The sequence below is a fragment of the Streptomyces sp. NPDC026522 genome, assembly GCF_055567555.1.
Window position 1 is genome coordinate 1 of the sequence record NZ_JBVHQF010000001.1, and the last position, 57,671, is coordinate 57,671.

The window sequence follows — 57,671 nt, forward strand, 5'->3', positions numbered from 1 at the left end:
GAGCGGTTGGATGCGGTGTTGCGTCCGAAGGCGGACGCGGCGTGGCATCTGCACGAGTTGACGAAGCACCTGGAGTTGTCGGCGTTCGTGATGTTTTCTTCGGCCGGTGGTCTGGTGCTGGCGGCCGGTCAGGGCAATTACGCGGCGGCGAACGTGTTCCTGGACGTACTGGCTGCTCATCGGCGTGCGGAGGGGCTGGCGGCGACGTCGATGGCCTTCGGCCTCTGGGGTGTCAACACCGGCATGACCACCATGCTGGACCTCGCCGAACAGCGCATGGCGGCCCAGGGCCTGCCCGCCCTCACCCAGGACGAGGGACTCGCCCTCTTCACCCTCTCCCTGAACTCCGGACTCCCCGCCGTGGTGCCCCTGCGCATCGACGCGAACGTCCTGCGCGGCCGGGCCGACGAACTGCCCGCCCTCCTGCGCGGCATCGTGCGCGTCCCGGTACGCCGGGCCGCCCGGACCTCGGACGGCGCCGACGGCCTGGCCGCCCGCCTCGCCGGGCTGGACGCCGCCGACCGCAGTGCGGCCCTGCTCGACCTCGTACGGGCCCAGGTCGCCGGCGTACTCGGACACGCCTCGGCCGACGCGATCGAACCGGAGCGGGCGTTCAGCGAGCTGGGCTTCGACTCACTGGCCGCCGTCGAGCTGCGCAACCGGCTCGGCTCCGCGACCGGGCTGCGCCTGCCCGCCACGCTGATCTTCGACTACCCGACCGCCCGGGCCGTCGCAGACCACATCGGTACCGAGGTCGCCGGCTCCGTCCACGCCGCCCCCGCGCCCGCCCGCGCCCTGACCTCCGCAGGCGGAGCGGACGCGGACGACCCGATCGTGATCGTCGGCATGGGCTGCCGCTACCCGGGCGGTGTGACCACCCCCGAGGAGTTGTGGAAACTCGTGGCCGATGGCGTCGACGCGGTCGGCGGGTTCCCCGCCGACCGCGGCTGGGACCCGGAGGTCTACGACCCGGAGCCCGGTACGCCCGGCCGCACGTACGCCCGGGAAGGCGGATTCCTCTACGACGCCGCCGAGTTCGACCCGGTCTTCTTCGGCATCAGCCCGAACGAGGCCCTGATGATGGACCCGCAGCAGCGGCTGCTGCTGGAGGTGTCCTGGGAGGCCATCGAGCGGGCCGGGATCGACCCCACCAGCCTCAAGGGCGGGGCGACGGGCATGTTCGCCGGCGTCATGTACCACGACTACGCCCTCGGCGTGGAGGCCGCGGCCAGCAGCGGCGGCAGCCTCGTCTCCGGCCGCACGTCGTACACCCTCGGCCTCGAAGGACCCTCGGTCACCGTCGACACCGCCTGCTCGTCGTCCCTGGTCGCCCTGCACCTGGCCGCCCAGGCCCTGCGGTCCGGGGAGTGCGACCTCGCCCTAGCCGGCGGGGTGGCCGTCATGGGCACCCCGGGCATGTTCGTCGAGTTCAGCCGGCAGCGCGGGCTCGCCCCCGACGGCCGGTCCAAGTCCTTCGCCGCCTCGGCGGACGGGGTCGCCTGGGGCGAGGGCGCGGGCGTGCTGCTGCTGGAGCGGCTGTCCGACGCGCGCCGCAACGGCCACCCCGTCGTCGCCGTCGTCCGTGGCTCCGCGCTCAACCAGGACGGTGCCAGCAACGGGCTGACCGCCCCGAACGGCCCCTCGCAGCAACGGGTGATCCGCCAGGCGCTGGCGAACGCCGGACTCGCCCCGGCGGAGGTCGACGCGGTCGAGGCGCACGGCACCGGCACCACCCTCGGCGACCCCATCGAGGCGCAGGCGCTGCTGGCCACCTACGGCCAGGACCGGCCCGCGGACCGGCCGCTGTGGCTGGGCTCCATCAAGTCCAACATGGGGCACACCCAGGCGTCGGCCGGCGTCGCCGGAATCATCAAGATGGTCATGGCGATGCGGCACGGCCTCCTGCCCAAGACCCTGCACGTCGACGCCCCCTCGGACCAGGTGGACTGGGAGGCGGGCCGGGTGGAGCTGCTGACCGAGGCGCGGCCGTGGGAGGCCGCGGACCGGCCCCGCCGGGCAGCCGTCTCCTCGTTCGGCATCAGCGGTACCAACGCCCACGTGATCGTCGAGGAAGCCCCCGCGGCACCGGACGAGCCCGCCGACCGGTCCGAACTGCCCGCCACGCCGTGGGTACTGTCGGCGAAGTCCCCGCAGGCGCTGGCCGCTCAGGCGGAGCGGCTGCTGGAGCGGGTCTCGGCCGGGCCGGACACCGACGCGGCGGACATCGGGCTCTCCCTGACCACGTCGCGGACCACGTTCGCCCACCGGGCCGTGGTCGTGGGCACCGAGCGCGCGGAACTGCTGCGCGGCCTGACCGCGCTGGCCCAGGGCCGCAACGCGCCCGCGGTCGTACGGGACCAGGCGCGCCGGACCGGAAGGACGGCGTTCCTCTTCACGGGGCAGGGTGCACAGCGGCTGGGGATGGGTCGTGGGTTGTACGAGGCATTCCCGGTGTTTGCGGCGGCGTTCGACGCGGTGTGCGTGGAAGTTGACCGGCATCTGGGGCGGTCGTTGCGGGAGGTGGTGTGGGGTGCTGACGCCGAGGCGTTGAACGCGACGGCGATCACCCAGCCCGCGCTGTTCGCGCTGGAAGTGGCCCTGTTCCGGCTGGTGGAAGCGTGGGGCGTGACGCCCGATGTGGTCGCCGGGCATTCGATCGGTGAGCTGGCTGCCGCGCACGTTTCGGGTGTGCTGTCGCTGGCGGATGCGGCCGAGCTGGTCGTCATGCGCGGCCGGTTGATGCAGGCGCTGCCCGCGGGGGGCGCGATGCTCGCGGTGCAGGCGACGGAGGAGGAGGTACTGCCGCTCCTGACGGAGGGCGTGGGAATCGCAGCCGTCAACGGCCCGGACTCGGTCGTCGTATCCGGTGCGGAGGCCGCCGTGCTGGCGGTGGGCGAGCACTTCACCGCCGCCGGTCGGAAGACCAGTCGGCTGGCCGTCTCGCACGCCTTCCACTCGGCGTTGATGGATCCGATGCTGGACGAGTTCCGTGCGGTGGCGGCCCGGTTGACGTATTCCGCTCCGCGCATCCCGGTGGTCTCCACCGTCACGGGCGCGCTGTCGGAGGCATGGCAGACCCCCGAGTACTGGGTCGGCCAGGTCCGCGAGGCGGTCCGCTTCGCCGACGCCGTACGTGCCCTGGAGCAGCAGGGTGCCACCCGGTTCCTGGAGATCGGCCCCGGCGGGGTTCTCACCGGCCTCGCCCAGCAGAGCCTCAGCACGGACCGGTCCCTCTCGGCAGCGGCCCTGCGCAAGGACCGCGGTGAAGCCGAGTCGCTGGTCACGGCCCTCGCGCAGCTCCACGTGGACGGCGTACGCGTCGACTGGGCGGCCTACTACGCCGGCACCGGCGCCCGCCGCGTCGACCTGCCGACGTACGCCTTCCAGCGCAGCCGCTACTGGGTCGACGCCGCCAAGCCCGCCACCGGCGCCGTCGCGGTCGGCCAGGGCGCCCTGGACCACCCGCTGCTGGCCGCCGTCCTGGCCGCTCCCGACTCCGAAGCGGTGACCTTCACCGCCCGCATCTCGCCGGACGCGCAGCCCTGGGTGGCCGACCACGCCGTCCACGGCAGTGTCCTCCTCCCCGGTACCGGCTTCGTGGAGCTCGCGCTCCAGGCCGGGGACCACGTCGGGTGCGCTCAGCTGGAGGAACTCACCCTCCAGGCACCGCTCGTCCTCCCCGAACGCGGGGGCGTCGCCGTCCAGGTCGTCGTCGGTGAACCCGACGACCGGGCCAGGCGGACCGTTCAGGTGTACTCGCGCCCGGAGGACCGGCCCGACGAGCCGTGGACCCGGCACGCCGACGGCTTCCTCGCCCCGGGCGGTGCCGGGCCGGCCGGTGACGGCCCCGCCGTGTGGCCGCCCGTCGGCGCCGAGGAGCTGGACACCGAGCAGTTGTACGACCGGCTCGCGGAACGCGGCTTCGGCTACGGGCCCGTCTTCCAGGGCCTGACGGCCGCCTGGCGGCTCGGCGGGGCCCTCTACGCCGAGATCGAGCTGCCCGAGCAGGCGCACGCCGACGCCGGGCGGTTCGGACTCCACCCGGCGCTGCTCGACGCGTCGATGCACGCGCTCGGCTTCGGCGGTCTCGGCGCCGACGAGGACGGCGGGCAGGCCCTGCTCCCGTTCTCCTGGGCGGGCGTCACCCTGCACGCCGCGTCCGCGACCGCCGTACGGGTCCGGCTCGCCCCCGTCGAGGGGCAGCGCAACGCCGTACGCCTCGACCTCACCGACCCGGCGGGTGCGCCCGTGGCCTCCGTCGCCGCCCTGCTGCTGCGGCCGGTGGCCGCCGGGCAGCTGGGCGCCGGCGGGTTCCGGGACGCGCTGCTGGCCGTCGAGTGGCAGCCGGTGCGGGGCGGGTCCGGGCCGCGCGGGCCGTGGACGGTCGCCGGCCCGGGCCTGGAGGTCGCCGGGGTGCCGGTGGTCCCGGGGCTGGACGCGCTCGGCGGGCCGGGTGCGGACGTACCGGACACCGTGCTGCTGCCGGTGCTCCCGGGCGGCCCGGGAGCCGATGAGGTGGGCGACGCGGGGGCCGACGAGGTCACCGCCGGGATGCGTACCGCCGTGCACACCGCCCTCACCGCCGTCCAGCGGTGGCTCGCGGAGCCGGCGTTCGCGCACTCCAGGCTGGTCCTCGTCACCCGGGCCGCGGCGGCCGTCTCGGACGGCGACCCCGTCGACGTACGGCAGGCCCCGGTCTGGGGCCTGGTCCGCGCCGCGCAGGCGGAGAACCCCGGCAGGTTCGTCCTGCTGGACCTGGAGGACACCGAGGTGTCCCCGAAGGCGCTGGCCGCGGCCCTCGCGACCGACGAACCGGAACTGGCCGTCCGCCGGGACAAGGTGCTCGCCCCGCGGCTCGCCCGGTCCGCCGCGGCGACCGGCGAGAGCCCCTGGGACGCCGACGGCACGGTCCTGATCACCGGCGGTACCGGAGGCCTCGGCGCCCTCGTCGCCCGGCACCTCGTCACCGAGCACGGCGTCCGCCACCTGGTCCTCACCAGTCGGCGGGGCCCCGGCGCCCCCAACGCGGCCGGCCTGCGCGCCGAACTCACCGCGCTGGGGGCCGAGGTGGAGATCGCCGCCTGCGACGTCTCCGACCGCGCGGCGGTCGCCGCCCTGATCGGTTCGGTCGACCCGGCGCACCCGCTGCGCGGCGTCGTGCACGCGGCGGGCGTGGCGCACAACGGGCTGATCGGTGCCCTCACCCCCGAGCAGGTGGACCACGTCCTGCGCGCCAAGGCGGACGCCGCCTGGTACCTGCACGAGCTGACGGCCGGGCACGACCTGACCGCCTTCGCGCTGTTCTCCTCCGCCGGCGGCCTCGTCATGGCCGCCGGGCAGGGCAACTACGCGGCGGCCAACGTCTTCCTCGACGCCCTCGCCCAGCACCGCCGCTCCGCCGGCCTGGCCGCCACCTCGATGGCCTTCGGCCTGTGGGACACCGAGACGGGGCTGAGCCAGTGGCTCGGCGAGGCCGACCTCCGGCGCATGCGCCGTACGGGCACCCCCGCGCTCTCCGCGGAGGAGGGCCTGTGGCTCTTCGACGCGGCGGTGGCGGCCGACGCGCCGGCGCTCGTCCCGCTGCGGGTCGACACGGGCGCCCTGCGGGCCCGCACCGACGAGGTGCCGGCGCTGCTGCGGGGCCTCGCACCCACCGCCCGCCGCCGGGCCGGGGCGGCCGCCGCGGCCACCGACGCCGGAGCGCTGCGCGAGCGGCTGCGGGGCCTCGGCGAGGCCGAACGCGAGCGGACGGTGCTCGACGCCGTGCTCACCCACGCCGCCGAGGTGCTCGGACACGCCGACACGAGCGCGGTGGACGCCGAAGCGGGCTTCCTGGAAGCCGGGTTCGACTCGCTGACGGCGGTGGAGCTGCGCAACCGGCTGAACGCCGCCTCCGGCCTGGCACTGCCGGCGATGGTGGTCTTCGACAGCAAGAACCCGCTCGAACTGGCCCGGCTGCTCGCCGCCCGGCTGGCGGCCGCGCAGGGCGAACCGGGACCGGGCGCGGCTTCGGCGGCGCCGTCCGACAGCCCGCTCGACGACACCCTGTACGGGCTGTTCCTCGACGCGATCATGTCGGGCAACCTCCAGCCCGGCCTGGCCATGCTGCGGTCGGTGGCCGCACTGCGGCCCTCCTTCGGCTCGGCCGCGGACCTCGCGGAACTGCCCGCGGCGGTGTCGTACGGCGCCCGCCACCTCCGGCCCGCCGAGGGGTCCGAGCAGCCCGCCGAGGGCCCGAAGCCGCCCCGGCTGATCTGCCTGAGCACCCCGACCGTGGCCGGCGGCGTCCACCAGCACGCCCGGCTCGCGGCCCGGCTCTCGGTGCCGGTGTCCGGTATCCCCACCCCCGGGTTCGGGCGCGGCGAGTCACTGCCGGAGTCCTTCGACGCGGCGGTCGACGTACTCGCCGAGGCCGTGCTGCGGGCCGCGGACGGTGAGCCGTTCGCCCTGCTCGGCTTCTCCTCGGGCGGCCTGCTCGCCCACGCCACGGTGGCCCGGCTGGAGCGGATCCACGGGGTGCGGCCGGCCGGACTCGTCCTGCTGGACACGTACTCCATGGGGGCGACCAACGACGCGCTCTTCGACCAGATGGCGTTCGCCGTCCCGGACAAGGCGGCCACGCTCGGCTCGTTCAGCAGCGCCGAACTCTCCGCGATGGGCCGGTACGTGGAGCTGCTGCCGCAGTTCCGGCAGGTGGCGGTCGAGGCGCCGGTGCTGTTCGTCCGGGCCGGCGACCTGTTCGCCCAGGCCGAGGACTCGGCCATCGCACCGGACGCCCCCGAAGCCACCTGGCAGGCCGACTGGGAGGGCGCCGACACCGTGGCGACCGTGCCCGGCACCCACTTCACGATCGTCGAGCAGCACGTCGACACGACGGCCCCCGTCATCGACCGCTGGCTGACGGAGCTCAAGCAGCGGATCTCCGGATGACCGTGAAGAGACCCGCATGACCGTGACGACGACCGAACTGCGCGCGACCGAGCGCGAAACCATGACGAGCAGAGGTGACACGACGGTGACCCTGAGCACGGTGCGCCCGGCCGAGGTCCACGGACCGGCCGAGCGGATCCACGAGTTCATGCTGGCCGCGGCCAGGACCGCGCCGGACAGCCCGGCCGTCTGGGAGGCCGGTGACGACGGCACCTCCCGGGTGCTGACCTACCGCCAACTGGAGCGCCGCGCCCACGACTACGCCCTGACCCTGGACGCGCTCGGCCTGGACATCGCGGACCGGGTCGTCCTGGAGTCGGACAACTCCGCCTCGGCGGTGGCGATGCTGCTGGCCTGTTCGATGCTCGGGCTCACCTTCATCCCGGTGAGCCCCGAAGTGCCCACCGCCCGGCTGCTGGCGATCACCGCCACCGCCGAGCCGGCGCTGCACCTGCAGACCACGTCCGGCCGCCGCGAGGGGGTGCCCGACACCATCGGCACCGCCCGCTTCGGCCCCGACGGCGTGGTGGTCGAGCGGCCGCCCGCGCCGCGCGTGCGCCACCGCCGGGAACCGGTCACCACCGACGCCGCCTACATGATCTTCACCTCTGGCACCACGGGGCGCCCCAAGGGCGTGGTCATGAGCCACCGCGGGGTCCTGTCCTTCTACCGCGGGATGCTCCGGCACGGCATCGTCACGGACCGGGACCGGCTGGCCAGCACCTCACCGCTCCAGTTCGACTTCGCCCTGCTCGACATCGGCCTCGCCCTGGGCTCCGGCGCGCAGCTGATCCCCGTACCGCGCGAGCTGATGCACTGGCCGCGCCGGCTGTTGCGCTTCCTCACCGACACCGGCACCACCCAGGTCGACGGCGTCCCCTCCATCTGGCGGCCCGTCCTGCGCCACGAGGCCAACGGGCTGGCCGCGCTGGCGGGCCAGGTGCGGGGCGTCCTGTTCTCCGGCGAGGCGTTCCCGCTGCCCGAACTGCGCCAGCTGCAAGCCCTGTTGCCCGGCACCCGGGTGGTGAACTGCTTCGGCCCCACCGAGGCCATGGCCTTCTCCCTCACCGATGTGCCCAACCCGCTGCCCGAGGGCGTCGACAAGCTCTCCATCGGCTTCGCCTACCCGGGTGCGGAGATGCTGCTGCTCGACGAGCAGGGCCGGCCCGTCGAGGAGCCGGGCGCGGTCGGGGAGATCCACCTGCGCGGGCCCTCCCTCTTCACCGGCTACTGGGACGACCCAGAGGCCACCCGGGCCGCCCTGGTCCCCGACCCGCTCAACCCCCGCTCCGGTCAAGTGGTCTACAAGTCGAACGACTTGGCCTACCGCGGCGACGGTGGTGAGCTGTACTTCGTGGGCCGGTCCGACCTCCAGGTCAAGATCCGCGGCAACCGGGTGGAACTCGGCGAGATCGAACGCAGGCTCCTGGAGTTCCCAGGCGTCGAAGCGGCCGCTGCGGTCGTCCGGCCGCGCCCCGACGAAGACCCGGAGCTGTACGCGTACGTCGTGCCCGCCCGCGGTTTCACCGCCGACCCCGTGGTGATCAGCGCGTTCTGCAAGCAGACGCTGCCCGAGTACATGGTGCCGCGCAAGGTCGCCCTGCTCCCCGGCCTTCCCCTCACGCCCAACGGCAAGACCGACCGCAGGGCGCTGGCGGAACTCGCCGCCGCGAACGGCTGAAAACCCACCGCGACGACCCCTGTTCCGGCGCCGGCCCCACCCCTGTCTTCACCCCTGTTCCGGCCCTCGCCCGGGCGCGCCCGGCCCTCCGGTCCGTTCACTGGTATCCGCCCCCGTCACAAAAGCATTGGACAGTCCCCATGACCAGCTCCCTGAGCGAGAACGACCACGCCGGACCGGAGGCCAAAGCAGGCCGCAAGGAATGGATCGCCCTCGGCGTCCTGCTCCTGCCCGTGCTGCTCGTTTCCATGGACCTGACGGTTCTCTACTTCGCCATCCCCTCCATCAGCGAGGACCTGCGCCCCTCCGGCAGCGAACAGCTGTGGATGATCGACATCTACGGCTTCGTCCTGTCGGGCGTCCTGCTCACCATGGGCGCGCTCGGCGACCGGATCGGCCGCCGCCGGCTCCTGCTCATCGGCGCCGTGGTGTTCGCGGCCGGCTCGCTGCTCGCCGCCTACGCCTCCAACCCCGAGATGGTGATCTCCGCCCGGGCCCTCCAGGGCATCGGCGGCGCGACCCTCATGCCGTCCACCCTCGCGCTGATCCGCAACCTGTTCCGCGACCAGACCCAGCGGCGCACCGCCGTCGCCGTGTGGTCCACCGGCATGGCCGCCGGCGCGGCTCTGGGCCCCGTGGTCAGCGGCGCGCTGCTGAACGGCTTCTGGTGGGGTTCCGTCTTCCTCATCAACGTCCCGGTGATGCTGCTCCTGCTGGTGTCGGCGCCGTTCCTGCTGCCCGAGTTCCGTGACGCCGCGGCCGGCAGGTTCGACCTCATCAGCGCCGCGCTCTCGCTGGCCGTCGTCCTTCCGGTCATCTACGGCTTCAAGCGGATCGCCGTGGACGGGTTCTCCGTCCCCTACATCGCCGCCATCGTCGTCGGCCTGGCCCTCGCGCCGGTCTTCCTGCGCCGCCAGCGCACCAGCACCGACCCGATGGTCGACCTCGAACTGTTCCGCAACCGTGCCTTCGGCGCCTCGGTGACCGTCAACATGCTGGCCTGCTTCACCCTCGTCGGGTACTCGCTGTTCAGCACCCAGTACATGCAGTCGGTCCTCGGCATGAGCGCCCTGAAGTCCGCGCTGTGGACCATCCCGGGCACGCTCGCGGTCGGCGCCGTCGTACCCGTCGCGACCGTCCTCGTGCGCACCGTCAAGCCCGCCCACATCATCGGCACCGGCTTCGCCATCGCCACCGTCGCCCTGCTCATGCTCACCCAGGTCCCCGCCGAGGACGGCCTGGTCCTCATCCTGATCGGCATCATCGCCCTCGCCGTCGGCCTCACCCCCGTCCTGACCCTGGTCACCGAGCTCGTCGTCGGCCAGGTGCCGCCGGAGCGGGCCGGCACGGCCTCAGCGCTGCTCCAGACCGGCCAGGAACTCGGCGGCGCCCTCGGGGTCGCCGTCCTGGGCAGCATCGGCGCCGCCGTCTACCGCAACAGCCCCGCGCTGGACGCCCCCGCCGGGGTGCCCGCCGAGGCGCTGGACCCCGCCCGCGAGACCATCGGCGGCGCCCTCGCGGCCGCCGGCAAGCTCTCGGGCGACGCCTCCGCCCACCTCGTCGACGCGGCCCGCGCCGCGTTCACCAGCGAGGTGCACGCCGCGTCCGTCGCCGGGGCGATCGTGATGGCCGGCGCGGCGGTGTTCGCCGTGATCGGGCTGCGCGCCGTCCAGAACGACAACGCGCGCGCCGCCGAACTCGCCTCCGCGACCGCCGACGCCCACCAGCCGGGTGCCGGCCCGGCGTAGCCGGGCCCCCGGAGCAGACAGGTCCCCCGACCCCCCACCCGCCCGACGACCGCCCAGGACCCCGCCCCCGTGGTCCTGGGCGGTTCTTTTCGTGCCCGCCCGGCCCCTGCCCCGCCCCGGCCGCCCGCAGGCGGCTATTAGGGGTCCGGCTGGGGGTCCCGTGGCCGAATCGGCTTCCTAGCATCGAACCGCGTTCGAGCACACGCTCGGAACTGCCAGGCACCAGGCTGGAGGAATATCCGCATGTCCCTGCTGGCAACCGATTCTGTCGGGACGGCACGGTTCCGCGCGTACGGGCCGCGGCAGCTCGACGAGATCGCGGACCGTCACGGCCTGCCCGCCGACATCCGCGAGACCGTCCGGCTCGTGTCGATGGTGCTGCCCTTCCGGGTCAACGAGTACGTCCTTTCGCAGCTCATCGACTGGGACCGGATCCCCGACGACCCCATGTTCCAACTGGTCTTCCCGCAGAAGGGCATGCTCACCGAGCAGAACGAGCGCGACCTCGCCGCCCTCTCCGCGGACCCCGCCGCCAAACCCGCCCTGCGGACCCTCGTCCAGCAGATCCGCGGCCGCCTCAACCCGCACCCCTCCGGGCAGAAGGAGCTGAACGTCCCCACCCGGGACGGCGCCGAGATCCCCGGCCTCCAGCACAAGTACCGCGAGACGGTGCTCTACTTCCCGAGCCAGGGCCAGACCTGCCACTCGTACTGCACCTACTGCTTCCGCTGGGCCCAGTTCGTCGGCGACGCGGACCTGCGGTTCGCCGCGCCCGACCCGAGCGGGCTGATCTCCTACCTGGGCACCCACCCCGACGCCGGCGACGTACTGGTGACCGGCGGCGACCCCATGGTGATGTCCACCGAACGGCTCCGCTCGCACCTGGAGCCGTTGCTGGCGGTCGACACCGTACGCACCGTCCGGATCGGCACCAAGTCCGTCGCCTACTGGCCGCAGCGCTTCGTCACCGACCCGGACGCCGACGACGTGCTGCGCCTGTTCGAGCAGGTCGTCGCCTCCGGGCGGAACCTCGCCGTCATGGCGCATTTCAGCCACCCCCGCGAGCTCGCCACCGACCTCGCCCGGCAGGCCGTCGCCCGGATCAAGTCGACCGGCGCCCTCGTCTACTGCCAGGCTCCGCTGATCGCCCGGGTCAACGACGACGCGGACGTCTGGAGCGAGATGTGGCGGGCCGAGCTCGCCCTCGGCGCCGTCCCCTACTACATGTTCGTCGAGCGGGACACCGGCCCGTACGACTACTTCCGCGTCCCGCTCGCCCGGGCCGCCGAGATCTTCCGCTCCGCCTACCGGACCCTGCCCGGCCTGGCCCGTACGGTCCGCGGCCCCGTGATGTCGGCGACGCCCGGCAAGGTGGCCGTGGACGGGGTCGTCGAGACCGCCGAGGGCCGCTTCTTCCAGCTGCACATGGTCCAGGCCCGTGAACCCGGCCTGGTCGGGCGGCCGTTCCTCGCCCATTACGACCCGGACGCCGCCTGGCTGGACGAGCTGCGGCTGGACCGCTCCGTCCCGGCCGACATCGCGCGCGCGATCGCCGGCCCGGCGTGGACGGCCGAGCCCGAACTCTTCGGGACGCGGACCGTCGCCCCGGTGGGGAGCCCCGCATGAACGACATGAGGATGTCGCCGAACCTGGCGCTGAACCAGCTCGTGGCGCAGCGCCGGGCGGCGGGGGAGTCGCTGGTGCACCTGGGGTTCGGCGAGTCGCGGCTGCCGCCGTTCGCCCCGCTGATGGAACGCCTCGCGGCGGGCGCCACCCGCAACGCCTACGGCCCGGTGGCCGGTTCGCCCGAGGTGCGGGCGGCCGTCGCCGGCTACTTCGGCCGGCGGCGCATCCCCACCGAGGCCGACCAGATCGTGGTCGCCCCCGGCAGCAAGCCGCTGCTGATGGCCCTCAACCTGGTCGTCCCCGGCGACGTGCTGCTGCCCCGGCCGGCCTGGAACACGTACGCCCCCCAGGCCCGGCTGGCCGGCAAGCACCCGATCGCCGTCGCCATCCCCGAGGAGTGCGGCGGGGTGCCCGATCCGGCCGCGCTGCGCGAGAGCATCACCGCGGCGCGGGTGCTGGGCCGCGACCCGCGCGTCCTCGTCCTGACCCTGCCGGACAACCCGACCGGCACCCTCGCGCCGCCCGCGCTGATCCGTGAACTGTGCGCGATCGCCGAGGAGGAGGGCCTGCTGATCGTCTCGGACGAGATCTACCGGGACGTCGTGCACGACCCGGCGACCGAGTTCCTCAGCCCCGCCGAAGTGGCCCCCGGCAGCACGGTCGTCGTCACCGGGCTGAGCAAGAGCCTGGCCCTGGGCGGCTGGCGCATCGGCGCGGCCCGCTTCCCGCAGGGGCCGTGGGGCGAGTGGATCCGCTCCGGTGTGGTGTCGGTGGCGAGCGAGGTGTGGTCGACGCTGGCCGGGCCCATGCAGTCGGTGGCCGAGTACGCCTTCGACGAGCCCGAGGACATCCGGGAGCGGCTGCGCGCCAGCGCCCGGCTGCACGGGGCCGTCGCCCGCGAGGTGCACCGCATCACGGTCGCGGCCGGCGCCCGCTGCCGGCCGCCCACCGGGGCGTTCTACGTCTATCCCGACTTCGAACCGGTCCGCGCCGAGCTGGGCAAGTACGACGTGACCGACTCGCCGACGCTGGCCCGCCGGATGCTGGACCTCGGCATCGTGGTGCTCGCCGGACACCTGCTCGGCGACGAGGGGGACGCGCTGCGGTTCAAGTGCGCCACCAGCATGCTGTACGGCGACACCGTCGAGGAGCAGCAGCTCGCCCTCGACGCACCCGATCCGCTGGCCCTCCCGCACATCGGGTCGCTCCTCGACCGGATCGAGGAGAGTTTCATGCGGCTGGTCTCCTGATTCCGTTCCGTCCGGCGCACATCCCGCACAAAAGGAAGGGCCCGGCTCGGATGTGCTCCGGGCCGGGCCTGGCGGGAAATGAAATCTGTCACGCGGCGGATTCTGTCTCGGTCATCAGGGTGTGCCAGAGCACATCCGGACTGGCGAAATTCTCCAGTTTCAGGGCGTCGTCCAGAAAGCGGACGTCATAAGCGCTTTCCAGTGCGGCGAGCAGTTCGACCGTGCCCATGGAGTCCAGGCCCAGGTCGCGGAGTCGGGCCTCACCGGTCAGTTTTTCGCTCGGTGAGAGATAGGGCAGGAACGGACGTACGACGGCCTCGAAAGCGCCGTCCCAGGTGTGATTCGCGAGTTCTGGCATACGGGAAATAATGCGGGGCCCACCGGTGCCTGTCAATGCGCCGCGGAAATGCGCGCACCATGGCGCGGGCGCTCCCCCGAATTTGTCCGACGAGAGCTTGCCGGTAATTCCGTCAAGGAGGAGCGGTAAATGGAACCATTGGCGCGGACCGCGCTGCACGCCCGTTTCCTGCGCGGTCTGGAGACATCACCGCGGTCAGTCGCGGTACGGGTCGGGAAGGAGACCGTCGACTACACGACGGTCCACCGGCTGGCCCTGGCCTGGGCGGGCGCCCTGCTCACCGCGCCCGGCGGCCCGCCGAAGGCCGTCGGCATCGTCGCCGGCCGCAGCGTGACCTCGTACGTGGCGGTGCTGGCGAGCCTGTACGCCGGGCTGCCCGCGGTGCCCCTGCTCGCGGACTTCCCGGCCGGGAAGATCGCCTCGATGCTCGCGGCGGCGGAGGTCTCCGCGCTGATCGTCGACGAGGAGGGCGCGGCCCTGCTCGGCGCGGCCCGCGGCGCGCTGCCGGCCGATCTCACCGGGCTCGCCGGACTCCCGGTCCTCGCACCGCACCTGGAGCCCGCCCGGGCGGGGGAGTTGTCGGCCCTGGGGCTCCGGCCGGTGACCGCCGGACCGGACACGGCCCTCGACGCGCCGAGGTCCGCCGCTCCCGAGGACGTGGCCTACGTACTGTTCACCTCGGGGTCGACGGGCCGCCCCAAGGGCGTCCGGCTGACCCACGGCAACCTGGCGCACTACTTCGCGCTGATGGACGACTGGTACGACTTCACCGCCGCCGACGTCTTCTCCCAGGCCGCCAACCTCAACTGGGACTCGGCCGTCTCCGACCTGTGGTGTGCCTGGGCGGCCGGCGCGCCGCTGGTCTCCGTCCCCCCGCACGCCTACCGCGACCTGCCCGGCTTCGTCGCCGAGCACGGCATCACCGTCTGGTTCTCCGCCCCCAGTGTGATCTCCCTGTCCCGTCGCACCGGCCGCCTGGTGCCGGACAGCATGCCCTCGCTGCGCTGGACCTTCTTCGGCGGTGAGGCGCTCCAGTTCCAGGACACCGACGCCTGGCAGCGGGCGGCGCCCCACTCGGCGGTGATCAACGTCTACGGCCCCACCGAGATGACCATCACCACCCACCGCCACCGCTGGGACCCCGAGGAGTCCACCCGGCTCGGCGTCAACGGCGTGGTGCCGCTCGGCCTGCTCCACGACGGCCATGCGGAACTCCTGCTCGACGAGCACGGCGAGCCGGCCGACGACGAGGGCGAACTGTGGCTGGCCGGACCCCAGTTGTCCGCCGGGTACCTCGACCCGGAGGACGGCCGCGGCAAGTACCTCCAGCGGGACGGAGCCCGCTGGTACCGCACCGGCGACCGGGTGCGCCGACTGGCCGGCGGCGCCCTCGTCTACCTGGGCCGCACCGACTCGCAGGTGCAGGTGCAGGGCTACCGCGTCGAACTGGCCGAGGTGGAGCACGCGCTGCGCGCCGGCACCCCGGTGACCGGTGCCGTGGTCGTCGGCGTGCCCGTCGCCAACAGCACCGAACTCGTCACCTTCTACCTGGGCGAGGAGCGCCCGCCGCAGGAGTTCCTGCGCGACCTGGCCGGGCTGCTGCCCGCCCAGCTGATCCCGCGCCACTACCACCGGCTCGCCGAGTTCCCGCTCAACACCAACAAGAAGACCGACCGGCTGGAGCTCACCGCACGGGCCGCCGCACTGCACGGCAAGCCCGTACCGGTCGGCTGAACCCGACCGGCCACCACGGAACCGACCGGCACCACCGAACCCGTCACCACCCGGAAGAAGAAGTCACCATGCGCAGAAGACCCTGGTCACGGCAGGGAGCGGTCCGCAGGTTCGTCCTGCTCGCCATAGCGGCCCTGACCGCCACCCTCGTCACCACGCAGCCCACCAACGCGGCCTACCTCGCGGCGAGCTGGCCCACCGGCGGCCACGACCTCCGCAACAGCCGGTCCAACCCGCAGGAAGACACCGTCAACAAGTGGAACGTCGGCCGGCTCAAGGCCAAGTGGACGTTCACCACCCACGGCGACGTGTCCGCCACCCCCGCGGTGACCGGCGGCGCGGTCTACTTCCCCGACTGGGGCGGCTACCTGCACAAGGTCGACGCCAAGACCGGCCGTGCCGTCTGGTCGCGCAAGGTGTCCGACTACACCGGCGACCCGAACTCGGTCTCCCGGTCCAGCCCCACCGTGGTCGGCGGCCGGGTCTACCTCGCCGACTGGGACAAGGCCGTCCTGATGTCGGTCGACGCGGCCACCGGAAACCTGGTGTGGAGCAAGCAGATCGACGCGCAGTACAAGGCGGTGCTGACCCAGTCGCCCGTCGTCCATGACGGCGTGATCTACCAGGGCGTCTCCTCCCGCGAGTCCGAGGGCGCCCTCGACCCCGCCTACCCCTGCTGCACCTTCCGCGGCAGCGTGAACGCCCTCGACGCCGCCACCGGCAACCTGCTGTGGCGCCAGTACACGGTGCCCGACAACGGCGGTCACACCGGGGGCTACAGCGGCGTGGCGGTCTGGGGCACCCCCGCCCTGGACCCGTCGACCAACACCGTGTACTTCACCACCGGAAACAACTACACGGTGCCGAAGGAGGCCAGCGACTGCCAGACCGCCGGCGGCAACCCCGGCCAGTGCCTGGCGCCGGACGACTACGTCGACTCGGTGCTCGCCCTGGACATGACCACCGGCCGGATCAAGTGGCACACCGGCTCCGGCCGCTTCGACGCCTGGAACACCGGTTGCATCCCCGGCTTCCCGCCCAACAACTGCCCGCCCAATCCGGGCAACGACTACGACTTCGGCGATGGCGCCCACCTGTTCACCGTCAAGGCGGCCGACGGCCGCTCCCGCAAGGTGATCGGCGCGGGCGAGAAGAGCGGCGAGTACTGGCTCCTCGACGCCACCACGGGCGACGTGGTCTGGAGCGCGGCGGCCGGCCCCGGCGGCCACATCGGCGGCATCGAGTGGGGCACGGCCAACGACGACCGGCGGATCTACGTCGCCGAGGCCAACTTCTTCCGCATCCCGTACACCCTGGCCGGCGGCGCCTCGACCAGCCGCAGCTCCTTCGCCGCCCTCGACCCGCAGACCGGCAAGATCCTCTGGCAGGTCGAGGACAAGACCGACGGCTACGCCTGGGGCGCCCTGACCGCCGCGAACGGCGTCGTCTTCGGCGGCTCCACCAGCGGTGCGATGTACGCCCTGGACGCGGCGACCGGAAAGTACCTGTGGGAGTTCGACGCCCCGTACTCCTCCAACGCGGGCCCCGCCGTCGTCGACGGCACCGTCTACTGGGGCAACGGCTACGCCCGGTTCAGCCAGGGCGCCGGCACCACCGGCAGCCTGACCACCGGCACCTTCTACGCCTTCACCGTGGACGGCAAGTAGCGGACGGCAACGAGCGGCCCCGGTGGGCCGGAACGCCGCGGGGGCCGGTGCCGAAAGGCACCGGCCCCCGCGGGCGTCCGCGTCCCGCGTCAGGCGGCCGCCGGCACCGGCACCCGGCGCGGCGCCGGCCGCATCGCGGAGCGCGGCGTCATCGGCACCACCTCGAAGGCGCGCGTGGTGCAGGCGACCCGGGTGAACAGCCCGTCCTGCCCGGACACGTACAGCCGCCGGACCCCCGCGCGGGACAGCGTGTCCACCACGTCGGGCCAGCGCACCGTCCGCACGAAACCGTCCAGCAGCATCCCGCGCACGCCCGCGCCGGTGGTCACCACCCGGCCGTCCTGGTCGGCGACCACCGGCAGCCGGGGCTCGGACCAGGTCAGCCCGTCGAAGACCTCCGCGGCCACCCGGTCCCGCAGCCCGCCGAAGAGGTGCGAGTGCATGGGCGGCTTCATCGTGTACATCGACATCCCGCCCAGCGACCGGATCCGCCGCTGGAGCCAGTCCAGTACGGACTCGTGGACCGTCAGCATCGTGAAGTCGTGGTCCACGACGCAGGAGACGTCGCTCCACTCGCCTCGCTCGTCCAGCTCCCGCCGGAGCAGTTCCACCTGGTCCTGCGGCACCCGTGCGATCGACTGGGTCACCAGGGCGGGGTGCTCGCGCCGGAAGTACTCGTCCATCACGGTCGCCAGCCGCGCCGTCATCCTTACCGCGTCGGGGAATTCGAGGACCCCGCAGTGCACGGCGGCGGCCCGCGCGCCGAAACTGGGGCCCGTGACGAAGGCAGGGGTGACCTCCAGCCGGTCCGCCGCCCAGCGCGCCAGGGCCAGGCAGTTCACCACGAACGAGATCTGCCCGTACAGGGAATAGTCGCCCTCCGTCTCCTGGTAGCGGTCGGCCAGCCGGTAGCCGAGCACCTCGTCCGCGATCGCGTACAACTCGCGTGCGTACGGGTTGACCAGCATGAACTTGGCGACTTCGGAGAAAGCGGTCGGCTGCATCCCGGGGAAGACCAGGGCCGACGGCTGCGGGGCCCCGGCGTCGGCGCCGGTGTCGGTGTTGGTGTTCATGCCCCGAGCGTCCTGCGCTGCCCCCGCCCCCCAGCACCCCTGCCACCCCCTGAGTGCGGCGCGCGCAAGCGCCCCTTAAGGACCTGCGGGGACCATCGGCGCGAAGACGAGGTCCGCCACTCCACGGGGGCCCGCAGACGCGAGGGGATGCCGCGGATGTCAGAGTCACGCTTCGCCACCTTCACCGAACTGCTCCGCGTGCGGGCGGCGGAACTCGCCGACGAGGATGTGCACATCTTCCTCCGCGACACCGCGGCCGGAACGGTGGCCGAACACCTCACCTACGGAGAGCTGGACCGGGAGGCGAGACGGATCGCCGCCTGCCTCCAGGAGTACGGGGTGAGCGAGCAGCCGGTGCTGCTCGTCTACTCCTCCACGGTCGAGTTCCTCAAGGCCTTCGCCGGCTGCCTCTACGCGGGCGCCGTCGCCGTCCCCGTGCCGCTGCCCGGCGAGGCCGGCCGCGACAAGCGGCTCAACCGCACCACCGCGGTCCTCCAGGACACCGGCGCGAAGGTCGTCCTCACCGAGACGGCCGTCGCCCCCGAGGTCGCCCTCTGGCTGGCCCGCAACTCCCGCCCGGACGCGGCCTGCGTGGTCAGCGACGTCCCCGGGATCGGCGACGCGGGCGCCTGGCGGCCCGTCACCGTGCGCCAGGACGACTACGCCTTCCTCCAGTACACCTCCGGCTCCGTCTCCGAACCGCGCGGCGTGACCGTCACCCACCGCAACCTGCTCGCCAACCAGGCCGCCCTGCAGAAGCTGCTCCGCACCACCCGCGAGGACCGCTTCGGCAGCTGGCTGCCCTACTTCCACGACATGGGCCTCGTCGCGCACCTCCTGCACCCCGTCTGGCTGGGCACCCACAGCGTCCAGGTCACCCCGCTCTCCTTCGTCAAGCGCCCGCTGCGCTGGCTCCAGGCCATCGACGAGTACGGCGTCACCGTCGGCGGCGGCCCCAACTTCTGCTACGACCTGTGCGTGCGCCGCGTCAAGGACGAGCAGATCGCCGCCCTGGACCTGTCCCGCTGGCGCCTGGCCCTCAACGGCGCCGAACCCGTCCGCCCCGAGAGCCTGGACGAGTTCGCCGAGCGGTTCGCCCCCGCCGGGTTCCGGCCCGAGGCGCTGCGCCCCTGCTACGGCCTGGCCGAGGCGACCCTCGTCGTCTCCGGCGGCACCCCCGGCACCCCCCACGTGCGCAAGGACTTCGACAAGAGCGCCCTGGAACGCGACCTGGTCGCCGGCGCCGACGACCACGAGCGCGTGCAGACGCTGGTCGGCTGCGGCAAACCGGTCGACATCGAGGTGCGCATCGTGGACCCCCTGACCCACCACGAGCTGCCGCCCGGCGCCGTCGGCGAGATCTGGCTGCGCGGCTACAGCGTGGCCCGCGGCTACTGGCAGCGGCCCACCGAGACCATCCGGACCTTCCGGGCCAGCCTCAACGACGAGGAGAGCGGCTTCCTGCGCACCGGCGACCTCGGCATGCTGGACGACGGCGAACTGTACGTCACCGGACGCCTCAAGGAAGTCATCATCATCAACGGCCGCAACGTCTACCCGCAGGACGTGGAATGGGCGGCCCGGACCGTGAGCCCCGCCCTGACCTTCGGCGTGGGCGCCGCCTTCTCCGTCGACGCCGGCCGCGAACACCTCGTCCTCATCCAGGAGGTGCGGGGCGCCGGCTCCGCCGAACTGCGCACCGTCGCGCAGAAGATCCAGGCGCTGATCGGCAAGGAGTTCGAGGTCCCGGCCGGCAACGTGCTGCTGGTCCGCCCCGGCGCCGTACGCCGCACCAGCAGCGGCAAGGTACAGCGCACCCTGATGCGCAAGCTCTTCCTCGACGGCCTGGTGCGCGGCGAGTACGAGGTCCTCACCCCGGACGTACGGGCGCTCGCCCGCGCCGACGACGTGCTGTTCGGCGAGGACCTGCTGCGGCCGGAAGGAGCCGACGGAGGCCGGCGTTGGTGACGTCGCTGCTGGGCGGCCCGGCGGTGGCGCAGGGCCGCGCGGCCCAGCAGCGGGAGCAGGCGGTGCGCGAGCGCGTCGCCCGGCTGGAGACGCTGTTCGGCGACCCCTCGGACCCGGCCAACCCCGTCGGCTACACGGCGCTGCTGGAAGCGGACCGGGCCGCCGTGCCCTTCGCCGCCGGCGAGGCGCTGCTGGACGGTTTCGGGATCGCCGACGAATACGTGCCGCGCTCCCTCGGCGGACGCCTCGACGGCATGGACGCCCTGGTCCGGATCATGCGCCCGGTGCTCCGCCGGGACGTGGGCCTGGCCATGGGCCACGGCATGACCACCTTCATGGCCGCCTCCGACGTGTGGGCCGCCGGGAGCTCCCGCCAGCGCCACCGGCTCGCCGCGCTGCTGCGCGGTGGCGGCAAGGCGGCCATCGCCCAGCACGAGACCGCGCACAGCAACGACTACGTCCGCAGCCAGGTCACCGCCCGCCGCGGCCCCCGCGGATACCTGATCAGCGGGGGCAAGCCGATGGTCAACAACCTGGAGCGGGCCGGCGCGCTGGTGCTGTTCTGCCGTACCGACCCGGCGCCCGGCAGCCGCAGCCACTCCGTGCTGCTGCTGGACCCCGAGCAGCTGACCGACCCCCGTACGGCCGTCGCCGCCCGCCGCACCAACGTGGGGCTGCGCGGCTGCCGCTGGGCCGGCGTCGAGTTCACCGACTGCCCGGTGCCCGAGTCGGCCCTGCTGGGCCCGGAGGGCAGCGGCATCGAGACGGCCCTGCGGTCCTTCCAGATCAGCCGTACGGTGATCTCCGCGACCGCCGTCGCGGCCCTCGACACGAGCCTGCGCACCGCCGTCCGCTTCGACCGGGAGAACTCCGGCGGCTGGCAGGGCCGCGGGCTCGACGGCAGGACCGGCGCGGCCCTGACCAACGCCTTCGTCAACCTGCTGCTGTACGACAGCCTCGCCGTCGTCGCCACCCGCGCCCTGCACCTGCTGCCCGCCGAGACCAGCGTCTACTCGGCGGCGCTCAAGTACCTGCTGCCCCGCGTGCTCACCGAGACCATGTACGACCTGTCGATCGTGCTCGGCTCCGGGTTCTACACCCGCGAGGGCACCCTCGGCATCTTCCAGAAACACGTACGGGACGTGCCGGTGCTCAGCCTCGGCCACGCCGGCACCGTCGCCTGCCAGGCCACCGTCATCCCGCAGATGCCGCGGCTGGCCCGCAGCTCGTGGTTCGTCGAGGACGAGGCGCCGGCCGGGCTGTTCCGGCTCCGCGGCGACCTGCCGCCGCTGCGCACCGACCGGCTGAGCCTGGCCTGCGGCCGGGACTCCCTCACCGCCTCGATGCTGGTGGCGGCCGCCGGGATCGAGGGCAGCGGCCCCGTCGAACGCGCACTGCGCACCCTCGCCGGGCAGCTCGTCGAGGAACTGCGCGACGTACGGGAACGGGTGCTGCGGCTGGAGGCGGCCGGCTCCGCGTCCTCGGCGCAGCCCGCCCGGTTCGCCCTGATGGACCGGTACGCGCTGCTGCTGGCGGCGGCCGCCGTGCTCGGGCTGTGGGACCAGGGCCGCTACGGCCCGGACCCGTTCCTCGCCGACCCGTCCTGGGCCGCGGCCGCGCTGCACCGCATCGCCCGGCGGCTGGGGACCCGGGTCGCGGACCTGCCGCCGGAGTGCGAGACGCGGATCCGGCACGAGGTGCAGCTCAGGTTCAGCACCCAGATCAGCTACGACCTCTACTCCACCCCGATCCCCGGCTGACCCCGGCGCACGCCGCACGGGCCGTACGCACTGAAGGAGACCACGATGACCGTTCCCACCACCCGGACCACCACCGCGGCCGGCGGCGTCCTGCCGCACGAGTGGCTGCTGGACCGGCTCTCGCTCTACCTGCGCCGCCCGCCCGAGAGCATCGACCCCGGTGTGCCGCTCGCCGAGTACGGCATGGACTCGGTGGCGGCGCTCAGCCTCTGCGGCGACCTGGAGGACGAGTTCGCCCTGGAGGCGGAACCCACCCTGCTGTGGGACCACCCGACCGTGACCGCCCTGGTCCGGTACCTGGAGCAGGCGCTCCCGGCCGCGGCCCCGGTCGCCGCCGGCCCGACCGCCACCGCCGCCGACGCCCTGTCCGCCGCTCCGGCGCCCGCGCGGGACCGGCGCTGATGGGGGACATCGCCATCGTCGGGATCGACTGCGCGTTCCCCGGGGCGGCGGGCGCGCAGGCGTACTGGGACCTGCTGATGCGCGGCGGGAGCGGCACCGGCCCGGTCCCCGCCCAGCGCTGGGCGGCCCGGGAGTTCCCCGCTGTCTGCGGCAGCGGCGGCTTCATCGACGACGCCGATGTCTTCGACAGCGACTTCTTCTCGATCGCCCCGCGCGAGGCCGCCGCCATGGACCCGCACCACCGGCTGCTGCTGCCCTGCGCCTGGCGGGCGCTGGAGGACTCCGGCCGCGCTCCCGGCGAACTCTCCGGCACCGAAACCGGGGTGTTCGTCGGGGTGATGGGCGGCGAGTGGGGCCGGCTCACCATGAGCGACCTCGCGCGCGTGACCCCGCTGCTGGGGGCGGGCAGCAGCGCCGGGATGGCGGCCAACCGGATCTCGTACCACTTCAACTTCACCGGGCCGAGCCTCGCCGTCGACACCGCCTGCTCGTCCTCGCTCGTCGCCGTCCACCTCGCGGCCGCCTCGCTGCTCACCGGGGAATGCGACACCGCCCTGGCCGGCGGGGTCAACGTCGTCCTGTCGCCCTCGCTGGGCCTGGTCTACGAACAGCTGGGCCTGGCCGCCGCCGACGGGCGCTGCAAGCCCTTCAGCGCGGACGCCGACGGCATCGGCCGCGGCGACGGCGTCGGCCTGGTGGTGCTGCGCCGGCTCGCCGACGCGCTCGCGGACGGCCAGCGCGTCTACGCGGTGCTGCGCGGCAGCGCCGTCAACCAGGACGGCCGGAGCAACGGGGTGGTCGCCCCCAACCGCTGGTCCCAGGAGCGGGTGCTGGGCTCCGCGTACCGGCGCGCCGGCACCAGCCCCGACCGGGTCGCGTTCGTCGAGGCCCACGGCACCGGGACCGTACTCGGCGACGCCATCGAGTGCGCGGCGCTCGGCGCGGTGCACGGCGTCCCGCGCGAGACGCCCTGCGCGGTCGGCTCCGTCAAGGGCAACCTCGGCCACACCGAGGGCGCCGCGGGCATCGCCGGGCTGATCAAGACCGCGCTGGCCCTGCACCACCGCATCGTGCCCGCCAGCCTCTTCGCCGACCGGGAGAACCCCCGGCTGCGGCTCGGGGAACGCGGCCTGCGGCTGCTCAAGTCCCCGATGCGGCTGCCGCGCGGGGAGAGCCTCGCCGGAGTCAGCAGCTTCGGCATGGGCGGTACGAACGCCCATGCCGTCCTGGCCACCGCGCCCCGCGCCCCGCGCCCCGCCGCGGCCCGTACCGCCCAGGGCGCCGCCGGGGTCTTCACCGTCAGCGCCGACACCCCCGAGGCCCTGCGCCGCAACCTCGCCGCGCACGCCGAAGCGGTGGCCCGGCGCCCGCGCGGGGGCGCGGCGGCCCTGTGCTGGAGCAGCAACCGGATCAAGACCGGGCTGCCGCACCGCTTCGCCGCCACCGTGCGCGACAGCGACGAGCTCGTGGCCGCGCTCCGCGAGGCGGCCGGCCGCCCCGACGCGGCCGGGGGCGCCGCCCGCCCCTGGGGCCGGCCGGTCGTGGCCTTCCTCTTCACCGGGCAGGGCACCGAGTACCCCGGGATGACGGCGGCGCTGCACCGCGAGTCCCCCGCCTACCGCCGCCACCTCGCGGAAGCGGACGAGGCGCTCGCAGGCCACCTGGGCGGCACCTCGGTGCGCGAGCTGATCCTCGGCGGCGACGAACGGGTCCACCGCTCGGAGTTCGCCCAGCCCGCCCTGTTCGCCGTCGGCTACGCCCTCGCCCGCACCCTCACCTCGCTCGGCATCACCCCCGCCGCCGTACTCGGCCACAGCCTGGGCGAGTACGCGGCGGCCGTCACCGCGGGCGCCCTCGAACTCGGCGAAGCCGCCCGGCTGGTGGTCCGGCGGGGCGCCCTGATGAGCGAACTGCCCCGGGGCGGCGGCATGACCGCCGTCGGCGCGGCCCCCGGCGAACTGGCGGACGTCCTCGCGCGGGAGCCCGGCGTGGTGAACGCCGCGCTGAACGGCCCCGCCGACACCGTGCTCTCCGGCCCGCTCGACGCCCTGGCCAGGATCGGCAAGGAACTCCGCCTGCGCGGCGTCCAGGTCAAGCCGCTGCCCGTCGCGCACGCCTTCCACTCGCCCCTGCTCGCCCCGGCCGCCGCCGACCTGCGGACGCTGCCGGTGCGCTGCGCGCCGCCCGCGCTGCCGCTGGCCTCGACCCGGCACGGCCGGATGCTGCGCCACGAACCCATGGACGCCGACTACTGGGCGGACCAGATCGAGGAGCCCGTGCTCATGGACACCGCGCTCAAGGCGCTCGTCTCGGACATCGCGCCGACCCACCTGATCGAGATCGGGCCGCGCAGCCAACTGCTGGAGATCGCCGCCCGGGGCGGGCGCGCCGCCGGTGCCGAGTTCCTGCACCCGGCCCCCGGCGCGGCCGCGACCGGCCGCGACCTCGCCGAGACCGTCGCCGCCCTGCACCGGTGCGGGCTGGACCCGCGGTGGGAGGAGCTGTACGCGCCCGAGCACCGCGCGGTCGAAGCCCTCACCCCGTACGTGTTCTCCCCCGACCACCGGTACTGGGACCGGCCGGCCCCGCACCCCGGACCGGCGCCCGCCGCCCCCGCGCCGGAGCCCGTACCGTCCGGCCCGCCGCCCTCCGGACCCGCCCGGGACGACGACCCGGTGCTGCTGGCCGTGGTGGCGGCCGTCAGCGAGGTGGGCGGCCACCCCAGCGAGCGCGTCGTGCGCGAGGCCCGCTTCCACGAGGACCTCGGCTTCGACTCCGTGATGATCATGCAGCTCAAGAACCGGGTCGAGGCCCGGCTGCCGCGCGTCGGCGAGGTCTCCGTACAGCAGATGCTGCCCGCGCTGCGCTCGGTCGGCTCGCTCGCCGCCTTCCTCGGCGACGTCATCACGGCGAGGTCGGCATGAGCCGGGCGGCGGAGCACGGCACCGTCTACCTGGCCGCGACCGGCACCGCGCTGCCCGGAGCCCCCGTCGACAACGCGGCCCTCGCCGCCCTGCTGGGCGTCAGCGAGGAGTGGATCGACCTGTTCGTCGGCACCCGCACCCGGCACTTCGGCTGGGACCCGGTCACCGGAGAGGTCCGCGGCACCCTCGCCGACCTGTGCGCCGAGGCCGGCGCGCAGGCGATGGACGGCTGCGGACTCGGCCCCGCCGACATCGAGTTCCTGATCCTCGCGACCGCCACCCCCGACACCCTGCTGCCGACCACCGCCAGCGAGGTCGCCGACCGGCTGGGCCTGGGGCACCTGCCGGTCTTCCAGATCCAGGCGGGCTGCTCGGGCGCGATCCAGGCCATCGACCTCGGCCGTACCCTCGTGCGCGGCGGACGCCGGGCCGGCCTGGTCATCGGCGGCGACGTCACCCACCGGTTCCTGTCGGCCACCCCCGAGGCCGCCGCCCGGATGCCGCGGGAAGCACTCGTCAACTACGTCCTGTTCGGGGACGGGGCGGGCGCCGCGGTCCTCACCGACGAACCCGAGGGCGAACGCGTCGCCCTGCGCGCGGTGCTCAACACCTGGACCGGCCAGGGGCGTCCCCCCGGCCAGCTGCTGGACTGGTACGGAACCACCGACCGCGGTTCCGGCCGGCGGATGATCGCCGAGGACTACAAGGCGATCGAGGAACACGTACCGGCGATCTCCGTCGAGATCCTCTGGGAGCTCCTCGGCGGAGTCGGCTGGAGCCTCGACGACATCGGCTTCCTGCTGCCGCCCCAGCTGTCCGAGCGGATGACCGCGCGGATCGTGGAGCGGCTGCCGGCCGGCTCCGCCCGGGAGATCTCCTGCGTCTCCCGGACCGGCAACACGGGCAACGCCCTGCCGTTCCACCAACTGGACCTCCTCCTGCCCCAGTTCAACCCCGGATCGCGCGCGCTGGCCCTCTGCGTGGAATCCAGCCGCTGGTTCCGCGCCGGGCTCGCCCTGGAGAAGGTGTGAGGCACCCATGACGAACGCACTGGCCCGGCTGCGCGAACTGCGCGAGCGGGGACTCCTGGAGAAGGCCTACGACCAGGTGCCGGCCCTGCTCGCGGAGGCCGCCGACAGCGGCGAGTCCGACGGTCCTGCACTGGAGCAGGCCGGCCGGCTGCTCGCCCGGCTCGACCCCGACGCCGTACTGGCCCACCACCCGCACACCCCCGTCGTCACGGTGGCCGTCACCGGCCAGTCCACCGTCGGCCACGTCATCGACCCGCTCACCGGCGAACTGGCCCGCCACGGACTGCTGCTGCGTCCGGTCCGGGGCGAGTACGGAACGTACCTGCGCGACCTCACCGACCCCCGCGGCCCGCTGCGCACCCCGGCCCCCGACCTCACCCTGTGCCTGCTCGACGCCGAGACCCTGTTCGCGCAGGTCCCCGCAGTGTGGCGGCCCGAGGACGTGGCGGCGGCCGGGGAGGAGGCGCTGTCCCGGTGCGCGGCGCTCGCCGACGCCGTCCCCGGCACCCTCGTGCTCAACACGCTCCCGCTGCCGCGCTCCTACAGCCACCAGCTGGTCGACCACCGCTCCCGGGCCCGGCTCGGCGCGATCTGGCGGGAGTTCAACGCCCGCCTGCTGCGCCTGACCGAATCCGCCGCCCGGCTGGTGGTGATCGACCTGGAACCCCTCGTCGGCGCGGGCGGCCCCGTCACCGACCCGCGCCTGGACCGCTACGGCAAGGTACGGCTCGGCGCGGGCCTGCTCGCCGCCTACGCCCGCGAAGTCGCCCACCTGGCGCGCGCCGAGCGCGGACTCGTCCGCAAGTGCCTGGTGCTCGACCTCGACCACACCCTGTGGGACGGGGTGCTCGGCGAGGACGGCCCCGACGGCATCGCCGCGGCCGGCACCCTGCGCGGCGAGGCCTTCGGGGCCTTCCAGCGGTGCGTGCGCCAGCTCGCCGCCCAAGGCGTGCTCCTCGCGGTCAGCAGCAAGAACGACGAGGACCTGGTCCGGCAGACGCTGCGCGACCACCCCGACCTGACGCTGCGCGAGGGGGACTTCACCCTGGTGCACGCCAACTGGCGGCCCAAGGACGGCAACCTGCACGACATCGCACGGCAGCTGGACCTGGGCCCCGACGCCCTGGTCTTCGCCGACGACTCACCGGCCGAGCGGGCCCGGGTGCGTCACGGCGCGCCCGAGGTGGCCGTCGTCGCGCTCGATGACGAACCGGCGCTGCACGTGACCCGGCTGCTCGCCGACGGCTGGTTCGACACCCCGCGGCTCACCGACGAGGACCGGGCCAGGACCGGCGAGTACCGGCGCCAACGCGAACGCCGGGCCCTGCGTCACGCCGGGGGCTCGCACGAGGAGTTCCTGCGGGCCTTGGAGGTCACCCTCGACCTGGGGCCGCCCCGCCGCCACGAGTTCGCGCGCCTGTCCCAGCTGAGCCTGCGCACCAACCAGTTCAACCTCACCGGCGGCGGCCACTCGGAGGCCGAGCTGGCCGCCCTGGCGGCCGATCCGGACCGGCTGCTGCTCGCGGCCCGCACCGCCGACCGGTTCGGCGCCAACGGCCTGGTCGCCGCGGTGCTGGGGACCTTCGCGGACGGCGCGCTGTACCTGGACGGCATGTGGCTCAGCTGCCGGGTGCTCGGCCGCGACATCGAACGGGCGGTACTCGCCGTACTGCTGGCCCAGGCCCGCGACCTCGGGCTGTCCGCCGTGACCGCCCGCTACGTACCCACCGCGCGCAACCACCGCGTCCGCGACTTCTATCCCTCCTGCGGGTTCACGGAGCGGCCCGCTCCACCGGAACACGAGGACGTGCCGGTGGAGTTCCACCATGATCTGACGCGGGTGCCGGACGTCCCGGGGCACGTGCGCGTCACCGCGACCCCGGGGAGAAGGCCGGCGGATGAGGCTCGATAACGTCGACGTGTTCCTCCGGACGGTCCGCGACGATCTCGGCCTGGACCTCCCCGGCCCGGCGGGCGCGGACACCGCACTGGTGGACCTGCCCGGCTGGGATTCGCTGAACCTGCTCCGGCTCGTGGCGCTCCTGGAGGAGTCCGGCCACCGCGTCCCGGTGCACCGCCTGCTGGAGGCGCAGAGCCTGCGCGACATCCACACCCTCGTGAAGGAGTACCGCCGATGACCGCCCCGGGCAGTCCCACGCTCGGCCCCCCGCTCGGCGAGCCCGTCGCGGTCGCTCCCGGGGGCGCCTCATGGGACCGGGTCCGGGAGGACCTCGCCACCCACGGAACGGCCCTGGTCTACGCGTGGCTCGACGACCTGGAGCCGGGCCTGCCGTCCGGCGACGGGCTGCGCGAGCTGCTCGGCCGGGACTGGACGCGCTTCCTCGACCTGACGCACGCCGACGTGCGCAACCGCTACATCGCCTCCCGGATGCTCCTCAAGCACGCCGCCGGCGCGGTGCTCGCCAGCGATCCCGCCGACCTGGAACTGGCCTACGGGCCGACCGGCCGCCCGTACCTGCGGGGCTGCGACCAGATCGACATCAGCCTCAGCCACACCGAGGACCTGCTGCTCGTCGGCCTGACCACCTGCGGCCTGATCGGCGTCGACGCGGAGCGGGCCGACCGGGAGATGTACGGCGGCGGCCTCGGCCGCCACATCTGCACGCCCTACGAGTCGGTGCTCCTGTCGGGCATGCCGGAGGCCGAGCGCAACGGCGCGCTGGTGCGGCTGTGGACGCTGAAGGAGGCGTACAGCAAGGCGATCGGGCAGGGCATGCAGTTCCGGTTCACGGAGTTCGGCTTCGGGCCGGACGGCAGGCCGGTGCGCGTCCAGCGGCCGGACGGCACGGCGGGCACCGGGGACGAGTGGATCTTCCGTACGTTCCCGCTCGACGGCGGGTACGTCGTCAGCGCCGCCGTGTACGACGCGGGCTTCGGCCGGCTCCAGGACGCCCACGTCACGACGATGCTCGACCAGGACTGCGTGGACGCCATCACGGAGGCGCTCGACGAGGACACGGGCTGGTGAGCGCCGCGGCCGGGGCGCTGCGCGCCCCGGCGCGCGCCGGGTCAGCCGGGGGAGGGCGCCGACTCGCCGGAGAGCAGCTCCTGGCGCGCCGCGTTGTAGCCGGCCTGGAAGCGGCTCGTCGCCTCCAGTTCCTCGGTGATGTCGGCGATGTGGCGGCGGCAGGTGCGCACCGACATGCCGAGCCGGCGGGCGACCATCTCGTCCTTGTAGCCCTTGGCCATCAGCCGGATGATCGACCACCTCAGCTCGTCGGAGGAGGCGGTGGACCGCTGCGACTCCACCACGTAGGCCGACGCGCCGTCCCACAGGTACTCGAAGACGGAGCACAGGAACGCCACGAGCGTCGGCTCGCGGACGATCGCCGCGCCGGGGGCGCAGCCCGCGGAGGAACGTTCAGGCAGGAAGGCGACCTCACGGTCGTAGATGATCAGCCGGTCGATCACTTCGTCGGCGGTACGGATCTCGGCGCCGTGCCGGGTGACGTCGCGGACGTACGAGCGGGTGGGCAGGTCGTTGCGCGCCGTGTGCTGGTAGATCGTCCGGATGCGGACACCGCGGGCCAGGGTGGACAGCGCCGACTCCCGGGCCTGGTCGAGGAGGTCGGCCGGCCGCGCGCCGCCGGGCTGGACGGTGAGCAGTTCGCTCTTGCAGTTCTGGCTGAGGTGGTCGAGCATCGCCTGGATCCGCGAGACGTCCGTGATGATGTCGAAGGCTTCGAGCCGGTTGCGCAGTCTGCGCCCCTCGAAGTACAGGGGGGTCAGGGACAGCAGTTTGGCGCGTACGTCGGTGACCGCCTGCTGGAGGTCGCGGATCTGCCGTTCGGCCGGCGCCACCAGAGAGGCGGCCGCCACATCGGGGGTCACGGGGGTCAGTTCGGCGGGGTTGCCGGGCATCGACTGCAACAGGCGTACGCCGCGGAGCACCTGCTCCACGCGGGCGATCTCCTCGGGCGTCAGGGACAGCTGCTCGGCGACCTGCTCGCGGACGAAGCGCCCGGACTCGACGGCCAGCCCGTACGCGGTGGCGCTGACGTCGTCCAGCTCTGCGAAGCCTGATTCCGGTGCCTCCCCTGTGAACATCTCAGCCCCCACTGATCGATGTAATTGCTGCCACGTAACTTTACGCCAGCGTGGGCCTCTTGGCGCGAATGATCGATGTCGAGCACTCTATTCGCATCACCCGGGGTCACCAAAGCCGGAAAATTCGGACAGGTGCGGGTGTCGGAACCTGATCTTCAACTGGGGGAAGGCGTGAGGGTAATTTCCGGCAAATTCTCTGCGATCTGCTTGACCGTACTCACCGGTATAGTCCTGACCGTCATGGGGGCGCAGTTCATGTCCGGGGCCGTCGTGGCGAACGCGTTAAGCCTGTCGGTCACCATCGGGGGGAACGGCAGCCTCCTCGGCGCCCCGCAGGTACCCGAGGACGACCGCTGGGGGTAGGGGTGACCCCGCCACGCCGCCGGCGACCCGGTCAGCAAGCGCTCCCCGCAGGGCAGAGGCGGGGGGCGCTTCGTCGTTCCGGGGCGCCCGCGGGGACGGGCCGGGTGGCCGGCACCGCGATCGCGCTGAGCAGCACCCCGTCCACCGCCGACCAGCGGCCGCTGAACGCGTGCGGCCCGGCCGTCGAAAGGGTCGAGGGGTCCGGCAGCAGCCGCGCCCGGAAGGTCTCCTCGGCGGCGTCGATGCTGACCAGCGCGTCGGTGAAGTCGAGTTCCTGCCCGGTCAGCGGGAACCACGTCTTGTAGACGGCCTCCTTGATGCTGAACAGCAGCCGGTCCCACGAGACCTCCGGCATGGACCGCGCCAGCTCCCGGGTCCAGCGCAGTTCCCGGGGCAGCGCGATCGACTCCAGCACCCCGGCCGGCAGGGCCGTGTTCGTCTCCGCGTCGATGCCCACCGCCGCGAACTGCGACGAGCGGGCGAGGGCTACCCCGCGGAACCCCGCGCAGTGCGTCATGGACCCGACGACCGAGGGCGCCCACTGCGGGGCGCCGCGCCGGCCCGGCACCACCGGAGCCGGCGGCAGTCCGAGCGAGTCCATCGCCCGTCGGGCGCACCAGCGGACCGTGCCGAACTCCAGCTTGCGCTTCGGTACGGCGTTGCGGATGAGGCTCTCCTCCTCCGGGTAGAGGAAGACCCCGTCCGGATCGGCGGTGGCCTCGGCGGTGGCGACGTTCGCCGGCAGGAGCTTCGTAAGCACGGCATTTCCTCTGGTCGCGGGGTCGGTGCCGGGCCGGGTGCGGCCTGACCACCCCACGCTCGCGCCGTCCCGCCGCCAGGGCCAGGAAACCGGGCGCCACCCGTACCGACCGGGCGCCGCGAAGCCGCCCGGGCGCCAGTCCGCTGCCATCCGCGCACCCGGGCCGGCGCCGACTGCCCCGACGCTGGCACGGCCGGTACGGGCATTGCCATCCCCCTGTCATAGCGCGGCGCGGCTGCCCCGGCGGCAATTCAGGGGCCCGGCAGGGGTGTCCGGCGGGCGGAACGCCGGCCAAACTCACGGAATGCCGCACGGAAACCTCATGGGCATCAGCGACCTCCATGTCGCATTCCCGGAGAACCGCAGGATCGTCGAGGAGCTGTATCCGCAGAGCCCCGCCGATTGGATCGTCATCGCCGGCGACGTCGGAGAGTCGCCCGAAGACCTGCGGTGGGTGCTCGAACGGCTCACCAGGCGATACGCCACGGTGATCTGGGCCCCCGGGAATCACGATCTGTGGACCCTGCGCGACGACCCCGACGGCCCGCGCGGCGAGGCCCGCTACCGGCTGCTCGTCGACATCTGCCGCTCGTTCGGCGTGCACACCCCCGAGGACCCCTACCCCGTGTGGTCCGGACCCGGCGGCCCCCTCGTCGTTGCCCCGCTCTTCCTGCTGTACGACTACTCCTTCCGCACCCCCTCGGCGGCCACCCGGGAGCAGGCCCTCGAAGAGGCGTACGCGGCAGGGGTGGTGTGCAGCGACGAGTTCCTGCTGCACCCGGACCCCCACCCCTCCCGCGAGGCCTGGTGCCGGGCCCGGGTCGTGCACACCGAACAGCGGCTCGCCGCCTGCGACCCCGAGTTGCGCACGGTGCTCGTCAACCACTTCCCCCTCGTCCGCAACCCCACCCGGATCCTGCGCCATCCCGAATTCGCCCAGTGGTGCGGCACCGAGCTGACCGCCGACTGGCACGTGCGCTTCCGGGCTGCCGCCGTGGTCTACGGCCACCTGCACATCCCGCGCACCACGTGGTACGACGGAGTGCGCTTCGAAGAGGTGTCCGTCGGATATCCGCGCGAGTGGCGTTCCCCCGGCCACCCGCGCAACGTCCCCCGCCGCATCTTCCCCGCCGCCGGCCGCGGGGATTGATGCCTGGCAGCTTCCGGACACCGTGAGCGGCCGAATGCAGCCCTACACTGAGGCCTGAATTACCGCTCAAGCATTGTTCGATCATTCCTGTACCCGCATTCGTCCATTTCATCGGACGCGCGGACCGGGGACACTGGGGGACTCTTATGGTGTTGTTCCGCCGTGCCGAGGAACTATCCCTTGCCCATGCGCAGATCGACGGCTGCGCGGAAGGAAACGCCGGATTACTGCTCATCGAATCGGCCGTCGGCTGCGGGAAAAGCGAATTCCTCGAAATCGTCGCCGGACAAGCCCGCGCCCGCGGCTGCCACGTACTGCGCGCCATGGGCACGGCGGCCGAAAAGGCCGAACCGCTGGGCGTACTACGCCAGTTGGCCGCCGATGCCCCGGCCGGGGCGCTGCCCCACCCGCCGCAGGCATCCGGCGCGGGCCGGGTCGAGGCCATGCAGGCCTTCGCCCTCGCCGTCCGCGAACTCAGCGCCACCGCACCCGTGGTGATCTGCGTCGACGATCTCCACCACGTCGACGAACTCTCCAGCCGCCACCTGCTGCACCTCGCCCGCGGCAGCCGCCAGGCCCGGATCCTGCTGGTGTTCACCGAGTCCCTCCACGAACGCGGCGACGACCCGCTGCTGCGCACCGAACTGCTCCGGCTGCCCCACTTCGTCCGGCTCCGGCTCGACCGCCTGAGCCCCGAAGCGGTCCGCGCGATGCTCCCCGGCCGCACCGAGGCGGAGACCGGCCGGCTGCACCAGGCCAGCGGCGGCAACCCGCTGCTGCTGCGCGCCCTGCTCCAGGACCCCGCGGCCCGGCCCGGTGAGGCCTACGCCCAGGCCGTGCTGGCCTGCCTGCACCGCTGCGGGCCCGCCACCACCGAACTGGCCGAGGCGATCGCGGTACTCGACGCGCTGGCGAGCCCCGCCCACGCCGCCCGGCTGAGCGGAACCACCGAAGCCGCCGCCGCCCGGGCCGCCGCGGCCCTCGCCGCCGCCGGCCTGCTCGACGGCCCCGGCTTCCGCCCCCCGGCCCGCGCCGCCGTGCTGGACCGCATGGACCCGGCGGCCCGCACGGGCCTGCACCGCCGGGCCGCCCTGCTGGCCCGCGCCGCGGGAGCGCCCGACACCGAGGTGGGCCGCCAGCTCCTCGCCGCCCGGCACACCGCCGAGGAATGGGCGCTGCCCGTACTGCGCTCCGCCGCCGACCAGTGCCTGGCCGACGGCGCCCCCGAGCGGGCCGCCGACCTCCTGCGACTCGCCCACGAAGCGTGCCCGGACGAGGCCCGGCGCGCCGACATCGGCATCAGGCTCGCCGCCGTGGCGGCGCGCACCGACCCGGCCGCCGCCGAGCGCCACCTCCTGGAGCCCCTGGCCGCCCTCGCCGAAGGCCGGCTCGAACCGCGCGCCTTCGGCCCGCTCGCCCGGGTCCTGGCCGCCCAGGGCCGCATCGACGAGTCCGCCGACGTACTGGAACGGCTGGCCGCGGCCGACGTACGGCGCCCCGGCGCGGATCGCGGGCCCGCCGAGGTCCCCGGCGACGACCCGCTGGACGGCCTCTCGGCCTTCCCCCAATGGGCCGCCTGCGACCGCACCGGCGCCGTCGACCGGACCGGCCCGCTCACCGGCCGTCCGGTGCGCACCGCGGCCCACCCGGCGGCCATGTGGGCCCTGCCCGTCGAGCCGGAGGAAGCCACCGCCGCCCACGCCGCCGAACTCTTCCTGCGCGGCGCGACCCTCGCCGAGGGCACGGTCGAACCCGTCGTACAGGCCCTGCGCACCCTCCTCTACCTGCACGGCGCCGCCCGCGCACTGCCCTGGTGCGAGAGCTTCGCCCGGCAGGCCCGGCAGCGGGGCGCGACCGGCTGGCAGGCCGTGTTCGCCGGGCTGCTCGCCGAGGCGCGGCTGCGCCTCGGCGACCTGACCGGCGCCGCCGAAACCGCCGGAGCAGCCCTGCGCGCCGTCCCCGGGCGCGGCGGCAGCGCCCTGCTCAGCGGCGTCGCCGGCACCCTGGTGCGGGCGTACACCGCCATGGGCCGCCCCGAGGAGGCGGCGGCCGTCCTGAGCCGGCCGGTCCCCGACCGGCCGGCCGGCAGCGTGCACGGCCTGAACTACCTGCGCGCCCGCGGCCGGCACGCCCTGGCCACCAGCCGCTTCCACGCCGCCCTGGGCGACTTCCTCGACATCGGCCGCCACATGAAGCGCTGGGGCCTGGACCGGCCCCGGGTGCTGCCCTGGCGGGCCGACGCGGCGGAGGCCCTGATCCGGCTCGGCCAGGTGCACCAGGCCGAACGGTTCCTCGCGGACCAGCTCACCACCCGCGACGCCGGCGACCCCTGGGTGCGCGGCATCACCCTGCGGCTGCGGGCCTCGCTGCGCGACCCGAAGGAACGCCAGGCGATGCTGGCCAAGGCCGTCGACGAACTGCACCGCTCGGGCGACCAGTACGAACTGGCCCGGGCCATGACCGACTTCGGGCAGGTCCTGCGGGAACTGGGCGAACCGGCCCGCGCCGCCATGGTCAACCGGCGGGCCTGGCACGTCGCGAAGGAGTGCGGCGCCGAAGCGCTGTGCGTGCAGATCCTGCCCGGCCACACCGGCGACAGCCCCGGCCCCGGGGAGGGCGCCGACGGCCCGGACGCCGACCTCGTGGCCAGCCTGAGCGACTCGGAGAAGCGGGTGGCCCTGCTCGCGGTGCACGGCCACACCAACCGGGAGATCGCGCAGAAGCTCTACATCACCGTCAGCACGGTGGAGCAGCACCTCACCCGCGTCTACCGCAAGCTGGAGATCCCCGGCCGCCAGGCGCTGCCCGTCGACTTTCACCTGGGGGTCACGGAGTTGGTCTGAGCCGGAGGCGACCGGACGACGGCAGGGGCGAGGACGCGAGGTGGCGGGGGTATGGCAAGCTCATGGCAAGCCCGCCCCCGGTCCGCCCCCTTGTGGCAGACAACTGGCGGACCGGGCCCCCACCTCCCCCCGGTCCGCCCTCTGTAGCGTTCCTCGATGGTCCACTCAAGCGGTGTCGGGGAGAGTCGTTCATGAGGCCGTAGCCCACCAGGGAGGGCACCATGACGACACCGACGGACCACCAGCCGTGGCGTACGCGGACACCCGCACAGGTCCGCGACGCGATGCTCGACCGGGTCGAGGAGCGACTCGCCCGGCTGCTCGCCGAAGAGCACCGGGCGCGGCGCACCTGCGATCCGCGCAGCGCCGTACTGGTGGCGGGCGTCGCCGAACTCGTCCAGGCCGGCGCCGAGCGGGCGCACCCCGTCATCTGCCTCACCGGGTACCTCGCCGCGGGCGGTGACCCGGACGGCGATGACGCCGTCGCGGCGGCCGCCGCGCTGGAACTGCTCGACACCTGCCTGATGATCCGCGAGGACGTAAGGGACAACGCCCCGTTGCGCCGCGGCATCCCCACCCTGCACATCAGCCACGCCGCCGAGCACGAGCGCAACGGCTGGCGCGGCGAGCCCCGCCGGTTCGGGGAGGGCACCGCCGTACTCGCCGGGGACCTGGCCCTCGCCTACGGCGACCGGCTCGCGGTCCGGCTCCCGTACGAGGCCTGGCGGTGGTGGGACGATCTGCGCACCGAACGGGCCATCGGCGCGCACGTCGAGGCCGCCGCGGCGACCGAGTACCTCGACGACGCCTGGCCCGGCCAGTGCGTCTCCGGCTGCGGCAGCGGCTGCGGCGCCGGCTGGTACGGCCTGCGCCACGCGCTGCTGATCGGCGCTGCGCTCGCGGGCCGCGAGGACCTGCGCGAGGCCTACGAGGAGTACGCCCGCGCCCTGCACGGGGCCTGGCGGATCCGCGGCTTCCTGCGCGGCGGCCCCGGCTTCGGCGGCGACGCCCAGTTCCTGCGCGAGGTGTTCTTCGACGAACGGGCGCGCGCCCGGGCCGAGGAGACCATCGCCGAACTCCTGGAGCGCGCCGACGCGGCGGCGGCCGCCGCCCCCCTCACCCCGCACTGGCGCACCGAACTCTCCGCCTTCGCCCGGCGGGTGGCCGGCTGCGAGCACTGAGTCCCGGCTAATCCACCGCCGGGCGGGGGCCGCCGGGGCGCAGCCGGGCCAGCCAGCTGCGGAGGGCGTCGCGGCGGACCTGGCCGTGGTCGTCCCGGGGCAGTGCTCCGACGATCTCCAGCCGGGTCGGCAGGAACGCCTCCGCGACGCCCTGCCCGGCGAGGTGCTCGCGCAGCTCCGCCGGCCCCGGCGGCCGGTCCTGCGCGGCCGGGACCACCACCGCGCAGGGCAGCTCCCCGTGCTCCGGATCGGTGTACGCGACGACCGCGGCCTCCCGGACCCGGGGGTGCGTCAGCAGCCGCTCCTCCACCTCGGCGACCGGCACCATGAAGATGGCCCCCGTCCGTTCGCCGGCCCGGGCCACGACCTTGACCCCGCCGTGCCGCCCCGCCGTGGCCCGGTCCCCGGTGTCGAGCCGGCCGTCGTCGTGCTCCCACGTCGGACGCGGGGCCGGCGTACCGTGCGGCCAGGTGGCCAGGCAGACCGAGGGCCCGCGCACCGTCAGCGTCCCGGTCCCCGGGGCGGCCGCCAGCTCCAGGCCCGGCAGCGCGCTGACGCCGTCCCGCCCGTGCGCGACGTCCCCGGACAGGGTGCCCATGCCGAGCTCGGGCGCCCCCCACACGGACAGCACCGGTACGCCGAACACCTCCCGCAGCTCCGCGGCCAGCGGCTCCGGCGTACTGGTACGGCCGCCGGACAGCACCAGCCGCAGCCGCGGCAGCTCCCGGGGCCGCCGGCGCTGCGCGGTGAGCAGCTCCGACAGGTAGGCGGGCTCCGCGTTGACCTGGTCGACCCCGGCCGCCGCCATCAGGTCCAGGCACCGCCCCGGATCCCACAGGTCCTGGTAGACGCCGGTACCGCCGACCGCCAGTGGCCAGCAGACGGTGTAGATCAGCGAGGCCAGCGAGGTGAGCGGCAGCGTACTGAGGAAGACCTCCCGGGGCCGGCGCCCGGGCCCCCGCGGCTCGTGCTGGGTGCTGATGTTCGCGTACAGGGTGTTGGGGGAGTGCACCACCGAGGTGTAGGCGTCCCGCAGCCCCATCACGCTGATCAGCAGCGCGGGCCGGTCGGCCCGGCCCGGGCGCGGCCGGTCGTGGCGGCCCGCCCCGGTGCGCTCGTGCGCGGTGCGCCGGAAGTACTCCTCGAAGCCGATCGCGCCCGTCGCCGCGGCGTCCCCGAGCACGACCCGGTGCCGCAGCCACGGCAGCCGCGGGGCGAGGTCCGCGAGCGCCTCGGCGTGCGGGAAGCCCTCCCAGACGTCGGGCACCACGCACACCCGGGCCCGGGTGCTGTCCAGGATCCGCCGCAGCCCGTGCGCCCGTACGGTCGGCAGCACCGGCACGGCGACGGCCCCGGCCCGCAGGCAGGCCAGCGTCAGCGCGGCCGTCTCCCACCAGTTGGGCAGCTGGTAGGCCACCGGGTCGCCCGGCGCGACCCCGAGCGAGCGCAGCGCGGCGGCGAACCGGTCGACGTAGGCCGCGAGCCGCCCGTAGCCGATCGTGACCCGGCGCCGGCCGGCCGGCCGGTGGGCGCGCTCCGAGACGATCGCCGGCCGCTCCGGCGCGACGGCCGCCGTACGGTACAGGTCGTCCAGGAAGGTCTCCGGCCGCCACCAGCCGGCCGCGCGGAACCGGGCGGCGACCTCGTCGGGCGCGCTGATGTCCATGGGGCGGGCGGGGCTGGGACCGAGGCGCTCGGCGGCGCCGTACGCGGTGGAGTCGCTCATGCCCACCGGCCCACCGCCCCGGCGACCTGCACCCGCGAGGTGCAGCCGAGGCGGCGCATCACCTGGCGGACGTGGTTGACGACGGTCCACTCCGAGATGTCCAGCCGGGCCGCGATGTGCCGGTTCGTCAGGCCCTCCGCGACCAGCAGCGCCACCTGGACCTGGCGGGGGGTCAGGGACTGCGCCTCGGCGGCGGCCGAGACCACCGGGCGCCGCGAGGGGCCGGGCGCCGAAAGCGCCTCCGCCACGGCCGTCGGCGCGGTCATCCGCACCCCCTCCGCCCAGGCCACGGCGAAGTCCGTCCAGTCCAGCCGGGCACTGAGTTCCGTACGCGCCCGCTCGGCCTCCGACCGCCACTCGTCGGGCACTCGCGCCCCCGTCCGGCCGCGCAGCGCGTCCGCCGCCGCGAGCAGCCGTACGCACCGGGGCCGCTGGGCCGGCGCCGTGCGCAGCAGCAGGAGCGCGAACTCCTCCAGCAAGCCGGGCAGTTCGCTGTGCTCGCCGATCTCCCCGTACAGCCGCAGGCTCTCCCGCAGGGCCCGGTCGGCGCGCTCCGGTTCCTCGCCCTCCAGGGCCAGCGCCGCCGAGATCCGCAGCGCACCCGCCAGGCCCCGTCCGTCGCGGATCCGGCGGAACGCCTCCTCGGCCCGCTCCAGCAGCTCCAGCGTCTTGCGCCGGTCGCCGTCGGCCCGCAGGACGGCGGCGAGGGAGGCGGCGGCCGCGGCCGCGCCCCGGGTGACCCCCATCGATTCGAGCGCGCTCAGCGAGGTCACCAGGACCGCCCGGGCCCCGGGGGTGTCACCCGCCACCAGCAGGGCCGCGCCCAGGTGGGCGGAGGCGAGCGCGTTCTGCCGCCGGTCGCCCACGCCCTTGCCGACCGCGAGCGCGCGCCGGTGGCGGCGCACCGCCTCCTGGGGGTCGCCCAAGGCCAGCGCGAAGACCCCGGACATGTCGGCCAGCCGGGCCCGCAGGGCGTCCGCGAGCACCGGCCCGGCCGGTTCGGCGGCCCCGTCGCACCACTCCAGGCCCTCGCGCAGCCGCCCCTGCGCCAGCCAGGGCAGCCGGCAGCCCAGCACCATCGCCGCCACCGCCTCGGCGTCGCCCTGCTCCCGCAGCCGCCGCAGCGCGGCGAAGACGTTGTCCCCCTCCGCCGCCAACTCCCTCAGCCGAGCCGCCTGTTCCGTTCCCGCGAGGGCGGCCTGCGCGGAGCTCACCAGCAGCCGGTACCGCTCCGCGTGCGCGTCCAGGGCTGCGGCCTCGCCGCCCGACTCCACCAGCCCGGCCCTGCAGTACGAACGCACCGGCTCCGGCACCGCGAGGCGCAGCTCCCCCCGCTCCTCACCCACCACCGCCAGCACGCCCCGGTCCAGCAGCGCCTCGACGGCCGCCTCGGCCGCCACCCCGGCGGCCGGCAGCCCGAACCCCGGTTCGCAGACGCTCAGTTGCCGCAGCACCCCGAAGGCCTGCGGATCCAGGCCGCGGCAGCTCCACTCGGCGAGGGCGGCCAGCGAACGGTGCCGCTCCGGCGCCTGCGCCGGCCCGCCGGACAGCGCCGTGGTGCGCCCGCGCAGCCGGGACAGCAGCACATGGGGCGGGAACAGCCGCAGCCGGGCCGCCGCGAGTTCCACCGCGAGCGGCAGACCGCCGAGCAGCGTGCACAGCTCGGCGACGGCCCCGGTGTTCTCCAGGGTGAGCGCGAACGACGGATCCGCGTCCCGGGCGCGCCGTACGAACAGGGCGACGGACGCCACCTCGGCCAGCTCCTCGGGGTCGGCCGCGGCCCCCGGCCCGGGCACCGGAACCGGCAGCGGAGCCAGCGGCAGCAGCTGCTCCCCGTACACGCCGAGCGGCTCCGGCGCGGTGGCCAGCACCACCACCCGGGGGTCGGCCGCGAGCCCGACGGCGGCCGCGGCCGCGGCGGGGCGCGCCGCATGGTCGCAGCCGTCCAGGACGACCAGCACCCGCCCGGGCCCGTCCGGCAGCGGCCCGGCGAGCAGGGAACCCAGCAGCGCGCCCGCGCCGTCGGCGACCGCGTCCGCGGTGTCCGCCAGGTCCGCCGCGTCCACCACGGCGACCCCGGCGAACTCCGCGCCGGTCTCCCGCACGGCCTCGGCGGCCAGCACGCTCTTGCCCACGCCGGCCCGCCCGGTCAGCGTCACCAGCCGCACCCCGGGATCCCGCAACCGCTCGCGCAGCACGGCGCCTTCCAGCTCCCGGCCGACGAGTTCCGCGACCGGACCCAGCGCTACCGACATGGTTCTCCGAACGTCAGGGGCGGGCGCCCCGGCTGGGCGCGGGCCCGGTGGATGGGCGGGGCGGCCGGTCACGTACGGACCGGGGCCGGATGCAGGCGCCACAGACCCGGCCGGATCTCCACGGCGCCCCGGGCGCCCGCCACGGGGCCCCGCAGCGCCCGCAGCGAGCGTCGCGCGTACACCTCCAGCCGGTGGTCCCGCAGGGCGGCCGCCAGCTCCAGGCACTCCCCGAACCAGGCCCGGGCGGTCTCCGGTTCCTGCTGCGCCAGCGCCAGCAGCGCGCGCGCCCGGCTCGCCTCGTACCGTCCCCGGGCCCGGCCGGGCCCCGACAGGGCGGCCAGCGCCGGCTCCAGCAGAGCGGCGGCGTCACCCGCCGCCCCGGCGTCCAGCCGCAGCTCCGCGAGGCCCACCAGGGCGCGCCCGGCCTCCTCCTCGGCGCCGGCCTCCCGGGCCAGCTCCAGGGACCTGCCGTACAGTTCGCGGGCCCGCTCCAGGCGCCGGTGCTGCCAGGCGAGGTCCCCCAGCGAACGCAGCATCCGCGCCTGCGCCGCCCGGTCCGCGCACCGCACCGCGGCGTCCAGTGCCAGGCCGTAGCCGGCCTCCAGGTCCTCCCGTACCCAGCCGCCCAGCGCGTCCGTCAGCCGTACGGTCAGCTCCCACAGCCCCGCCGCGTGCGCGGCGCGCGCCAGGTGCGCGAGCCCGCGCGCCGCGGCGTCCGGCGCCCGGCCCGGCTCGGCCGCGGCGTCCGCGTACGCGCCGCCCACGCGCTCCACCGCCGCCCGGACGGCCTCCGGCGGCTCCTCCCGGGCCAGCAGCTCCGCCGCCAGCAGCCGCAGCAGTTCCGGCAGCCGGCAGCCGTCCCGCTCCGGTGCCACCAGCCGTCCGTCGGCCAGGGCCTCCAGCGCCGCGGCGGCCTCCCGCTCGCCCACACCCAGCGCGGCGGCCGCCTCCCGGCTGCCGAACCGGCCGGGCGGCAGCGCCCCCAGCAGCCGGAACGCCCGCCGCTCCGGTTCGGGGCAGGCCGCGTACGCCGCGTACAGGCGGCCCCGTACGTCGACATCGCCGGTCCGCAGTGCGTCCAGGCGTCCGCGCTCCTCCCGCAGCCGGCCCGCGAGGACGGCCACCGTCCAGTGCGGGCGGGCCGCCAACTGCGCGGCCGCCGCCCGTACGGCCAGCGGCAGCCGCCCGCACAGCTCGGCCGTCTCCGCGACGGCGTCCGGGTCCGCGTCCGCCGCACCGGGCCCGGCCCGGTCCGCGAACAGCCCCGCCAGCCGCGGGACCTGCTCGGGGCCCCACGGCCCGAGCACCACGGAGCGCAGGCCCGGCAGCCCGGCGGGCACCCGCCAGGCGGTGAGCAGCACCACGGCGCCCGGCGCGGCGGCCGGCAGCGACCGCACCTGCGCCTCCGAGGCGACGTGGTCCAGCACCAGCAACCGGCGCGGCCGGCCGTCCAACGCCCCCGGCAGCCGGTCCACCGGCCGCGGCGGCCGCCCGTCGGCGCCGGGGCGCAGGTCCAAGAAGAGCCGGCCGGCGGGGAAGGCGTCCGCCACGCGGTGCGCCGCCTCGACCGCGAGGGCCGTCTTGCCCGTGCCCGGAGGGCCCGTCACGGCGACCCAGCCGCCCTCCGGTGCGGTGCGCAACAGCCGCTCCAGCTCGGCCAGTTCGTCCGCCCGGCCGGTGAAGTACGGATCGGCCGCGGGCAGCGCCGCGGCCGCGGCCGGGGACCACCCGGCCGGGCCGGACCCGGTGGCCGCGGCCGGCTCCCGCACCTGCGGCCGGGTCAGCGCGGGATCGCCCTCCAGGATGCGCCGCTGGAACTCGCGCGAGGCCGGACCCGGCTCGATGCCCAGTTCCGCCACCAGGGTCTGCCGCAGCAGCGCGAACACCCGCAACGCCTCGGCCTGCCGCCCGCACCGGTACAGCGCCACCATCAGGTGGGTGTGGAACTCCTCGTGCATCCGGTGCTCCGCCACCAACTCCTGTAGCTCCGCCAGGACTTCCCGGTGCCGGCCCAGGTGCAGCTCCGCCCGGATCCGCTCATCCAGCGCCGTGATGCGGGCCTCGCCCAGCCGGACGGCGGCGCCGTCGAGCACCGGCCCGTGCGGGGTGTCCGACAGTACGGGCCCCCGCCACAGCGCGAGGGCCTGCCGCTGCAACTCCGCGGCGGCCGCGAAGTCGTCGGCGAGCAGCGCCTCGTGGCCGCGCCGGGTCAGTTCCTCGAAGGCCACGGCGTCGAGCGCCCGTGCCCCCACCCGCAGCAGGTAGCCGGGGCGACGGGTGACCAGCGCCGCCCCGCCGTGCTCCGGGTCCGCGCCGCGCAGCAGCTTGCGCAGGTGGGACACGTACACCTGGAGGGTCGTCGTCGCCGTGCGCGGCGGCGCGTCCGGCCAGAGCTCGTCGATGAGGGTGCCGACCGAGACCACCTCGCCGGCGCGCACCAGCAGGGTCCCGAGCACGACCCGCAACTTGGCGGCCTGCGGGGCGTGCGCGGTCCCGGTCCCGCCCCCGGCGCAGACCTCCAGCGGTCCCAGTATCCGAAAACGCATGCCGCTCAGTAGTCCTGCACCACGGAGGTGCGCGCCTCGGCCACCGCGCGGCGCCGCTGGGTCAGGGTCAGCGTGACGGGCACGGCCGGCCGGCCGTCGCCGTCGTGCCCGAGCGGACCGGCCACCGCCACGCAGCGCAGCGGCAGCTCGCGCTCCGCCTGTCCGCGGAAGTGCACCTGGAGCGCGCCGAGCGTGCTCCGGCGCGCGGTCAGCCCGTGCGCCCGGCCCGCGGCCAGCAGCGACGCCTGGCGCAGCGCCTCCAACAGGTGCAGACCGGACAGCCGGCCGTCCGTACCGGCGAAGACCGGGCTCACTCCGGTACCGAGCAGCCAGGTGCTGATCCGCCCGCGCGCGGCGTCGGCCGGCTCGCCGACGACGACGTTCTCGGCGGCGTAGCGGCCCACCTCGCGCGCGTCGGCCGGCCGCAGCGGCCCGTCCGGCGCGTCGTCGAGCTCGGGCGCGGCCCGCAGGGCCTCCCGGGAGTGCTCGACGTGCCGCCGGTAGAGCCGCGGCATGAGGAAGACCAGGCCGGCCGCCCCGGTGGCGCAGGGCCGGTCGCCGAGGGAGACCTCGATGTGGAAGTCGAGCCCGCGCGGCACCTCGGCGACCACGTTCGCCGGCCTCGCCCTGATCCGCGTCGCCATCGGCAGCGGGCCCGCGCCGGGGCCGTCGGAACGCCAGGCGGCGAGGTCCGTGAGGTTGAGGGCGAACCGGTAGAAGAGAGCCGGCCGGTCCTCGGGCACCCCGTAGTAGCGCTGCCCGACGAACGCGCCGATCTCGCCCATCGTCTCGGTCGCGATCTGCAGGTCGTGGAAGTGGGCCGGACCGTCGTTGAACAGCGGGTGGGCCACGGGAGCCGCCCCCACCAGGGTGAAGTTCTCCTCGCCCAGGCTGGGGACGTCGAGGGCGTAGTGGGCCCGGGAGGGCGGACGGTGGATCAGGTGCCGGGTACCCGCGAGCGCCCGCCCGTCGCCGGCGGGGCCGTCGACGGCGCGGGCGTCAAGGGCGCGGGCATCGAGGGTGCGGGGCGAGGCCGTGCCGTTGTCGACTGTCATGTCCCTCTCCTTCTCTGGAGCCATGCTGGAGCGCCGGTCGAAGGGGCGGCCAGGCGGTCACGGTGGCAGCAAGGTGCATGGCAGGAACTCGTGTCCCCGCCGCGGGCCGCTCCGGCTTTAGCGGGGCCCATGACGGGAAACGCACTCTGTTCGCAGCCCCGCCCCCAGGAACCCCCCCAGCCCCGGGGCGGGGCCGTTCGCCCCGCTCCACCGCGTCGGAAGGAAACCCCGATGGCCACCACAGGGCCCGAGCGAACCCGGGTCGCCCCGCCGCCCGCACCGCCGCGCACGCCGGCGGGGCCGCGGGCCGCGGCCGCCGGGGGACTGTCCGTCCGGCTCCGGCTGGGGTACGCGTCGGGATCGCTGGTCACCGGGACGTTCACCACCCTGCCCGGGCTGCTGCTGCTCCCCTACCTCACGGACACCCTGGGCGTCGGCGCCGCGCTGGCCGGCGCCGTGGTCTTCGTACCCAAGGCCTGGGACGCCTTCCTCAACCCGCTCGTCGGCCGGGCGAGCGACCGTACCCGGACCCGCTGGGGCGCCCGCCGCCCCTACGTGCTCGCCGGGGGCCTGGTGATGGCCCTGGCCTTCGCGCTCACCTTCGCGGGCCCGCTCGGGGGCACCGCCGGCGCTTGGTTCACCGCGGCCGGCTACCTGCTCACCGCCACCGCCTTCGCCTTCTTCCTGGTCCCGTACGTCGCCATGCCCGCCGAGCTCACCGACGTGCCCCGGGACCGGATGCGGCTGGCGGGCGGCCGGGTCGCCGTGATCGGGGTGGCCGCGCTGGTCACCGGAGCGGCCGGCCCCGCCCTCGTCGACGCCGGCGGCGGGGGCCTCGCGGGCCACCGCTGGGCCGGGGTGTTCGGCGGCGCGGTCATCGCGCTCGGCACCCTCTGCGTCTTCGCCGGCACGACCGGCGGCGGTGGCGGCGGACGTGCCCCGAGCGCGGGCGGCGGCGGTCCGGTGGCCCGGCCGGACGAGCCCGGCCTGCGCCGCCGGTTCGCCGCCGCCCGCGGCAACCCGGCCTTCGCCGCGCTGCTGCGGTGCGTGGTCGTCCAGTCCGTCGCCACCGGTGTCCTGCTCGCGGGCGCCCCCTACTTCGCCGGGCACGTCCTGCACGACTCCACCGGCGTCGGCGCCCTGATCGCGGCGTTCGTCGCGCCGAACCTGCTGACCGTGCCGCTGTGGTCACGGCTGCGCGGCCGCCGCGGACACACGCTCGCCTCCGCGCTCTTCGCCACCGGATGCCTGCTCTTCCTCGCGGCCCCCGCCCTGCCCGAGGGGGCGGTGCTCCTCACCATGGCGCTGGCCGGCACCGGCCACGCGGGCCAGCTCCTGTTCCTCTACGCCATGCTGCCCGACTGCGTGGCCCCGGAGCCGGATGACCCCGCAGCCCGTCAGGCAGGCGTGCTGTCCGGCCTGTTCAGCACCGGCGAGGGCCTCGGCGTCGCCGTCGGCCCGCTCCTCTACGGACTGGTCCTCCAGCTCTCCGGCTACGTCTCCTCCGGCACCGGCCACGCCGCCCCGCAGACCGCCACCGCCGGACTGGGCATGCTCGCCGGCTTCGCCGTCCTCCCGGCCGCGGCCACGGCGCTGGCCGTCCTCCTGCTCCGCGGCCACGACCGCCACGTCCCGCGCCCCTACTGACCCCTCAACAGGGCCGTCGCCCGGACACGGGTATGCCCCGCCCCCGCATCGCTGGATGATGGGCAGGTCGGGGCTCGTGGGCATCGGGGGATGGCTTTCGTGACGTACACACACGACTGGGACACGGCCCAGGTCGGGTTCGGCCCGCACGCGCGGACCCTGGTCGAGGAGACCCTCGCGCCGGGAGCCGTGCCCGCCCTGCGGACCGTGACCAGGACGTACGTGGTCGATCCGCCGTTCTTCGGCAACGGCGACATCGGCCGCGTCGCCGTGTGCGGAGCCGTCAACGAACTGGCCGCCACCGGAACCGAACCCCGGCACATCGCCCTCGCCCTCGTGCTGGAGGCCGGCCTGCCCATGGACCTCGTCCGCCGCCTGACCGCCTCCGTACGCGCCGCCGCCGCCGAGGCCGGGGTCACCATCGCCGCCGTCGACACCCAGGTGGTCCGCGCGGGCGAAGCCGACCGGGTCTTCGTCACCGCCACCGCCTTCGGCGCCCCCGCCGGGCCGCCCCTGGGCGTCGCCCTGATCCGGCCCGGCGACCGCATCCTGGTGACCGGACCGCTGGGCAGCCACGCCGCGCACCTCGTCTCGCTGCGCGACGGCCTCGGGTACGAACACCACGTGCCGAGCGACTGCGCGCCCCTGGCCGGCCTGCTGCGGGCGGCGCAGCCCGGGATCCGGCACGCACGGCCGGTGACCGCGGGCGGCCTGGCGGAGGTGCTGCGCCGGACCGCCGCCGGGCGCGGACTGACCCTGCGGGTGGAAGAGGCCGCGCTGCCCGTGCGGTACGAGGCGCGCGTCGCCCTCGCCGCCCGGGGGCTGGCCGCGCTGGACGCCGCCTGCGCCGGCTGCCTGTGCCTGTTCGTCCCGCCCGGGCGCACCGGACCGGTCCTGGCGGCCCTGCGCGCCCACCCGTACGGCGGGCGGGCCGCGGTGGTCGGCGAGGTCACCGCCGACCCGATGGGGGAGGTCGAGTACGTGACCCCGGAGGGCGCCGTCCGCTCCCACCCGGTCGCGCCCGGCCCGCTCCCGGAGCGGCTCCTCTGAGGCCCGGACGGCCGGCCCGGGGCCGGTGACCTGCGGCGCCCGCCGCCGGGCCAGCGTGCACGGCGCCACGGACGTACGGTGAAAACCGAGCCGCTGCCCCGACGGGCCCCGGTGGCGGGTCCGGCCCGCCGCCCCTCGGCCGCGTTCCCGCGGCCCCGCTCCCGAGCCGTATCCGGCCGCCCCATTCGTTTTGCATGGAGGCACGACATGAGCACCGCCAAGGCGTACGCCGCCACCTCCGCCACCGCACCGCTCGCCCCGGCCACCGTCGAACGGCGCGACGTCGGGCCGCACGACGTCCTGATCGACATCAAGTACTGCGGCATCTGCCACTCCGACATCCACCACGTGCGCGGCGAGTGGGGCCCCGTGACCTATCCCGTCGCCCCCGGACACGAGATCACCGGGGTGGTGGCCGAGACCGGTCCGGACGTCACCAGGCACGCCGTCGGTGACCGGGTCGGGGTCGGCTGCATGGTCAACTCCTGCCGCGAGTGCCCTCCGTGCCGCTCGGGGGAGGAGCAGTACTGCCTGAACGGGACCGTCTTCACCTACGGCTCGGTCGACCGGGACGGCACCAACACCAACGGCGGCTACACCACCCACATCGTCGTCAACGAGGACTTCGTCCTCGCCGTCCCCGAGGGGCTCGCGCTCGACGAGGCCGCCCCCCTGATGTGCGCCGGCATCACCACCTACTCGCCGCTCAAGCGCTGGGGCGCCGGCCACGGCAAGAAGGTGGCCGTCGTCGGCCTCGGCGGGCTCGGCCACATGGGCGTCAAGCTCGCCCACGCCATGGGCGCCGAGGTCACCGTGCTGTCCCAGTCCCTCAAGAAGCAGGCCGACGGGCTGCGCCTGGGCGCCGACGACTACTACGCCACCAGCGACCCGGGCACGTTCGAACACCTCGCGGGCTCCTTCGACGTCATCCTGAACACGGTGAGCGCCCGGCTCGACCTGGACGCCTACCTCTCGCTGCTCGCCCTCGGCGGCGCCATGGTCAACGTCGGGGCCCCGCCGGAGCCGCTGGCCGTCAACGCCTTCTCCGTGATGTCGCGGCGCCGCTCCTTCGCCGGCTCGATGATCGGCGGCATCCCCGAGACCCAGGAGATGCTGAACTTCTGTGCCGGGCACGGGGTCGGCGCGGAGATCGAACCGATCCCGGCCGAGAAGATCAACGAGGCGTACGAGCGAGTCCTCGGCTCCGACGTCCGCTACCGCTTCGTGATCGACATCGCGACACTCGGCTGAACCTGCCGGGCCGGCACGGGGTACGGGGGCACGGGATAGCGGCGGCCCCCGGTCAGCCGGCCGGGGCCCCGTGCTCCGCGGGGGCCCAGTGCACCCGCCCCGCGTGGATGAGCCGCAGCTGGCGCAAGGCGGTGCGGGTGACGGCGTCCCATTCGCCGTCGTCCATGGCCGCCGCCAGGAACGCGGAGGCCGTCATCACCATGTGGTCGACGTACAGCCGGGCCAGCATCAGCAGGTCCTCGCGGCTCCAGCCGGCACCGAGCGGGTCGGACCCGAGGCTTTCGGCCACTTCGCCCGCGAACGCGTCGAGCTGGGCCGTCACCGCCTCCCGGACCCGGCGCACGCCCCCGTGCCGCTCCCGGACGATGAAGCGGATGTGCGCGGGGTAGGCGCGTACCAGGGCGGCCATCAACTCCACCGCGGTGGCGATGCGTTCCTCGGCGTCGCCCGAGGTGGCGAGCGTGGAGCGGACCGTGGCGTGCAGGTTCTCCAGCGCCTCGTCCACCAGTGCGATGCCGAGGTCCTCGATGTCGCGGAAGTGCCGGTAGAAGGCGGTCGGTGCCACGCCCGCCGCGCGGGCCACCTCGCGCAGGCCGAGGCTGCCCAGGCTCTGTTCCTCCAGGAGGGCCAGGGCGGCGTCGAGCAGGGCGCGGCGGGTCTTGAGGCGTTGGAGCTGTCGGGCTCCGGCGGTCTGACTCATGACGGAAAGTTAACCCCCGCGCCACACGGGACCGCATGAGCACTATTAGACTGGGTAGTCAGTGAACAACTGTCACCTATTTCCGGAGGGAGCACGATGCTCTTCCTCGTAGCGGCCCTGATGCTGATGGGGGTCCTCCTGGGGACCGTGGCCCACGTATCGGCCCCCGTCTCGCTCGCCGCGACGGCCGCCATCGCCTGCTGGCTGCTGGTCTTCGCGATCCGCGAACGCTCCGGCCGCCACCACCGCCGGTCCCACCGACAGGAAGGTTCGTCATGAGCACCCGAAGTACCGTCGACCGCGTCCTCGGCCCCGACCGCACGCTGACCGCCGACCGTCCCGCCGCTGCTTCCGCCCCGCCCCCGGCCCGCGCCCGCGGCCGCGAGGCCGACGGCATGGCCGTCGCCTCCTTCCTGCTCGGCCTGGTCGGCCTGCTCGCGATGAACCTCCTCCTCGGCCCGGCCTCGATGGTCCTCGCCGTACTCGCCCTGCGCCGTGGCACGAGCCGTCCCGGCCGCGCCCGCCTCGGGTTCGCGCTCGGAGTCGCCGACCTCGTCGTCCTCGCGTGCCTGGTCGGCGCCGACCACACCTGGTCGTGGAGCGTCGGCTGACCGCGAAACGGCGCGCCCGACCCGGCCGGCCCCCGAGCCCCGGCCGCCCGCGGTAGAACCGTCGTGCGGTTCGCCGGTGATCGTCCTATCGTGAGAAGCGGGGAGGACCCGGGCAGTCCACGGCCGGCCCTGGGCCGGCGGGAAGCGGGCTTCGATGGTCAAGCGGATGAAAATGCCAGGTTTGGTCGCTGAACTGTCGGCCGAATTCGCGGGCACCATGATCCTCATCCTCTTCGGGTGCGGCGTGGTGGCCCAGGTGGTGGCCGGCGGAGGTCTTACGGATCCCCCCGGCGGCCTCGGCAACCACGACAGCATCGCCTGGGCCTGGGGCCTGGGCGTCACCCTCGGTGTCTACGTCGCGGCACGGCTCAGCGGCGCGCACCTCAACCCCGCCGTGACCGTGGCGCTCGCCGCGTTCAAGGGGTTCCCCTGGAGCAGGGTCGCGCCCTACGCGCTCGCGCAGACGGCGGGCGCCTTCGTGGCCGCCCTGCTGGTGCGCTGGAACTACAGCGAGGCGCTCTCGACGATCGACCCCACGCACACGAAGACGCAGGGCGTCTTCTCCACCCTCCCCGCCAACGGCAATCCGAATCTGCCGGTGACCGAATGGGGGGCGCTCCGGGACCAGATCATCGGCACCGCGATCCTGCTGTTCCTGATCCTGGCCATCACGGACCTGCTGGGCACGCCTCCCGGCGCCAACCTGGCCCCGTTCATCATCGGCCTGGTCGTCGTGGCGATCGGCATGGCCTGGGGCACCGACGCGGGTTACGCGATCAACCCGGCCCGCGACTTCGGCCCCCGTCTGGCCAGCTTCATCACGGGCTACAGCCATGCGTGGCGAGATCAGTACGGCAACTTCTACTTCTGGGTCCCGATCATCGGTCCGTTCATCGGCGGACTCGTCGGAGCGGCCCTGTACAAGTTCTTCGTCGGCAGGTTCCTGCCGACCGCCGAGCCGGAGCCTCCCGGACGCGTGCCGGCCCCCGAGGGACCGGAGGCGTGACCACGGCTGCCCGAGGCAGCGAGCAGGCCATCCCACAGGAGAGGCGGCACCCCCATGGCGGACTTCGTCGGCGCGGTGGACCAGGGAACCACCAGCACCCGTTTCATGATCTTCGACCACGCCGGTAACGAAGTGGCGAAGCACCAGCTGGAACACGCCCAGATCCTCCCGCGTTCGGGATGGGTCGAACACGACCCCGTGGAGATCTGGGAACGGACCAACTCGGTGATCCAGAACGCCCTGCGGCACGGGAACCTGTCCCCGGCCGACCTCGCGGCGATCGGCATCACCAACCAGCGCGAGACCACCGTGGTCTGGGACCCCCGCAACGGCCGTCCCTACTACAACGCCATCGTCTGGCAGGACACCCGGACCGACTCCATCGCCGCGGCCCTCGACCGCTCCGGCCAGGGCGACACCATCCGCCGCAAGGCGGGGCTGCCGCCGGCCACGTACTTCTCCGGCGGCAAGATCCAGTGGATCCTGGAGAACGTCGACGGCGTGCGCGAGGCGGCCGAGGCGGGCAACGCCCTCTTCGGCAACACGGACTGCTGGGTCCTGTGGAACCTCACCGGGGGCCCGGACGGCGGAATCCACGCGACCGACGTCACCAACGCCAGCCGCACGATGCTGATGAACCTCGAAACCCTGGACTGGGACGAGGAACTGCTCGGATTCTTCGGCGTCCCCCGGGCCATGCTCCCCAAGATCAACCCGTCCTCCCACCGGGAGGCCTACGGGGAGACCCGTACCTCCCGCCCGCTGCGCGCCGCGATCCCCATCACCGGGGTCCTCGGCGACCAGCAGGCGGCGACCGTCGGACAGGTCTGCTACGCGCCCGGCGAGGCCAAGAACACCTACGGCACCGGCAACTTCCTGGTGCTCAACACCGGTACCGAGCTGGTCCGCTCGCAGCACGGTCTGCTGACCACGGTGGCCTACCAGTTCGGCGACAGCCCCGCGATCTACGCCCTGGAGGGCTCGATCGCCGTCACCGGCTCCGCCGTGCAGTGGCTGCGCGACCAGATGAAGATCATCAAGGACGCCGCCGAGAGCGAGCGGCTGGCCCGGACCGTCGAGGACAACGGCGGCATGTACTTCGTACCGGCCTTCTCGGGCCTGTTCGCCCCGTACTGGCGTTCCGACGCCCGCGGCGCGATCGTCGGCCTGGCCCGGTACAACGACAGCGGCCACCTGGCCCGGGCGACCCTCGAAGCCATCTGCTACCAGAGCCGCGACGTGGTCGAGGCCATGGAACAGGACTCCGGGGTCCACCTCGACGTGCTCAAGGTCGACGGCGGCGTCACCGCCAACGACCTGTGCATGCAGATCCAGGCCGACGTCCTCGGCGTCCCCGTCAGCCGCCCGGTGGTCGCCGAGACGACCGCCCTCGGCGCCGCCTACGCGGCCGGACTGGCCACCGGCTTCTGGGCCGACACCGACGAATTGCGCACCCACTGGCAGGAGTCCAAGCGCTGGGAGCCCCAGTGGTCCGAGGACCGGCGCCAGGAAGGGTACGCGGGCTGGAAGAAGGCGGTGGAACGCACCCTCGACTGGACGACGGTCGAGTAACCCCGGCCGCCGACACGGCGCCGCGCCCGGCTCGAAGCCGGGCGCGGCGCCGTGTCCGGTTCAGCCGACGGTGACGACCATCTTGCCGAGCGCCGCACCGGCCTCCATGACCCGGTGCGCCTCGACGATCTCCTCGAAGCCGAAGACCCGCTTGGGCCGGGCCCGCAGGACTCCGGCCGCGGCCTTGGCGTAGATCTCCTCCAGCGGCACGTCGGAGAGCGGGAACGCGGCGGTGCCCAGGACGAAGGCGCTGCCGAAGAAGCTCAGTCGCACCCCGCTGGGGAGGTCGGCGATCGGGTCGAAGTCGCGTACCGGCCCGAACCCGCCGAGGAAGCCGAGTTGGCACACCCGGCCACGGGGCCGGACCAGGGCGAGGGAGTCGCGCAGGACGCTGTTGCCGACGACGTCGAACACCGCATCGACGCCGAGCCCCCGTTCGCGGACCGGCGCGGCGAGCGCGCCGTCGTCGATGAGTACGTCGTCCGCGCCGAGCTCCTTCAACAGCCCGGCGTGCGCCGGGTTGCGGGTCGTGGCCAGCACGGTCGCCCCGTGGTCCACGGCGAGGCCGACGGCGGCCTGGCCGAGCGCGGAGGTCGCCCCCCGCACCAGGACCGTCTCGCCCGGCCGCAGGTCCAGATTGCCGAACAGGCCGCTCCAGGCGGTCGCGTAGACCTCGGGCACCGCGGCCAGTTCGGCCCAGCCCAGCGTCGAGCGCACCGCCACCACGTTGGTCGCGGGTACGGTCACCAGCTCCGCGTAGCTGCCGTTGCGGGTCCGGCCCATGCCGCCGAGGATCGCGACCGCCCGGGTACCGGTGGCCAGCCGGCCGGAGGGGTCGTGCTCGACCACGCCGGCGCACTCGATCCCGGGGACGGCCGCCACTTCGCCCCACGCCCCGCTGCGCATGTACGCCTCGGCGTGGTTGAGGCCGAACGCCTTGACGCGGATCAGTACTTCGCCGTCGGCGGGGACCGGGTCGGGGAGTTCGGTGGGGGTGAGGACCTCGGGGCCGCCGTGGGCGGAGATGACGATGGCCTTCATGTGCGGGTTCCGTTCTTGAGTAGTCATTCAAGTATGAGTGCCGGAAAAGGGCCACCGCACGGGTGGCCCGAGGAGTTCCCGCCGTCAGGCGAGGGCGGCGAAGGCGTTGTCGACGATCGCCCGCAGGAGCGTTTCGTCGGGGTTCGCCTTGCCGACGACCATCAGCCCCTGGCAGGTCGCGACGAGCAGCTTGGCGCTGCCGACGGGATCCAGGCAGGCGCGTACCTGACCCCGGCGCGCCGCGTTCCCGAGGGCGTGGGTCATGCACCGTTCGAGCCGGGCCAGGTGGCCCCGTACGGCAGCTGCCGCCTCGTCGTCCTCGGCGGCCCGCTCGATCGCGGTGTTGACGAGCAGGCAGCCCTGTCGGCCCTCGGGGCTGAGCAGGTCCTGTACGAGCCCGTCGAAGTAGCCCCGGATCTCGGCCACCGAGGCGTCCGGCTCCTCCAGCTCGCCGAGCTTCTGGGGGACGACCAGCTGGGAGTAGCGCTCCAGCGATTTCAGGAACAAGGTGTGTTTGCCGCCCGGGAAGGCGCCGTAGAGACTGCCCGGCTTCACCCCGGTCGCCTTCACCAGGTCCTCGATGGAGGTCGCCCGGTACCCGCGCTCCCAGAACCGCAGCATGGCCTGGTCCAGTACGGCTTCGGGTTCGAACTCGCGGGGTCGGGGCATGGATCGAACAATACATGAGCGACCATTCAAGAACCACCCCCGCGGGCTGCGGGGGTGGTCCGTCCGTCTCACGCCTTCGTCCTTGCTCCTTCGCCGTTACTCCTTCGCCCTTACGACACCGCGGGGACGTGCTGGGTGATGCAGTGGACGCCGCCCCCGCCCCAGGCCAGGGTGCGGGCCGGGATGCCGACGACCTCCCGGCCGGGGAAGAGCTCGGCGTACCGGCACAGCGCGGCGGCGTCGTCCGGTTCCTGCGCCGTGGGGACGACGACGCTGCCGCTGGTCAGGTAGTAGTTCGTGTAGCTGAAGGTGTCCACGAGCGCCCCGTTCACCTGGAAGTGGGGCTGCTGGTGGAGTTCCTCGATCAGGAAACGCCGGCCGCGGGCGTCGGTGGCGGCCTGGAGCACGGCCCGGTTGGCCTCCATGCGCGCGTGGTTGGGGCTGGCGGTGTCCGGCTGGGTGTGCAGCAGGACCCTCGCCGGGCCGAGGTAGGCGGCGACCAGGTCGACGTGCCCGTTGGTGATCAGGTCGTTGTCCAGCCCGTACGGCAGCCAGACCACCTTGCTCGCCCCGTACGCGGCGAGCAGCGCGGCCTCGATCTGCGCGCGGGTCAGCCCGGGGTTGCGGTTCGGGTTGAGCAGGCATTCCTCGGTGGTGATGAGGGTGCCCTGGCCGTCGGTGATGACGGAGCCGCCCTCCAGTACGAGGTCCACCGGCTTGCGCGGTACGGAGAGGTAGGAGCAGACGCCGACCGGCAGCAGGTCGTCCTTGTCGTACGGGTACTTGTTGCCCCAGCCGTTGAAGCGGAAGTCCAATCCCGTGCGCTGGGTGCGGGCCGCGTCCAGCGCGAAGATCGGCCCGGTGTCCCGGGCCCAGCAGTCGTTGACCGGGTACTCGACGACGGTGACGGAGGATCCGCACTGGCGGCGGGCATCGGCGACCGTACCGGGTTCGGCGAACATCAGGACGGTCTCGAAGCGCGCGATGCTCTTGGCGACGGCGGCCACCTCGGCCTGCACCTGGGGGAGCAGCCCGCCCCACCCGTCCGTGCGGTCCCAGGGCCAGGCCATGACGCAGCCGGAGTGCCTCTCCCACTCGGCGGGGACGGTGAGCGTGCCGTCGGCGGGCAGGGCCGAGGCCGTTCCGGTGCCGAGGGAGGCGAGGAAGCCGGTCGCGGCGGCGGTCAGCGCGGTCGTACAGAACGTGCGGCGGGTGGTGCGGGGCAGGTCCATGACGGGGTCCCTCCGGGAGGTCGGTGTGCGGGTGGGCGGGGCGGCGCCGACGGCTCGGCGCCGCCCCCGTATCAGGGGCAGCCTCAGGGGAGTTCGGCGGCGACCGCCGGCTCCTCGGGGAGCGGCGGCGCGCAGGCCTCCGTACCGTCGCCGCGCAGCCGGTGGTGCGGGCGGCGCACGGCCAGGTAGACCAGGCCCGTGCCGAGCACGGCGCCGGTGCCGAGCAGGGCGGCCCACACCTGGTACCAGGGGGCGTCCGGCGGTGCGAGGACCGTGCGCGGCCAGCAGACGTTCACCACCTCGAAGGCCGTCCAGGCCACGGCGAGGACGTTGAGGAAGGTGCCCTTGGCGCCCAGCCGGATGTGGCCGGCGGGCACCCAGGTCCCGCGCAGCCGGGCGATGAGCGCGGCGAGGGAGACGAGGAAGAAGGGCAGGTACGTGGCGGCGGTGCCGAAGGAGATGAGGCTGCCGATGGCGGTGGCGTTGAGCCCGAGGGCGAGGGCGCTGCCGCTGATGAGGGTGGAGGCGACCAGGCCGCCGATGGGGGCCTTGCGCCCGTTGACCTTGCGCACGTGCCGGGAGAACGGGAAGACCCCGTCGCGGGCGAGCGAGAACAGGCCGCGGGCCGCCCCGCCCTGGGAGGCCATCGCGCAGGCCAGGAACCCGACCAGGACCACCACCACGAACGGCTTGTCCGACCAGCCGCCGAAGGCGTGCACCACGGCCGTCGTGACGGGGTCGACGTCCTGGCCGGCCACCACCGCCTCCGGGTGCGGGTGGGCCAGCGCCACGGCCATCGCGTTGAGGATGACGACGGCGCCGACGCTCAGCAGCGCCCACCACATGGCGCGCGGCACCTGGCGGCCGGCGTCCTTGGTCTCCTCCGCGGTCGACACGCAGGCGTCGAAGCCGATGAACGCCCAGCCGGCCACGGCCACGGCCGCGAGGAAGCCGGCGACGGTGGAACCGCCGGACAGCGCCTCGGCGCCGAGCGTCTCGGTGAACAGCGGGAAGCCGTGCTCGCGGAAGAAGAGCAGCAGGATCAGGCCGACCAGTACGGAGGCGACCGCTTCCGCGGCGATCCCGAGGGATACGAACCAGCGCAGGATGGTGATCCCGTAGGCGTTGACCAGCATGCAGGCGAGCAGGATGGCGACGGCCACCGCGACCAGTCCGCCGGGCGTCGGCACGGCCCCGAAGAGCGCGTACACCCAGGGCGCCGCGAGGTACGCCACCGTGGTGTTGCCGAACATGACGGCGAACTGCCAGACCCAGCCGCCCAGCCAGCCGAAGGCCGGGCCGAGCAGCCGCCTGCCCCACTGGTACGGGCCGCCCGCCAGCGGCCACTGCGAGGTCAGCTCCGCGTAGACGTTGACGACCAGGCACTGGCCGACGAGCACCAGCGGCAGCGCCCACACCCACATCGGGCCGGCCACCGTGGTCCCCACCATGGAGACGGCGTACAGGGCCACGACGGGGGACACCACCGCGAACCCCATCGAGACGTTCCCGAGGACACCCAGGCTGCGCCGCAGCTCCTGGCGGTAGCCGAGCGCGTGCAGCCGCGCGGCGTCGGAATCGGGGTTCGACGTGTCGTTCATGATCACCTCACCGGGCGCGCGGGCAGCCGAGAGCGGCGCCGGCGCGCTAAATCTAACCGCGTTAGGAAAACGAGGTGGCGTGAATGTAGCGGTGCTCCCAACGGCTTGTGAAGCGTTCCCGGCAGGTAACCTGCAACCCGAGACGAGGGAGCCCGCGATGGCACGGCCGAGCCAGAACCTCCTCAGCCGCGCGCTCATCGCCCGCGCGGCTCTGGACCTGCTGGACGAACAGGGCGTCGAAGCCCTGAAGATGCGTACGATCGCCGACCGGCTCGGGGTGCGCGGCGCTTCCCTGTACCACCACGTGGCGTCCAAGGAAGACCTGCTCGACGCGGTCGCGGAGCTGATCAACGACGAGATCGACCTCGGCCCGCTGACCGACCCGGGCGGCGCGGCCGGCATCGCCGCGTACGCCCACGGCTACCGCGGCGTCTACCTCCGCTACCCGCACATGATCCCGCTGGTCGCCCGCCGCCGGGTCGCCTCCGACAAGGCCCTGCGCGGCTACGACGCCCTGCTCGGCGCGCTGACCCGGGCCGGCTGCGCACCGGCCGAGGCCGCCGAGGCCGCCGCCGCCATCGACAACCTCGTACTCGGCTCCGCCCTGGAGACCTTCACGGCCGGCTTCGTCCTCCCCCCGGAGCGGTACGACCCCCGCTACCCGGCCCTGGCCGCCGCCCTCGCCGCCTCGGCCGCCCACCCCGACGGCCTCCCCACCCTGGACACCCGCGGCTTCACCCTCGGCATCCACCTCATCCTCCGCGGCCTGCCCCTGCACCGCCCCGGCTGACCGGGCCGCCTCGGGGTCCTCGCGCCCAAGGCGTCCGCTCAGTACGTGGGGCAGAGGGTACGTCTGGACCGCGTCGCGGATCCCGGCGGCCCCGGCCGGTCCGAATCCGCCTGCCCGCCCTCGGGGAAGCGACCGCCTTGTCGGGCCCGGTGCCGACGACGCCCGGGTCGGCGGGGCCGAGAACGGCCGCGTCGGCCCGCCCGGCTCGGTGCGATCTCGGCGGCGGGAGTGCTCGGTGCTGCCGCGGCCGGTGCCTTCGCCGAGGGCCCGGCGGCAACGAGTACGGCTGTAGCGGTGCGGTGGCAATGGCCGTATGCCCGATCAAGTGCCCTCGCGTGAAAGCTAGTTGCATGCTCCCTCCCGGGCGGCGACCGGAAGGCCGTCCCTGCCCGCCGACTCCCG

The 57,671-nt window shown here is 74.3% G+C and carries 40 protein-coding genes; 27 read left to right on the forward strand and 13 right to left on the reverse strand.

What is annotated here, in order from left to right; genetic code table 11:
• From ACZ4M3_RS00005 to ACZ4M3_RS00025, 5 genes are all read left to right on the forward strand, one after another.
• Nucleotides 1–6,930: SDR family NAD(P)-dependent oxidoreductase (locus tag ACZ4M3_RS00005; RefSeq protein ID WP_467728660.1), on the forward strand; the 6,930-nt coding region annotated here is incomplete at its 5' end.
• A gap of 16 nt (nucleotides 6,931–6,946) precedes the next feature.
• Nucleotides 6,947–8,611 carry an AMP-binding protein gene (locus ACZ4M3_RS00010; RefSeq protein ID WP_467728662.1) on the forward strand — a complete coding sequence of 555 codons (1,665 nt, stop codon included), beginning with the start codon at nucleotides 6,947–6,949 and terminating at the stop codon, nucleotides 8,609–8,611.
• A gap of 140 nt (nucleotides 8,612–8,751) precedes the next feature.
• Entirely contained in the window at nucleotides 8,752–10,359 is a 1,608-nt protein-coding gene (locus ACZ4M3_RS00015) for an MFS transporter (protein ID WP_467728663.1), read from the forward strand.
• Nucleotides 10,360–10,602: 243 nt separating this feature from the next.
• Complete coding sequence (locus ACZ4M3_RS00020; RefSeq protein WP_467728665.1) at nucleotides 10,603–11,985, forward strand: KamA family radical SAM protein; 1,383 nt, start codon at nucleotides 10,603–10,605, stop codon at nucleotides 11,983–11,985.
• Nucleotides 11,982–13,235 carry a pyridoxal phosphate-dependent aminotransferase gene (locus ACZ4M3_RS00025; RefSeq protein WP_467728667.1) on the forward strand — a complete coding sequence of 418 codons (1,254 nt, stop codon included), beginning with the start codon at nucleotides 11,982–11,984 and terminating at the stop codon, nucleotides 13,233–13,235. The genes ACZ4M3_RS00020 and ACZ4M3_RS00025 overlap by 4 nt, the downstream gene beginning before the upstream one ends.
• An 88-nt stretch (nucleotides 13,236–13,323) precedes the next feature.
• Here ACZ4M3_RS00025 and ACZ4M3_RS00030 read toward each other — a convergent pair whose 3' ends face one another.
• The gene (locus ACZ4M3_RS00030) at nucleotides 13,324–13,593 is read right to left on the reverse strand and encodes a phosphopantetheine-binding protein (RefSeq protein WP_467728668.1); all 270 of its coding nucleotides are present in this window, start codon (nucleotides 13,591–13,593) and stop codon (nucleotides 13,324–13,326) included.
• Between the two features lie 129 nt (nucleotides 13,594–13,722).
• On the opposite strand from ACZ4M3_RS00030, the gene ACZ4M3_RS00035 reads away from it, so the two are divergent.
• A complete protein-coding gene (locus tag ACZ4M3_RS00035) occupies nucleotides 13,723–15,327 on the forward strand; it encodes an AMP-binding protein (protein ID WP_467728670.1) in 1,605 nt (534 codons plus the stop codon).
• Between the two features lie 68 nt (nucleotides 15,328–15,395).
• Nucleotides 15,396–16,994 carry an outer membrane protein assembly factor BamB family protein gene (locus tag ACZ4M3_RS00040; protein ID WP_467728671.1) on the forward strand — a complete coding sequence of 533 codons (1,599 nt, stop codon included), beginning with the start codon at nucleotides 15,396–15,398 and terminating at the stop codon, nucleotides 16,992–16,994.
• Between the two features lie 89 nt (nucleotides 16,995–17,083).
• Here the strand turns inward: ACZ4M3_RS00040 and ACZ4M3_RS00045 are convergent, their stop codons facing one another.
• Nucleotides 17,084–18,067: an ACP S-malonyltransferase gene (locus ACZ4M3_RS00045; RefSeq protein WP_467728673.1), complete on the reverse strand. Its 984-nt coding sequence runs from the start codon at nucleotides 18,065–18,067 to the stop codon at nucleotides 17,084–17,086.
• Nucleotides 18,068–18,223: 156 nt separating this feature from the next.
• Between ACZ4M3_RS00045 and ACZ4M3_RS00050 the strand changes: the two genes are divergently transcribed.
• From ACZ4M3_RS00050 to ACZ4M3_RS00085, 8 genes are read left to right on the forward strand one after another with little or no spacing between them, the layout of a single operon-like run.
• A complete protein-coding gene (locus ACZ4M3_RS00050) occupies nucleotides 18,224–20,035 on the forward strand; it encodes a fatty acyl-AMP ligase (RefSeq protein WP_467728675.1) in 1,812 nt (603 codons plus the stop codon).
• Entirely contained in the window at nucleotides 20,032–21,795 is a 1,764-nt protein-coding gene (locus tag ACZ4M3_RS00055) for an acyl-CoA dehydrogenase (protein ID WP_467728677.1), read from the forward strand. The genes ACZ4M3_RS00050 and ACZ4M3_RS00055 overlap by 4 nt, the downstream gene beginning before the upstream one ends.
• Nucleotides 21,796–21,840: 45 nt before the next feature.
• Complete coding sequence (locus tag ACZ4M3_RS00060; protein WP_467728679.1) at nucleotides 21,841–22,197, forward strand: acyl carrier protein; 357 nt, start codon at nucleotides 21,841–21,843, stop codon at nucleotides 22,195–22,197.
• Nucleotides 22,197–25,121, forward strand: a complete 2,925-nt coding sequence (locus tag ACZ4M3_RS00065) for a type I polyketide synthase (protein WP_467728680.1) — start codon at nucleotides 22,197–22,199, stop codon at nucleotides 25,119–25,121. The genes ACZ4M3_RS00060 and ACZ4M3_RS00065 overlap by 1 nt, the downstream gene beginning before the upstream one ends.
• The gene (locus ACZ4M3_RS00070; RefSeq protein WP_467728681.1) at nucleotides 25,118–26,152 is read left to right on the forward strand and encodes a 3-oxoacyl-ACP synthase III family protein; all 1,035 of its coding nucleotides are present in this window, start codon (nucleotides 25,118–25,120) and stop codon (nucleotides 26,150–26,152) included. Before ACZ4M3_RS00065 ends, ACZ4M3_RS00070 begins: the two co-directional genes overlap by 4 nt.
• Nucleotides 26,153–26,159: 7 nt before the next feature.
• A complete protein-coding gene (locus ACZ4M3_RS00075) occupies nucleotides 26,160–28,064 on the forward strand; it encodes an HAD-IIIC family phosphatase (RefSeq protein ID WP_467728682.1) in 1,905 nt (634 codons plus the stop codon).
• Nucleotides 28,051–28,290 carry a phosphopantetheine-binding protein gene (locus ACZ4M3_RS00080; RefSeq protein WP_467728684.1) on the forward strand — a complete coding sequence of 80 codons (240 nt, stop codon included), beginning with the start codon at nucleotides 28,051–28,053 and terminating at the stop codon, nucleotides 28,288–28,290. The genes ACZ4M3_RS00075 and ACZ4M3_RS00080 overlap by 14 nt, the downstream gene beginning before the upstream one ends.
• Nucleotides 28,287–29,141: a 4'-phosphopantetheinyl transferase family protein gene (locus tag ACZ4M3_RS00085; RefSeq protein WP_467728686.1), complete on the forward strand. Its 855-nt coding sequence runs from the start codon at nucleotides 28,287–28,289 to the stop codon at nucleotides 29,139–29,141. The genes ACZ4M3_RS00080 and ACZ4M3_RS00085 overlap by 4 nt, the downstream gene beginning before the upstream one ends.
• A gap of 41 nt (nucleotides 29,142–29,182) precedes the next feature.
• On the opposite strand, the gene ACZ4M3_RS00090 is transcribed toward ACZ4M3_RS00085, so the two are convergent.
• On the reverse strand, nucleotides 29,183–30,220 hold the full coding sequence (locus ACZ4M3_RS00090) for a LuxR C-terminal-related transcriptional regulator (RefSeq protein WP_467728688.1): 1,038 nt from the start codon (nucleotides 30,218–30,220) through the stop codon (nucleotides 29,183–29,185).
• Nucleotides 30,221–30,460: 240 nt separating this feature from the next.
• On the opposite strand from ACZ4M3_RS00090, the gene ACZ4M3_RS00095 reads away from it, so the two are divergent.
• Complete coding sequence (locus ACZ4M3_RS00095; RefSeq protein WP_467728690.1) at nucleotides 30,461–30,583, forward strand: hypothetical protein; 123 nt, start codon at nucleotides 30,461–30,463, stop codon at nucleotides 30,581–30,583.
• A 31-nt stretch (nucleotides 30,584–30,614) separates the two neighbouring features.
• On the opposite strand, the gene ACZ4M3_RS00100 is transcribed toward ACZ4M3_RS00095, so the two are convergent.
• Nucleotides 30,615–31,343, reverse strand: a complete 729-nt coding sequence (locus tag ACZ4M3_RS00100; RefSeq protein WP_467728691.1) for a 4'-phosphopantetheinyl transferase family protein — start codon at nucleotides 31,341–31,343, stop codon at nucleotides 30,615–30,617.
• Nucleotides 31,344–31,665: 322 nt separating this feature from the next.
• On the opposite strand from ACZ4M3_RS00100, the gene ACZ4M3_RS00105 reads away from it, so the two are divergent.
• The 3 genes from ACZ4M3_RS00105 to ACZ4M3_RS00115 all read left to right on the forward strand — a co-directional run bounded on the left by ACZ4M3_RS00105 (nucleotide 31,666) and on the right by ACZ4M3_RS00115 (nucleotide 36,517).
• Nucleotides 31,666–32,493: a metallophosphoesterase family protein gene (locus ACZ4M3_RS00105; RefSeq protein WP_467730072.1), complete on the forward strand. Its 828-nt coding sequence runs from the start codon at nucleotides 31,666–31,668 to the stop codon at nucleotides 32,491–32,493.
• A 152-nt stretch (nucleotides 32,494–32,645) separates the two neighbouring features.
• Nucleotides 32,646–35,336, forward strand: coding sequence for a helix-turn-helix transcriptional regulator (locus ACZ4M3_RS00110; RefSeq protein ID WP_467728693.1), 2,691 nt, complete (start codon nucleotides 32,646–32,648; stop codon nucleotides 35,334–35,336).
• 221 nt (nucleotides 35,337–35,557) lie between these two features.
• Entirely contained in the window at nucleotides 35,558–36,517 is a 960-nt protein-coding gene (locus tag ACZ4M3_RS00115) for a polyprenyl synthetase family protein (protein ID WP_467728695.1), read from the forward strand.
• 7 nt (nucleotides 36,518–36,524) lie between these two features.
• On the opposite strand, the gene ACZ4M3_RS00120 is transcribed toward ACZ4M3_RS00115, so the two are convergent.
• The 4 genes from ACZ4M3_RS00120 to ACZ4M3_RS00135 form a co-directional block, all read right to left on the reverse strand.
• Nucleotides 36,525–38,243, reverse strand: a complete 1,719-nt coding sequence (locus ACZ4M3_RS00120; protein WP_467728697.1) for an AMP-binding protein — start codon at nucleotides 38,241–38,243, stop codon at nucleotides 36,525–36,527.
• Nucleotides 38,240–40,498, reverse strand: a complete 2,259-nt coding sequence (locus ACZ4M3_RS00125; RefSeq protein ID WP_467728699.1) for an ATP-binding protein — start codon at nucleotides 40,496–40,498, stop codon at nucleotides 38,240–38,242. The genes ACZ4M3_RS00120 and ACZ4M3_RS00125 overlap by 4 nt, the downstream gene beginning before the upstream one ends.
• 68 nt (nucleotides 40,499–40,566) lie before the next feature.
• Complete coding sequence (locus ACZ4M3_RS00130) at nucleotides 40,567–43,044, reverse strand: AfsR/SARP family transcriptional regulator (protein WP_467728701.1); 2,478 nt, start codon at nucleotides 43,042–43,044, stop codon at nucleotides 40,567–40,569.
• Nucleotides 43,045–43,049: 5 nt separating this feature from the next.
• Complete coding sequence (locus tag ACZ4M3_RS00135) at nucleotides 43,050–44,099, reverse strand: AfsA-related hotdog domain-containing protein (RefSeq protein WP_467728703.1); 1,050 nt, start codon at nucleotides 44,097–44,099, stop codon at nucleotides 43,050–43,052.
• 231 nt (nucleotides 44,100–44,330) lie between these two features.
• Here ACZ4M3_RS00135 and ACZ4M3_RS00140 point away from each other — a divergent pair, with 231 nt between their 5' ends.
• The 3 genes from ACZ4M3_RS00140 (at nucleotide 44,331) to ACZ4M3_RS00150 (ending at nucleotide 48,047) form a co-directional block, all read left to right on the forward strand.
• The gene (locus ACZ4M3_RS00140) at nucleotides 44,331–45,746 is read left to right on the forward strand and encodes an MFS transporter (protein ID WP_467728705.1); all 1,416 of its coding nucleotides are present in this window, start codon (nucleotides 44,331–44,333) and stop codon (nucleotides 45,744–45,746) included.
• A gap of 90 nt (nucleotides 45,747–45,836) precedes the next feature.
• Entirely contained in the window at nucleotides 45,837–46,796 is a 960-nt protein-coding gene (locus tag ACZ4M3_RS00145; RefSeq protein WP_467728707.1) for an AIR synthase-related protein, read from the forward strand.
• Nucleotides 46,797–47,003: 207 nt separating this feature from the next.
• Nucleotides 47,004–48,047 carry an NAD(P)-dependent alcohol dehydrogenase gene (locus ACZ4M3_RS00150; protein ID WP_467728709.1) on the forward strand — a complete coding sequence of 348 codons (1,044 nt, stop codon included), beginning with the start codon at nucleotides 47,004–47,006 and terminating at the stop codon, nucleotides 48,045–48,047.
• 52 nt (nucleotides 48,048–48,099) lie between these two features.
• Here ACZ4M3_RS00150 and ACZ4M3_RS00155 read toward each other — a convergent pair whose 3' ends face one another.
• The gene (locus ACZ4M3_RS00155; RefSeq protein ID WP_467728711.1) at nucleotides 48,100–48,747 is read right to left on the reverse strand and encodes a TetR family transcriptional regulator; all 648 of its coding nucleotides are present in this window, start codon (nucleotides 48,745–48,747) and stop codon (nucleotides 48,100–48,102) included.
• A gap of 96 nt (nucleotides 48,748–48,843) precedes the next feature.
• Here ACZ4M3_RS00155 and ACZ4M3_RS00160 point away from each other — a divergent pair, with 96 nt between their 5' ends.
• The 4 genes from ACZ4M3_RS00160 to glpK all read left to right on the forward strand — a co-directional run bounded on the left by ACZ4M3_RS00160 (nucleotide 48,844) and on the right by glpK (nucleotide 51,936).
• Complete coding sequence (locus ACZ4M3_RS00160; RefSeq protein ID WP_467728713.1) at nucleotides 48,844–49,026, forward strand: hypothetical protein; 183 nt, start codon at nucleotides 48,844–48,846, stop codon at nucleotides 49,024–49,026.
• Complete coding sequence (locus tag ACZ4M3_RS00165; protein ID WP_467728714.1) at nucleotides 49,023–49,358, forward strand: hypothetical protein; 336 nt, start codon at nucleotides 49,023–49,025, stop codon at nucleotides 49,356–49,358. The genes ACZ4M3_RS00160 and ACZ4M3_RS00165 overlap by 4 nt, the downstream gene beginning before the upstream one ends.
• A 154-nt stretch (nucleotides 49,359–49,512) precedes the next feature.
• Nucleotides 49,513–50,364 (forward strand): MIP/aquaporin family protein, encoded by an 852-nt coding sequence (locus tag ACZ4M3_RS00170; protein ID WP_467728716.1) that lies wholly within the window; start codon nucleotides 49,513–49,515, stop codon nucleotides 50,362–50,364.
• A 54-nt stretch (nucleotides 50,365–50,418) separates the two neighbouring features.
• Nucleotides 50,419–51,936, forward strand: coding sequence for a glycerol kinase GlpK (gene glpK, locus ACZ4M3_RS00175; protein WP_467728717.1), 1,518 nt, complete (start codon nucleotides 50,419–50,421; stop codon nucleotides 51,934–51,936).
• Nucleotides 51,937–51,996: 60 nt separating this feature from the next.
• Here glpK and ACZ4M3_RS00180 read toward each other — a convergent pair whose 3' ends face one another.
• The 4 genes from ACZ4M3_RS00180 to ACZ4M3_RS00195 all read right to left on the reverse strand — a co-directional run bounded on the left by ACZ4M3_RS00180 (nucleotide 51,997) and on the right by ACZ4M3_RS00195 (nucleotide 56,479).
• Nucleotides 51,997–53,004, reverse strand: a complete 1,008-nt coding sequence (locus ACZ4M3_RS00180; RefSeq protein WP_467728719.1) for a zinc-binding dehydrogenase — start codon at nucleotides 53,002–53,004, stop codon at nucleotides 51,997–51,999.
• Nucleotides 53,005–53,061: 57 nt separating this feature from the next.
• The gene (locus tag ACZ4M3_RS00185) at nucleotides 53,062–53,646 is read right to left on the reverse strand and encodes a TetR/AcrR family transcriptional regulator (protein ID WP_467728721.1); all 585 of its coding nucleotides are present in this window, start codon (nucleotides 53,644–53,646) and stop codon (nucleotides 53,062–53,064) included.
• 110 nt (nucleotides 53,647–53,756) lie between these two features.
• Nucleotides 53,757–54,878: an agmatine deiminase family protein gene (locus ACZ4M3_RS00190; RefSeq protein WP_467728723.1), complete on the reverse strand. Its 1,122-nt coding sequence runs from the start codon at nucleotides 54,876–54,878 to the stop codon at nucleotides 53,757–53,759.
• Nucleotides 54,879–54,961: 83 nt separating this feature from the next.
• Complete coding sequence (locus ACZ4M3_RS00195) at nucleotides 54,962–56,479, reverse strand: APC family permease (protein ID WP_467728725.1); 1,518 nt, start codon at nucleotides 56,477–56,479, stop codon at nucleotides 54,962–54,964.
• 157 nt (nucleotides 56,480–56,636) lie between these two features.
• Here ACZ4M3_RS00195 and ACZ4M3_RS00200 point away from each other — a divergent pair, with 157 nt between their 5' ends.
• On the forward strand, nucleotides 56,637–57,269 hold the full coding sequence (locus ACZ4M3_RS00200; protein ID WP_467728726.1) for a TetR/AcrR family transcriptional regulator: 633 nt from the start codon (nucleotides 56,637–56,639) through the stop codon (nucleotides 57,267–57,269).
• The last annotated feature ends 402 nt before the right edge of the window (nucleotides 57,270–57,671 follow it).

Bases quoted from the DNA above. Each gene is read 5' to 3' on its own strand.
- ACZ4M3_RS00180 (WP_467728719.1), bottom strand. From the start codon at position 53,004: ATGACTACTCAAGAACGGAACCCGCACATGAAGGCCATCGTCATCTCC.
- ACZ4M3_RS00170 (WP_467728716.1), top strand. From the start codon at position 49,513: ATGGTCAAGCGGATGAAAATGCCAGGTTTGGTCGCTGAACTGTCGGCC.
- ACZ4M3_RS00050 (WP_467728675.1), top strand. From the start codon at position 18,224: ATGTCAGAGTCACGCTTCGCCACCTTCACCGAACTGCTCCGCGTGCGG.
- ACZ4M3_RS00040 (WP_467728671.1), top strand. From the start codon at position 15,396: ATGCGCAGAAGACCCTGGTCACGGCAGGGAGCGGTCCGCAGGTTCGTC.
- ACZ4M3_RS00060 (WP_467728679.1), top strand. From the start codon at position 21,841: ATGACCGTTCCCACCACCCGGACCACCACCGCGGCCGGCGGCGTCCTG.
- ACZ4M3_RS00125 (WP_467728699.1), bottom strand. From the start codon at position 40,498: ATGTCGGTAGCGCTGGGTCCGGTCGCGGAACTCGTCGGCCGGGAGCTG.
- ACZ4M3_RS00010 (WP_467728662.1), top strand. From the start codon at position 6,947: ATGACCGTGACGACGACCGAACTGCGCGCGACCGAGCGCGAAACCATG.
- ACZ4M3_RS00140 (WP_467728705.1), top strand. From the start codon at position 44,331: ATGGCCACCACAGGGCCCGAGCGAACCCGGGTCGCCCCGCCGCCCGCA.
- ACZ4M3_RS00130 (WP_467728701.1), bottom strand. From the start codon at position 43,044: ATGCGTTTTCGGATACTGGGACCGCTGGAGGTCTGCGCCGGGGGCGGG.
- ACZ4M3_RS00030 (WP_467728668.1), bottom strand. From the start codon at position 13,593: ATGCCAGAACTCGCGAATCACACCTGGGACGGCGCTTTCGAGGCCGTC.
- ACZ4M3_RS00190 (WP_467728723.1), bottom strand. From the start codon at position 54,878: ATGGACCTGCCCCGCACCACCCGCCGCACGTTCTGTACGACCGCGCTG.
- ACZ4M3_RS00155 (WP_467728711.1), bottom strand. From the start codon at position 48,747: ATGAGTCAGACCGCCGGAGCCCGACAGCTCCAACGCCTCAAGACCCGC.
- ACZ4M3_RS00165 (WP_467728714.1), top strand. From the start codon at position 49,023: ATGAGCACCCGAAGTACCGTCGACCGCGTCCTCGGCCCCGACCGCACG.
- ACZ4M3_RS00065 (WP_467728680.1), top strand. From the start codon at position 22,197: ATGGGGGACATCGCCATCGTCGGGATCGACTGCGCGTTCCCCGGGGCG.
- ACZ4M3_RS00195 (WP_467728725.1), bottom strand. From the start codon at position 56,479: ATGAACGACACGTCGAACCCCGATTCCGACGCCGCGCGGCTGCACGCG.
- ACZ4M3_RS00020 (WP_467728665.1), top strand. From the start codon at position 10,603: ATGTCCCTGCTGGCAACCGATTCTGTCGGGACGGCACGGTTCCGCGCG.
- ACZ4M3_RS00085 (WP_467728686.1), top strand. From the start codon at position 28,287: ATGACCGCCCCGGGCAGTCCCACGCTCGGCCCCCCGCTCGGCGAGCCC.
- ACZ4M3_RS00025 (WP_467728667.1), top strand. From the start codon at position 11,982: ATGAACGACATGAGGATGTCGCCGAACCTGGCGCTGAACCAGCTCGTG.
- ACZ4M3_RS00090 (WP_467728688.1), bottom strand. From the start codon at position 30,220: ATGTTCACAGGGGAGGCACCGGAATCAGGCTTCGCAGAGCTGGACGAC.
- ACZ4M3_RS00120 (WP_467728697.1), bottom strand. From the start codon at position 38,243: ATGAGCGACTCCACCGCGTACGGCGCCGCCGAGCGCCTCGGTCCCAGC.
- ACZ4M3_RS00070 (WP_467728681.1), top strand. From the start codon at position 25,118: ATGAGCCGGGCGGCGGAGCACGGCACCGTCTACCTGGCCGCGACCGGC.
- glpK (WP_467728717.1), top strand. From the start codon at position 50,419: ATGGCGGACTTCGTCGGCGCGGTGGACCAGGGAACCACCAGCACCCGT.
- ACZ4M3_RS00115 (WP_467728695.1), top strand. From the start codon at position 35,558: ATGACGACACCGACGGACCACCAGCCGTGGCGTACGCGGACACCCGCA.
- ACZ4M3_RS00015 (WP_467728663.1), top strand. From the start codon at position 8,752: ATGACCAGCTCCCTGAGCGAGAACGACCACGCCGGACCGGAGGCCAAA.
- ACZ4M3_RS00135 (WP_467728703.1), bottom strand. From the start codon at position 44,099: ATGACAGTCGACAACGGCACGGCCTCGCCCCGCACCCTCGATGCCCGC.
- ACZ4M3_RS00035 (WP_467728670.1), top strand. From the start codon at position 13,723: ATGGAACCATTGGCGCGGACCGCGCTGCACGCCCGTTTCCTGCGCGGT.
- ACZ4M3_RS00150 (WP_467728709.1), top strand. From the start codon at position 47,004: ATGAGCACCGCCAAGGCGTACGCCGCCACCTCCGCCACCGCACCGCTC.
- ACZ4M3_RS00075 (WP_467728682.1), top strand. From the start codon at position 26,160: ATGACGAACGCACTGGCCCGGCTGCGCGAACTGCGCGAGCGGGGACTC.
- ACZ4M3_RS00160 (WP_467728713.1), top strand. From the start codon at position 48,844: ATGCTCTTCCTCGTAGCGGCCCTGATGCTGATGGGGGTCCTCCTGGGG.
- ACZ4M3_RS00200 (WP_467728726.1), top strand. From the start codon at position 56,637: ATGGCACGGCCGAGCCAGAACCTCCTCAGCCGCGCGCTCATCGCCCGC.
- ACZ4M3_RS00080 (WP_467728684.1), top strand. From the start codon at position 28,051: ATGAGGCTCGATAACGTCGACGTGTTCCTCCGGACGGTCCGCGACGAT.
- ACZ4M3_RS00105 (WP_467730072.1), top strand. From the start codon at position 31,666: ATGGGCATCAGCGACCTCCATGTCGCATTCCCGGAGAACCGCAGGATC.
- ACZ4M3_RS00145 (WP_467728707.1), top strand. From the start codon at position 45,837: ATGGCTTTCGTGACGTACACACACGACTGGGACACGGCCCAGGTCGGG.
- ACZ4M3_RS00045 (WP_467728673.1), bottom strand. From the start codon at position 18,067: ATGAACACCAACACCGACACCGGCGCCGACGCCGGGGCCCCGCAGCCG.
- ACZ4M3_RS00185 (WP_467728721.1), bottom strand. From the start codon at position 53,646: ATGCCCCGACCCCGCGAGTTCGAACCCGAAGCCGTACTGGACCAGGCC.
- ACZ4M3_RS00095 (WP_467728690.1), top strand. From the start codon at position 30,461: ATGGGGGCGCAGTTCATGTCCGGGGCCGTCGTGGCGAACGCGTTAAGC.